The sequence below is a fragment of the Cupriavidus sp. 291-E7 genome, from assembly GCF_057798835.1.
Window position 1 is genome coordinate 457,230 of record NZ_JBYOJV010000001.1, and the last position, 56,557, is coordinate 513,786.

The window sequence follows — 56,557 nt, forward strand, 5'->3', positions numbered from 1 at the left end:
ATCGAAGAAAGCATCGAGCGCGGCGAAGTACTTTTGTGGCGCTTCAGCGCTGGGAAAGTGCCCCGCCTGGTCCAGTTCCACATACTCGCAATGCGGGATCAGTTGCGCGCAGGTGCGTCCTTCCTCGGGAGGGTTCAGCACATCGTGGCTGCCGCTAATCACAAGGCTTTGCGCGGTGATACGCGGCAGGTCACCCCGGAAATCGAAGCCGGCGAGCGCACTGGACGCGGCCTGCATGGCCACTTCATCGAGAAGGGATGACAGTTCCGTCGCGATCACCTGCTCGCGTACGCTCGCGGGTGTCTGCGGGGCAAACGCCTTGTTCAGCAGGAATATTTGCCTGTCCCGGTGTGAAAGCTGGGAGATCTCGTCGGCGTGCTCGGCCAGCAGCCGCGCCGATGAGGATGTCGTCCCGTGGCACTTCGGCACAACCAGGATCAGCTTCTCGACAAGCGATGGAAAGCGCGATGCCAGGCCCTGAGCAATGTAGCTGCCCATCGATGCGCCCAGCAGCGCGACGGGCCCGCCGCCGATCTCTCCCACCAGCGCGTGCAGATCGGCAATGTGATCGTCGAGCGAGAAGCTATCAGGGCGTGCCGACTTTCCATGACCACGCGCGTCGTAGGTGACAACGCGAAACCGCTGGGAGAAATGTGAGACTTCGCTATCCCACACGCGTAGGTTGGCGCCCAGCCCGTGTACGAGAATGAGCGGCGCGCCAGCGCCGTGCTCCTCCAGATTCAGGTCGATGCCGTTGACGAGCATGTGTTGTACCTCCTGGAATGCATCAGTTGCCATCTTCCACTTCGAACGCGAAGTCTCGCGCCAGCTCCGGCAGCAGTATTCCGTGGATGACTTCACGCACGCAGCTCGGGCGTGGCGTTACCCCGTACGTCCATCCAACGAGCCTGATCCGCGCCCGCTCTCCGCATGCCCCGACCTCGTCGATCTGCAGGTCCAGCGCCATTGATGCCAGGCATCCCGACACCAGCGCTGCATGTCCGTCAGAGATGAGTTGGTCATAGCGCATCGAATATGGATTGTGGAGATCGTTCCAGATCTTGAGCGTGCAATGCCAGATGCCCTCCAATGCGCGTGGGTCTTTTAGCGCCAGCAATACTGACTGACGCGGCGTTCCTTCCATACTCACTTTTCCTCTCCGCCTTGAGTAGGCGACTCGAATGTATTGGCATCACCGGCTTGCGCATCGCAATACGGCAGGCCCATCAGTTCCAGTGTTGACCGGACCAGTGCGAGATGCACCGCGCAGTCGGCAGTCTTGAGTCGCCAGCGCAATGTCGACGCCGCATGACGCGCAGCGGATGGCGGTTCAAGAATCGACGCCGGTGGCAACAACATCCCGAGCCCTACCTTGGCGCGAACAAAGCGTGTGAACACGTCATCGGGGATATCGCTGCCGCACGTCATCTCCAGGATGGTGGTGCCAGCGGTCTCACCGTCAAATCGGCGCACGTCAACCATGATCGTCATGGTCGTCGGGCGTCGAGAATCTGGCGTCCAGGCCCAGAAAGCATAGTGTCGACTCCATAGCCGTAGCGCAAGGCACGGCGACGTCCGCAAGCACGTCGAATGAGGCAAGGCACGTATCCGGAGCGTCGGATACCGGCACCGGTACGGTTGCAAGCATGTTGTCGGCGACCATCGTCAACGCCAGAAGGGCGACGACCGGCTCGGCGTCACCGCGCCATTCTCCGGTCACGTTGCAGTGGACGCGACGATTTTCCCCGATGCGCGGGGCAATCGAGATAGTGATGCGGGCCACGATGGATCAGGAAGAGAAGCGCTCACGGATAAACACCGCGGCCTGACGGATCGCGTCGGCGGCCTGCGGCAGTTTCGTATGCCACATATGCCACTCGTGGAACATGGACGGCCATACCTTCAACGTGGTTTCAACGCCCGTGGAGGCTGCGCGCGCGGCCAGCCGCGTCGCATCGTCGAGCAGCATCTCGTTGCCGCCAACGTGAATCAGAAGCGGGGGCAGGCCAGACAGATCGCCGAACAGCGGCGATGCGAGCGGATGACGCGGGTCCCGATGTTCCTGCAGGTAGGCTTGAGCAAAGTTCTGCAGACCGGCATGGTTGAGTACCGGATCGAATTCCGCGCGTGTGCGGATCGAATCACCGCCAAGGCTCAGATCGGTCCACGGCGATATCAGGAAGGCACCACGCGGCAGAGGCAACCCGTGGTGCACGCACATCATCATGAGCGCGATGGCCATGCCGCCGCCCGCCGAGTCACCGGCGATAACGATCGACGGGTCCTCTCCAAGACGCGTCAACAGCCATTTGTAGGCATTCAATGCGTCGTGAAGTCCGTGTGGGAAGGGGTGCTCCGGCGCACGGCGGTAGTCCACGGCGAATACCTCACGCTGTGTTTCCAGCGCCAGCGCGGCGGTGAGGGTGCGGTATTGCGTCGGACCATGCATGACGTAGCCGCCGCCGTGCAGGTACAGCACAGCCTGATTCCGACGCGCGCCGGTGAATGTGGTCCACAGACCTGCCACCTCGTCACCTTCGAGAAAGCGCACGCCATCCGGAATTGGGAGCGCGTCGTACAGCGCATCGAAATGTTGCCGCATCTCCAGCACGCTGCTGTCCTTGGCAAGGCGTGCGCCGTGATGCCGTATCTGCGTGACGATTTCCTCAAGTTGAGTTGATGCCATGTCCATTCCTTCCATCGGTTTCTAACGGATTGGATGATAGGCAGTGCCATCGCCATACATCAGACAGGACTATGGAAGTTTCGGCCAATGCCAGGTGTGTTGTCCGAATCTGCGAGAAGGTTGGCGCAACGACGTACCCGGTGCGGACCTAGACTGCGAGCGCCTTATCCCCGCAGCGGCGCGACAGCCGTGCCCTGTACCGTTTCCCCCCTGTCAAGCACGCATGAAGAAGATCCTTGTTCTCTATTACTCATCCTACGGCCACGTTGAAGCAATGGCCTCTGCCGTGGCCCGTGGCGCATCGTCGGTCCCCGGTATCGAAGTGACAATCAAACGCGTGCCGGAGACGATTTCGAGAGACATCGCACTACGCAAGGGCTTCAAGGTGGATCAGCCCGCTCCAGTCGCCGTGCCGGAAGAACTCGCGGCCTACGACGCGATCATCTTTGGCACGCCGACCCGTTTCGGGAACATGGCGGCGCAGATGAGGCACTTTCTCGACATGACCGGCGCGCTGTGGGTGCAGCACGCACTGGTCGGAAAGTTTGCGAGCGTTTTCACCTCGACCGGAACCGGAGGCGGCCAGGAAACGACCATCACGTCTTTCTGGCACAACCTTGCCCATCACGGAATGGTGATAGTCGGGCTGCCCTATACGGCACCACAGTTGCGCGATGTCAGCCATGCGCGGGGCGGGTCGCCCTATGGCGCGGCAACGATCGCGGGCGTTCATGGCGAACGCAGCCCAAGCGAGGACGAGCTTGCGCTCGGCGAGTTTCAGGGGCGGCATGTTGCGAGTCTGCTGGCAAGGCAGGCCGACGTGAAAGCAAATCCCCCGGCACGAGTCTCCTGACGAGCGCGATCCCGTTCACGCTCCGGATCACCACCGAAGCCAACTGGCCGGACATCCCCACGGATGGCCGTCGTCCTCTCACATGCAATTCCGCTTTTTGCAGCTCAAATCTGTTTCATGAAGTCCATTCTCGTTTCCTTTGCGGCATTCACCATGACGTTTGCCGTGTCCGCGCAGGATCTGCGTTCGCTTGCCCCTTCCATCCCCGCTGGCGACACCACCACCGTCACGGTTGGCATCGGCGGAGGCATCGCTCCCCGATACTTCGGTAGCGGCAGCTATCGTCATGTGATGGCTCCCGACTTCGCCATTGCGAACGCCGCCGGTTATTTCGCGTCGTTGTGGGAGGGCGTCGGCTATCGCTTTTCCTCCGCATCGGGCCTGTTTGGCTCTGTTGCATTGGGCTACGACTTCGGCCGGACCGAGCACGATCGCGCCGGGTTGTCAGGCTCGGACCATCTGCGCGGGATGGGAAATATCGATGGGTCGGCACGCACGCGTCTGACGCTCGGTTACGCGCTGACACCGCGTCTTTCGATTGGCGGCACGGTGGATGTTCCGCTGGCCCACGGGCGCGGCATGTTCGGTCGTGCGTCGGCACAGTACCTGCTGCACTCCACGGCGCAGGATGATGTGACGATCCAGACGGCGCTCATCATTGGCAGCGGGCAGTACAACCGGACGTATTTCGGCGTAAGTGACGCACAGTCGGCGCGCTCAGGTTTCTCGCCCTACACACTCGATGGCGGCCCGTTCGCCGCCGAGGCCGCGATTGCCTGGCAGCATCGCTTTGATCGTCACTGGACGCTGATGAACACGTTGAGTGTGTCGTCGCTGGTTGGCAAGGCCGCGCGCAGTCCGATTGTCGAGCGCCGTATGTCGGTGATGGCGCTTTCGGGCGTCCGTTACACGTTCTGAGCCATCGCGTGTCGCACACATGGGCCGAGAATGCCCGTTCCTTGGCGCAAACTGCCGTGCCGTTCTCCTTCAACACCGTTGCGGTGCCTGCTAGATTTCTAGCAAGCCCGCCGCGGGTCACGACAACACCGAAGGACAGCCATCATGGAACTGATCGACACCGACGAACACTCTCGCTTCCTGTCAATGCTGGAGCGACACGGTCTTGCCACCAACGACTTCATCCTGTCGGAAGTCGACACGACCGACCCCAAGACCGATGAGATCTTTGCGCTGCAAGGCTGGCTGAGCATCCGTCGGCTGTCCAACAACCTGCAGCGCGAATACCTCATCGGCGATGAATCGGATTGGCTGGAACACTTCAGCCGGGATGTACACGCTGGTGCATTTGGCCCGTATGTGTCCGGGCGCGGGCGGCATAGCTGAAGCGACGCCGTCGATCCAAGAGCACTTTGAAGAGGAAAGGGCTCCATGCCGCAGAGGCATGGAGCCCTTCTTCATGGCGCGACCTCTCGGCGCTCGCCGGTCACGTGCCCACCTTCTGAAGTCCATCCGGCGGCACGTTGTAGATTTCCTCTTGCGTAACGATTGTCACGTCAACGCCTGGGTTCGATCCTTCCCAAATGTCGCGGACGATCCTTTGGCCGTTCATCAGCACCATTACGCGCTTGGCGCGGACCGATTGGATCGCATCGGCGACAACGGTCCGCGCCTGCGCTGCATCCGCTGCCTCGCGGACGGCAACATCCGCCGTCGTGCTTGACATCGCCGCGAACGATTCCGACGAATGGAACGTCATGGTCCGCTGAGCCTGTGGATCATCCTGCCCGGTCACGATAAAGCCCGCGTCCATGTAGTCATCCGTCGGATACTGGGTCATGCCGGGCCGGGCACTGCCGAGATGGACCCAGAGCTCGGTGCCGGCTGGCACGTGCTTCAGCACATCCTCCGCAAGGCCCGCGCCGACATCCACGAATTCGCCGTCACGCAGCGTCATTGCAACTTGCTCGGCCATCTGGTCCGGTGTCCAGGGCATTACGTTCTCCCATAAAGGCTGTCCTGGGAATCTACCAGAGACTGCCAGGTCGCCAATGCCGGACTTGCCGCGCTGCCGGCCAATCTGATCGCGTCAGCGGCCAGTAGTGACGTCTGGATAGCTCAAGCGTTTCAATCGCACCTGGCCGATTCTCAGAACCGGTGACGCACGCCAACCACCGCACCAAGCTGATTCGCGCCGGGTTCGACGTTGTAGACCGCTGTGGTAGCCGAGACGTTGTTGTACCCGTTGACGCCCAGGTACGACTTGTCCTTGTTCCGTGCGTATGACACCGATGCATAGACGTCGGTGCGCTTGCTCAGTGTGTAGTCGCCAGTCACCGCGAATAGCCACGGGTCCGAGCCGGTATTGCGGAAGTCCTGATAGTAGGCCGCGCCGGTAACCGAGAAGGCCGGCGTGAACTTGTAGGCCAGGCCAAGCCAATAGAGATTCGAGCCGGCATTGGGCGCCTGTGCGCCGGGTAGCATTGCACCGTCTAGCGCCTTGGCCAGCCGATATCCCGCGAACGCTTTCACGGGTCCGGTGGCGTAGGTGCCGGCCACCGAATAGCGGCGGATGACGGGCGCCTGGTTGGCCGGTGTGCCGACGTGCGCGTCGTCATACGCGGCGCCGACCGAGACCGGGCCGGTCACGTAACTCACATAGGCGCCGAAATCGCGGCCGAACACATTGCTGCCGGCTACCTCGTTGCCGTTCGACTGAAACGAATAGAACGCCGATGCGGTCAGTCCGCCGAACTGGCCGATGTATTTGACCGCGTTGTCCGCGCGCGCGCCAAACTCCGGCGCGATCGACAAAATGCCGTAGCGGTCCGCCAGCGAGGCGGGGTCATAGATGTTGCCGAATTCGCGCAGGGACGTCTGCTGGCGGCCCAGTAGCAATGTGCCGTAGCGGCTTTCCGTTCCGATATACGCATTACGTCCGAACAGGCGGCCGCTCTGACCCGAGACGCCGGTATCGAGATCGAAGCCGCTTTCGAGTACGAAGACGGCTTTCAGGCCCTGGCCCAGATCCTCGGTACCGCGCAGACCCCAGCGCGAGCCGGACAGGTTGCCGGACGTCAGCCTCGTCTGGCTGTTGCCGTTGCGCCCGGCGTTGGTGGTGAATTCGATGCCTGCGTCAGCCACGCCATACAGGGTGATGCCGGACTGCGCATACGCGGTGCCTGCCGCGGTGGATATCGCGAGCAACGCAAATGACTTTTTCATTGGACTTCAAAAGACCGTCAAGGCCAGTCTTGTTCTGGAAAATTTGGCGAGTCGGGCGATCACGGTGCTTCGACCGCGATCGCCCGCATAAGGTGGTGCTAGGACTTGCGTCGCCTGCTGGCCGGCTCATCCACGCGATACTGGCCGGGCATGCCCTTCCATGCGCAGCGGTTGCCGCCGCCGCCCAGCTCGCAGGCCAGCGCGGAAAGCGCCATCGTGGCCAGGATCAACAGTCGATGCATCATGGCGGGCCCCGTTACTTGCGGTCGATATCGAGCACGGCCTGGGCGAATGCCGTGGGCGCTTCCTGCGGCAGGTTGTGGCCGATGCCGCCGGTGAGGTCGCGGTGTTCGTAGCGGCCCGTGAACTTGCTCTTGTAGGCGCTGGGCGCCGGATGCGGTGCGCCGTTGGCGTCGCCTTCCATCGTGATGGTGGGCACGCTGATGGTGGGCGCCGTGGCAAGTTTCTTCTCGATGTCGTCGAACTTCGACTCGCCTTCGACCAGGCCCAGGCGCCAGCGGTAGTTGTGGATCGTGATCGCCACGTGATCGGCGTTGTCCAGCGACACGGCGCTGCGGGCGAAGGTGGCGTCATCGAACTTCCACTGCGGCGATGCCAGCTTCCAGATCAGCTTCGAGAAGTCGTGGGTGTACTTCTGATAGCCAGCCACGCCACGGTCCGTGGCGAAGTAGAACTGGTACCACCATTGCAGTTCGGCCTCGGGCGGCAACGGCTGCTTGCCGGCCGCCTGGCTGCCGATCAGGTAGCCGCTGACGGAGACCAGGCCACGGCAGCGGTCCGGCCACAATGCGGCCATGATGTCCGCGGTACGCGCGCCCCAGTCGAAGCCGGCGACCACCGCGTTGCGAATCTTGAGCGCGTCCATCAGCGCGATCATGTCGACCGCGATGGCGGACGGCTGACCGTTGCGCATCGTATCGGCCGACAGGAACTTCGTCGTGCCATAGCCGCGCAGGTGCGGGATGATGACGCGATAGCCACGCTGCGCCAGCAGCGGTGCCACGTCGACGAAGGCATGGATGTCGTAGGGCCAGCCATGCAGCAGCAGCGCTACCGGGCCATCGGCGGGGCCGACTTCGGCGTAGCCGACGTTCAGCACGCCGGCATTGATCTGCTTGATCGTGCCGAACGACGTATGCGTGCCCGGCGTGACCGGTGTCACCGGCGCCGCCTTGGACACGGCGGACTGGGCGTGGGCCGAGCTGACCAAGCCGAACTGCGCGGCGGCAAGTGCCAGGCTGGCGGTGCCAAGAAAATTACGGCGCGGCAAATCGATGTTCTTCTTCATGATTTTCTCCTTTGCGTCTGACGTTAGCGTTTTACTTCGATGCGGCGGAGGCTCCGCCGGGAATGTGTTGTCGTTGAGTGACGGCCGATGCAATCACCGACACGATCGTGTTTAGCGCCAGAGCGAGCACGCCGATATAGACCGGGAACGAGGCATTGCCAAAATGCACGGTGTAGACAGGTTTCAGCCCCATCTCGATGGCCAGGCCAGTGCCGGTAACGATGCCGGCCAGCCAGCCCGCGAACAGACCGGATGCGGTGAAGCGCCGGCTGTAGAGCGTGAACACCACGGCCGGAAAGATCTGCAGAATCCAGACCCCGCCCAGCAGCTGCAGGTCGATCGCGTACTTCGTCGGCAGGACGACGATGAACAGCAGCGCGCCGAACTTCACGAACAGCGAGAACAGCTTGGCGCTCTTTGCTTCCTGCTCGGGCGTTACGCCTGGGTTGATCAGCGGGCGATACAAATTGCGCGTGAACAGGTTGGCCGCGCCGATCGACATGATTGCCGCGGGCACCAGCGCGCTGATCGCGATGGCAGCCGCCGCGAAGCCGACGAACCAGGACGGGAACAGCTTCAGGAACAGCTCGGGCACGACGTCCGATGCCGAAGTCACGCGCACTCCAGCCGCAATCGCCATGTAGCCAAGCAGCGCGATCAGACCCAGCAGCAGCGTGTAGGCGGGCAACGCAATGGCGTTCTTGCGCACCGTGTTGGCCGATCCGGAAGAAAGGATGCCCGTCAGCGTGTGGGGGTACATGAAGGCTGCCAGTGCCGAGCCAAGGGCCAGCGTGGCGTAGGCGGTGAACTGCGACGGCTGAAGAATCAAACCGGTGGTGCCGCCCTTGGCCGCGAAGAACGCTTCGGAAGCGTGGAACACGGCGCCGTAGCCACCGAGCTTGCCGGGAATGGCCACCACTGCGACGATCACCACGATATAGATCATGATGTCCTTCACGAAGGCAATCATGGCCGGCGCGCGCAGGCCGCTGGAGTAAGTGTAGACGGCCAGTACCCCGAACGCGACGATCAGCGGCAGCTCGCCACTGACACCTAGGCTCTTGATCACGACCTGCATGCCCACCAGTTGCAGCGCGATGTACGGCAGCGTGGCGACGATGCCGGTGATGGCCACCGCGGCCGGCAGCCATTTGCCGCCGAACTCGCCGTGCACGTAGTCGGCCGCCGTAATGTGCTGCTTGCGATGGCAGATCTCCCACAGCTTGGGCATTACCGCGAACACGAACGGATAGACGATGATCGTGTAGGGCATGGCAAAGAAGCCGTACGCACCCACCGAGTAGACCAGCGCCGGCACGGCGATGACCGTGTAGGCCGTATAGAAATCGCCACCCACCAGGAACCAGGAGATGACCGTGCCGAACTGGCGGCCGCCAAGGCCCCATTCGTGCAACTGGTTCAGGTCGCCGCGCTTCCAGCGCGCGGCAATGAAGCCCAGTACGGTGACGAGCGCGAAGAATGCGATGAATACGGCCATCGCCACGCCGTTGATACCCGTGGCGGTGCTCATTTCAGGCTCCGGTAGACGACGTACAGCAGCAGCGACGTGACCGGCACCCAGATGAACTGGTACCAGTAGAAGAACGGGAAGCCCAGCACGGCAGGCTCCGCATCGTTATAGAACGGCACCCACAGCAGCGCGATATAAGGCGCCAGCAACAGCAGCCACACCCATTTGCGGCCGCTCCCTGTATGTCTTGTCTCCATGTATTCCTCCCGGAAATGCTTCGCCGGTGCCCGAAGTCGCGGATCGGACCTGCAGCTACCGACTTGTTGGCAGTGAGTCTAGGGACGCGCCACAAGCGGTTTGTGTCCGGGTTCCGGGGGTTTTGTATCGCAGTGTATTCAGGCCCGGAACATCGGGCATGCGGATACAAAAAGGCGGCTGTCAGGTGCAGCTCGGGGCGTGCACCGGGCTGCCAGGCAGTCCGGATCACGTCCGGCTTCGGGTGGCCAATACGTCTTTGGTATGACCCCGCCACGCCCACGCGCTACGGCGGTCGAACCAACGGGCGATGCACACGGGTGTCGTGCATGCCTACCATGTGCTCATGGGGCGCGAGGGCGGTCGCTCTGGGGAGAAAGAAGATGAACCAACCGAATGGACTCGAAATCGTGCGACTGCGAGCGGCGGCCTCCGCATTGAGCCAGGATGCCCGGCTGTGGCGCTGGTTTTCCGATCAGATGGAAGAGCACCGGCTGTGCTGCGAGCGGACCCGCGATTGGTGGCGCATCACCGTGGCAGGCCGCGAACTTGCCTGCGATCGCTCCTTCGACGTGGCGGTACGCACGGCCTATACGCTGAGCCGGGCGCTGGAAGCGGTGTAGCCCAAGCAGGCCTTGCAGGTTGCCTGCACGGCGCACCAGAACCGTGCGGCGTTACGGAGTCGTTTGCAATTTCGACGAAAGCGCCGATAATTCCGCTTCGCATTGGGCGGACAGACGTCGGTACCACGCCGTTTCCAGGCAAATTCACCGCATCACTGTGCAACTTCGGCAATTGACCGAAGCACGGTCCGCCCCGACTGCGCCAGACGCAGTGCCCAGGGCTGACCCCGTCACCTGGGACGAAAGCCCCCGAATGCATAGTGAGAGTCACGATGAACAGCAGTGCCGCCATGTTGAGCGACCCAACCGACGACGGTGTTGTACTCGTCGTCGATGACGACGACGATGTCAGGCGGGCGCTGTCGGGACTGTTCCGCTCGGTCGGGCTTGCCAGCATCGCCTTTACTTCCGGCGAGGAACTGCTGGCGCACGGTTTCCCCGATCAGGCCACCTGCATCGTGCTCGATGTGCGGCTGCGCGGCGCCAGCGGGCTAGACCTGCAATCCAGGCTCAACCAGGCCGGCAAGAGCGCGTCAATCGTCTTTATCTCCGGCTATGGCGATGTGCCGATGACCGTTGCCGCCATGAAGGCCGGTGCCGTCAGTTTCATCGCGAAACCGTTCCGTGAACAGGATCTGCTCGATGCCGTGAACGAGGCGCTGCAGCGTGACCGCGATCATCGGCAGGCATCGTCGCAGACGCAGCAGTTGCGCGAGTGCTTTGCCGCGCTGACCGGACGGGAGCAGGAGGTCATGACGCTGCTGGTGCACGGCCTCATGAACAAGGAAGTCGCCGACAAGCTCGGCATCAGCCAGGCCACGGTCAAGATCTATCGCGGCCAGGCCATGCGCAAGATGCAGGCACGCACCTTCGCGGACTTGATCATGATGGCGCAGGCGCTGGGTCTGGTGATGACGGGGTCCGAGCCATCGGAGCAAGAGAGCGCCGCCGCCTGAGGCGTACTGCGGCGCATACCTCCGCCGGCGCTTAGCGCAGCAGATTCGTCTTTGCCAGTTCCACCAGTTCGTCGGCGCGGCCGTTCATGACGGCCTTCAAGGCCCAGAGGCTGAATCCCTTTACCTGTTCGGCCTTCAACGCGGGCGGCATGGCCAGTTCCTGCGTGTTGGTCACGACGTCGAGCAGTGCCGGGCCATCGTGCGCCAGCATCGACGCTACGGCTTCCGGCAACAGCAAGGGATCTTCCACACGTTGCGCATGCACGCCCACGGCGCGCGCCATTGCCGCGAAATCGGGGTTTTGCAGCGACGTTCCCGATTCCAGAAAGCCGGATGCCTTCATCTCAAGCGCCACGAAGCCAAGCACGCTGTTGTTGAAGATCACGACCTTCACGGGCAGCCCTTGCTGCACGAGCGTGAGGAAATCGCCCATGAGCATGGCAAAGCCGCCGTCGCCGGACAGGCTCACGACCTGACGGCTGGGGAATGCCGACTGCGCACCGATGGCCTGCGGCAGGGCGTTTGCCATCGATCCGTGCGCCAGCGATCCGATCAACCGGCGCTTGCCGTTCATGCGCAGATAACGCGCCGCCCAGATGGTGGGCGTGCCCACATCGAAGGTGAAGACCGCATCCTCGGCGGCCTGTTCGCTGAGCAGCCTTGCCAGGTATTGCGGATGGATCGGCTTGCGGCCGCTGTCGCCAGTGGCAAGGTCATCTAGTTGCGCGCGGGACTCACGGTAGTGCCGCACGCTGGCGTCAAGGTGCGCGGTGTCCGTCTGCGGTACCAGGCGCGGTTGCAAGGCATCGAGCGTGGCGGCCACATCGCCCACCAGCCCGAGATCGAGCCGCGTGCGGCGTCCCAGGTTCTCAGGGCGCACGTCCACCTGCACCACGCGCGCACCTTCCGGATAAAACTGCCGGTACGGAAAATCGGTGCCCAGCATCACCAGCGTGTCGCAGTTCTGCATGGCGTGGTAGCCGGAACTGAATCCGATCAGCCCCGTCATGCCCACGTCATACGGATTGTCGTACTCGATGTATTCCTTGCCGCCCAGCGCATGCACCACGGGTGCCTTCAACGTCTCGGCCAGCCGCACTACCTGATCATGCGCACCGGCACAACCACGCCCGCAGAGCAGCGTCGTGCGCCGGCTGCCGCGTAGCAGGTCCGACAGCGCGTCGAGCGATGCGGCATCGGGCACCACGATCGGTGCGGACAGGGCCATCGATGCTGGCGCCGACAACGCGCCGGATGCCGCGCGCAACGCTACGTCGCCGGGAATCACGATGACCGCCACGCCCCGGTGTCCGATGGCTGCGCGGATCGCCGTTTCCAGCACGGCTGGCAACTGCTCGACGCTGGTGACCAGCTCGCAGTAGTGGCTGCATTCGCGGAACAGTTGTTCGGGGTGGGTTTCCTGAAAGTAATTGCGGCCGATTTCGGCGCTGGGAATGTGCGCCGCAATGGCCAGCACGGGGACACGTGAGCGGTGGCAGTCGAACAGCCCGTTGATCAGATGCAGGTTGCCTGGCCCGCAACTTCCGGCACAGACGGCAAGTTCGCCGGTCAGGTGGGCTTCGGCCCCCGCTGCAAATGCCGCCGTCTCCTCGTGCCGCGTATGTATCCAGTCGATATCGCCGCGCTGTCGCAGCGACTCGGTCAGTCCGTTCAGGCTGTCACCGACGACGCCATAAATACGGCGCACGCCCACGCCATGTAGCACCGAGGTGATGAGATCGGCTGCATTTTCCGTTGCCATGCTGTGCTCCTTGTCCGGAAGAGGTGCCTGTCGGATAGGCCAGGCGGTGAATGATTCAACCTAGCCTATGGCGCCCCGATCCGCCAGCATTCCAACTGCGTGCAGGCCCTTCCGGATTCGCACGTTGGGCGCGCTAACCGTCCAGCGGAATCGAGAATGCAAAGCGGCTGCCGTGCGGCACCAGTGCCTCGGCGCGCAACTGGCCCTTATGCGCCTCGATGATCGATTTGCAGATGGCCAGCCCCATTCCCATGCCGTTGACCTTGGTGGTGTAGAACGGCTCGAAAACCTGCTCGGCAAGCTCCTGGCCGATACCGGTGCCGGTGTCGGCCACGCTCACTTCGAGCGACGTGCCATCGACGATGCGCGTTGCGATATGCAGCACGCGGGTCCGGTCCTGGATCTCGCTCATTGCATCGATGGCGTTGACAACCAGGTTCAGGATCACCTGCTGCAACTGGATATCGTCACCGAACGCAGTGGGCGGCTCGGCCTCCAGCGACAGCTTCAGCGCAATCTGGCGGCGCTCGATCTCGTTGCGGGAAATGGCGAGGATGAGGCGGATGGCCCGATGGATATCCACCTGCGCCAGTACCGGTGCCGCATTGCGTGTCAGCGCCTGCAGGCTGCGGATCATGTCGCCCGCGCGTTGCCCCTCGCTGCGGATGGCCTCAAGACCCTCGCGCGCGTTGGCGATATCGGGCGTGGCACGCGCAAGCCAACGCAGGCTGGCGCCGGCGTTCGAGACGATCGACATCAGCGGCTGATTGACTTCATGCGCAATCGACGCCGTCAGCTGGCCCACCGTGGTCGCGCGCGCGACGCGGGCCAGATCGGATTGCGCGCTGCGCAGCGCATCCTCGGCCTCGCGCCGTGCGGTGATATCGGTGACCGTTCCCACGTAGTCGAGTGTGCCGTCGTCGCCGGGCAGCGGCTTGCCGATGGCGGCCAGGTAACGAATCGATCCGTCGGCGCGCACGATGCGATGCTCCACGCGAATCGTGGCCTGCCGCGCGACATGCGTCTCGGTGACCTGGCGCACCATGTCGCGGTCTTCCGGGTGCATATGCGACAGGAACACCTCGAACGGCAGCTCGCGCTGATCGCCGTCGAGTTCGTAGATGCGCCGCAATTCCTCGGAAAACGTGAAGCGGTTGCGCCGCAGGTCCCAGCGCCAGCTTCCGGTGTGGCTCACGCTCTCGCCCATTGCCAGTGACGCTTCGCTGGCCCGCAACTCGCGCTCGACCTGCTGGCGGCGTTCGTTCTCGGCAAGCAGGTCGTCATACAGGCGCGCGGTGCGCAGCGAAATGGCTGCCTGCGACGCAATCAGTTCCAGCACGCGCGTGCGGTCCAGCGAGAACGCGTCATGGATCAGGCGATTTTCGAGATAGAGCGCGCCGATGGCCTCGTTGTGGCGCAGCATTGGAATGCAGAGCGCCGACACGCCGACCCCTTCGGCAAGCTGCGCAAAATACGGATCGATTGCGAACGGATTGGCGCCCATTGTGCCGATCACCGCCGCCTGTCCGGTGCGAACCGACGTGTGGAACATCGTCGCCGGCAACGCATTGGCCGTGACCGGATCGTAGGTCAGCTGCACATGGATGCCATCGGCGGTGGTGTCGGCGCACGCTTCGATGATCGGCCCTTCCGGCCGTATGCGGATCAGCAGGCCACGCTGGGCGCCAGCATATTCAAGGACGACCGTCATCAGCTTGTCGACGAGCCGGTCCAGGCGGATCTCCTCGCTTAGTGCGCGAGATGCGCGGATCACGCTGTCGGCATCGAGCGTCTGCGCGTTGGCGCCAAGGTGCCAGGTACGGGGCGTCGCGGTATCGACGATCTCCGGATGCGCATCCTCCAGTTGCCGGGCCTTTCCGATCGCACCCCATTGCCGATAGCCGTCCCGTGCACGACGGCGATGCGCCTCGGCGGCCGATGCCAGCCCTTGCGCGGCGCAGAGTCCTCCCGCACGTTCGTGTGCGATGGCGGCGATGTGCACGAAGCCGTGAGCCGCCGCATGGGCAGCGGCCTGTTCGTACCGCGACATGGCCGTGAGGACGTCGCCTTCCAGACGGGCCAGCTCCGCTTCCACGAGCATGGCCTTGTCGGCAAACGTATGCGGGTTTGCCTGCGCCCAGCCGCGCAGCTTGCGGGCATCGGCACGCAAGGTCTGCCACGCCGCAGCGTCAGGCTCGCCGGGGGCCGACGCGATGGTCAGCGCGCGCAACAGATGGAAATCGAGTTGATGGATATGCGCGGGCGCGGACCACGCGAATGCAGCGGCGCGATCCAGGCACTGCGCGGACAGATCCAGCCGGCCGGCAAGGTAGTGCAAGGTTGCCTCGTACACCGCGTGCCAGAACTCGAAGGTGCTGAGTCGCTCCACCGCCGGTTGTTCGCGTTCCTCGGTGTCTTGCCAGGCAATCGTGCGCAGCCCGTCGACGAAGCGTTGCTGTAGCAGCAGGATTGCTTCCACGTCGCCAAAACGGGCGCCGCGCACGAACTGCAACGCGCGCCCGATTTCGGCATCGACGTCATCGAGCGTGTCGCCGCGCGCCAGCATATTGGCCACGATGTGGCAGCACGCATAGCACGCCGTGGTCACGTCGCCGTGCGCCACGCCGGCGGCAAATCCGGCGCGCGCGCACTCGATCGAATAGGAGAGCGGTTGCGTCCAGACGCTTAGCTGGTCCAGCGGCAGCAAGGTGCGGGCTTCGTGCGAGGCATAGCCGTGCAGGTTGGCCAGCCGGCGTGCCACCTCGCCGTAGCGGAAGCCGTCGGCATGGGCCTCATAGCGATGGCAAACCAGCACGCCAAGCCAGGCGAGCGATGCCGTGGCCGGCGCGCTCATGCCCTGTGCCAGCGTGAGTCGCAGCATCTGGCACAGACCCACGAATGCCAGGTTCTGGTCGGTGAAGCTCGCGGGAATCTGCAACGCCGCCAGCAGTCCCATCGCGGCCTCGGCCCGCGTGTCGGCTACCTTGGGCAGCGCGAGCAATGCCTCGACGCCGGAGGCATCGAGCAGGGGCTTGATCTCGGCGTACAGGGCGTCGCACAAGGCATCGGACGGATGTGGCTGCAGATCGATGCTAAATCCTTGCAAGCCGTCGATAGCGTGCTGCACGGCCAGCGCGTTCTCGGACCGCCGTTGGTGGATTTCAATTTTGAGCCGGTACACGTCGGCCTGGCGCAGCGGGCCGGCCGGCCGTTCGAGCAGTTCGGTAGCCAGCGCCAGCGCGTCGTCGAGGCGGCCTTGCAGGAACCAGAGGTTGGCCTGCTCCTCCAGCAGCGAGAACGCGAGTCCATCGGCGGCTGGCAATGGCACATCGGATCTGCACGCGCACTGCAGGCCGTTCTCCACGTAGCGCAGCGCCGTCGTATATGCCGCGGCGCTGCGCGCGCGTCTTGCCGCATCGAGAAAGAGGGCGGACATCCTGCGTGTTTCGGCAGGGCGTGTTTCCTGCGACTGACCCTGCACCAGTAGATCCGCGGCACGAAATAGCAGGTCGTCGCGCGCATCGGCGCGCACGGCCTGCGCCAGCAGACGCCCGGCATGCAGGCAGATCCGCGCCCGCGTGCCGGCATCGAGCTCGTCATGCGCGGCTTCCTGGATGCGATCGTGCGCGAACACGTAGCCCTGCTCCATCAGCATGATGAGACCCGCCGCACGCGCGGGTGCCAATTGCGCGTGCAGCGCGCGTTCACTGATGTCGAATGTGCTGCACAGTAGCGCGATCGGGGACCGGCTACCCAGACAGGCCATGCCGCCAAGCCGCGCGCGGGTCTCGGCGGGCAGCCGATGCAGGCGCTGCAGGCTCAGTTCGGCCACGTTGTCGGTGTAGCCGCGTTGTTCGATGGCCATCAGATCGAATTGCCAGCTGTCGCCGCTGGCTGCGCAGTAGATCAGCCGCTCGTCGGCCAGCGTTTTCAGGAACTGCCGGACGAAGAACGGATTGCCGAGCGTCTTGATGTGGACCAGATGCGCCAGTGCTTGCAGGCTGTTGTCGGGCGCGTGCAACGCTTCGGATAGCAGCGCGGCGACGGATTCCACGGACAGGTTGCCCACGGCGATGTCTTCCACCGCGGCATGCTCGCGCAGCGTGGTCAGCGGCGGCGCGTCGGGCGTGCGCGTGCTGCAGACCATCAGCAGCGGCAGCTTCACCGAGGCGTCGGTCAGCCATGCCAGCAGCGCCTGCGAGGGCTGGTCCAGCCACTGGATATCGTCGATCAGCAGCACGAATGGCAGATCCGGTTGCGCGAATGCCTGTACCAACTGGCGCATGGCCAGCGCTATATGGACATCGGCATCCGCGCCCTGTGCCGGCGGCGCCGGAGGAAAGTCGTCGACGAGCAGCCGCAGTGCCGGCGCAATACGCGCGGCCACCTGTCCGTAGCTGCCCAGCGTCTGGATCAGGCGCAACTGCCACATGCGGACCGCATCTTCCGGCAGGCCAAGAATCTGATGCACCAGCGCGTGGAATGCGTCAGCCAGCACCGCGTACGGAACATCCTGGCGATACTGGTCTGCCTTGCCGATGGCGCAAAACACGTTGCGCGCGCGCAGCATCTGTACGAAGGCCTGCATGAGCGCGCTCTTGCCTGTGCCCGATGCACCGGTCAATGCCACGACGGTGGGCGTCGTGCTGGTGGATACGCGGGTCAGTGCCTTGTCTATGCGGCCGAGTTCGGCGTCGCGCGCATAGAGACAATCGGGTAGCGTCAGATCGGCAGAGAGATCGCGCTCGCCCGCTTCGAACAGCGCTATCCGGCCGTGCGCCTGCCAGTCGTTGGCACACTTCTGCAGGTCGGCGTGCAGGCCCGCGGCGGATTGATAACGGCGAGACGGGCTCTTTTCCAGCAGCTTGAGCACGATGCGCGAGAGCATCTCCGGCACATCTGGCGCAATCGCAGCGGGCGGCGGCGGCATGCCAGCAACGTGGCCGTGGATCCATTCGCCGAGGTCGTCCGGATTGCGGACGCCGAGCGGCAACTGGCCAGTCAGCAACTGATAGAGGATAACGCCCAGCGAATAGAGGTCGCTGCGCGCATCGATCGCATGACGGGTGCGTCCCGTATGCTCGGGTGACATATATGCCGGAGCCTCGCCGGCGATGGTGATGACCGGTGGCTGGTCTGCTTGCGGCTGCGACTGATGGACCGCGAACCCGAAGCGGCCGATCCGGCAGCGCCTGGCGTCGTCGATGAACAGGCTGCATGGCGTAATCGCGCGATGGATCAGCCCGCATTCGTGCACGGCTTTCAGCGCGGTGCTGGCACCCAGCGCGATCGACAGCACTTGCGCCACGGGCAGGCGCTCACGCAACAGCAAGAACAACGGCGTGCCTACATGGTCGTCATAGACGGACGCAACGCCATTCCGGTAGCGCGCCGTTGCGCGCGGCACGAGCGCCCATTCGGGGCGCAACAGTCCGCGCAGCGCGAATTCGGTTTCGATGCGGCGCGCGGCATCGGACTCCACGCCAGGGGATGCGGCATGTGCCAGCATCACGGCGGTTGCGGTCTGCGCATGTATCCCGCGCGACAGCGCTACGACGCCATCCTGGATAAACGGCTGGAAGCGATACGCGGAGAGGTCAAGGCCACCTGGCAGGCCGGAATCGTTGGTGAGCATGATGCGTGACTCCGGCGGGCAGGCAATGCCTAACCTCCGGAACGAAGCTGCAGGGCGTTTTCAATGCAGAGGATGATAGCCGTATCCTGGAACGGCTTGTGCAGGAAACAGGCAGCGCCGACGTCACGGGCACGCTGTTCGTAGCCTTCCTGAGCGAAGGCCGTCATGAAGATCACCGGCATTCGATAGCCGCGCGCGCGTAGCGCGTCGCACAGCGCAAAGCCATTCATCACCGGCATCTGCACATCGGTGATGACGCAGTCGATGCTGCCGATCGACGGGGATTCCAGCAGTTCCGGGCCGCCGCCGTAGAGTTCCGCGGCCATGTCGAGGGAGCGCACCAGTCGGCCCATTGCATGCCGGACGGAAGCGTCGTCATCGACGATGGCAATCACGGGGGTGGCAGTCACACGAATTCCTTGAGTAGTCGGCAACGGTGGCATGGCACCGCTTGTCTCACAGCATAATCCCGCTGGCCGTTGCTCCATATCATACGGTGGTATTGCCGGCGTGCCGCCAGCATCCCCCGCTCATACTGATGTCACATTCCGCGCGGAAACCGCCAAGGATATTCGCTTCAGGCCGCCGCCGCCACGAATCGGAGCGAACCCATACCAAGGTATTAGTCACGCCCCGTGCGTGGCATCCGGATCAGAAGTTGTGCCGCATGCCCAGTGCAAAGGTCTGCGGATCAGCGCCGGCACTGACGCCAAGCTCGTTGATGGCGAAGTCGTAGATCGCGTTCTTCTTGTTGTTGATGCGGCTGTAGTAGGCAAACAGTGCCGTGCGCTTGGACAGCGGATAGTCGTACCCGATCGTGAATTGCGTGGCGCCTGTCTCCGGGCCGCTGCGGAAAAAGCCGATCGTGTCGGTGGAAGACCCGGTGCCGTTGGCCGCCAGCGCGAAGCCCACGCGGACGCTGCCCGGCCCGAGTTGCTGGACGAGCGATGCGTAGTAGCCGTTGCGCTGGAGGTCGCCGGTGTCGGTGCGGTAGTGAAGGTGCTCGTACACGGCGGAAACCCGGGTGCCCTGGAACAGCTGGTACGCGATGCCGAGCTTCAGGGCGTCGTCGTTGCGGCCAGCGGCCTGATAGTGCTGATGGATCTCGTAGGCGAAGGTCGCATTGAGCGGGCCTTTGTCGTAGACCACGGCCGCCGAGTACAGCGCCGGATTGCGCGGCACCGTGGTTTTTTCCTCGGGCAGCCCCCAACCTAGCCATACGCTGACGCCCGCAAGCTGCGGCGAGCGGTACTGCAGGATGTTCTTCTGCCGGCGGTCGAACGAACTGGTGTCCTGCACGTTGTCCGAACTGGACGTGGACCCGTTGCCGATCAGTGCCATGTAGCCGGCCGTGGTCGGATAGTACGGGTCGTACGCCATCGTCGACTCGGTGTATGGCGTGTGCCAGTGGCCCATGAACAGCAGGCCGTAGTCACCTTGCAGACCGATGCGCGAGTTGCGCGTGGCAATGCCGCCCTGGCCGTTATCGATCGACAGGTTGCTTTCGATCTGCCAGAGCGCTTTCAGCGACCCGCCGAGGTCTTCCTCGCCGCGCAGGCCCCAGACCGACCGGTAGTTGGTCTGGCGTACCACGCTGCCGAGCGATGTGCCGTCGGTGGCCGTGCTGGCGCGCGAATACTCGATGGCGGTATTGAGACGGCCGTAGATGGTGACGCCGCTGGCGGCCGATGCGCAGACCGGTGCAAGCAGAGCGGCCGACAGCGCGAACCGTTTAATGCGTGGCATCTGCCTTCCCATCGTCGCGCGCTGCCAGCGTTGGGCCAGGCGTACCGGTGATCTTGGGCACGCATTCCGAATGGAACCACGCCACGGTTACGGGCTCGCCCGCGATCATGCGTTTGATCGGCGGCACCACCTGTTCGCCGATCAGCATGCCGAGCAGGCCGATCAATGCCACGGCGGGCGGCGCCGGGGAGCGGACCTGCATCAGTGCGTAGATGATGCCGACCAGTACGCCGGCGCCAAGGGAAACAAGATAGATCTTCATGATGGTCTCGCGGAAAGCAGATACGTATCGGGGGTTAGCGTGGCGTGGACGGTAGTCCGACGCCAAGCAGATGCCGCACGCGCGGCGGCTCGCTGGCGACGTGGAAACCCGCCACGTCGCGCTGCAGGTCGGCATCGGCATTAGGTACTCGCCGATGCTGGCGCAGATGTTCCGCCCACGACTCGACCAGGAACCACTCGGTCAGCAGTTCGGGGTTGGCCGGGTCTTCCATGACGCCCCAGCTGAAGGCGCCGTCGCGCAGGCGTTCTTCCGACAGCCGGTGCACGGCACGCAGGAATGCATCGCGGTTAGCGGGCGGAATGCAGTACTCGATCAGGATCATCACCGGGCCGCGGTCGTGGGCAATCTCGTCGGCCATTTCCGGTTCGGGCCAGTGGCGCGCGGGGCCAAGGTCTTCCTCGCCGCGCGGCAGGCGCATACGGTTCAGCAACAGTGCGGCAACGACCAGGCCAACGCCGGCAATCAGCAGCGCAGTGGGCGTGCCCAGTGCCTGCGCGACGAAACCCCAGAGCAGGCTGCCGCCGGCCAGTGCGCCATTAAAGACCATCTGGTACACGGCCAGTGCGCGGCCCCGCACCCAGTTCGGCAGGATCGCCTGGGCCGCGCCGCCCAGCGTGGTGAGCGCCATGATCCAGGCCGCGCCAAGAATCAGCAGCAGCGGCAGCGCCAGCCATACCGGCGGAGCAAACGAGAGCGCGGCCATTACGGCGGCGGTGGCGATCGCGGAAAGCAGCACCATGCCGTCGCCGTCGAGCCGCTTCTGCAGGGCCGGCATCGTCAGCGCGCCAAGAATGGCACCGGCACCCACGGCGCCGAGCAGCACCCCATAGAGTCCGGCTCCGCCGTGCAGCAGTTGCTTGGCTACCAGCGGCAACAAGGCCCATACGCTGCTGCCGAACGCGAAATGCACGGCGGCGCGCACCAGCACGATATGGAGCTTGCTGTGGGCGCGCGTGAATCGCAGCCCGGCACGGAAGGCGCTGAAGAAATGTTCGCGCAGCGGATCACTCGGTTGCACCGGGCGCTTCCACCAGATCAGCGCGGCGATGACAAAGATATAGCTGAGCAGGTCGGCGCAGTAGGTGGCGGCCGCACCGAACGCGGCAAGCAGCAGGCCACCCGTGGCCGGCCCGATGGCGCGTGCGATGTTCACGCCGAGCGCGTTGAGTGCCACAGCCGAACGCAGCGTGCTGGGTGGCACCAGCTCGGGGACGATCGACTGCCACGTCGGTCCCATCATCGCTGCGCCAATACCACCGGCAAAAGCCAGTGCAATCAGGATTTCGATCGTGAGTCCGTTCTGCCACGACAGGAATGCGAGCGTGCCGCTGACCGCGGCCAGCGCGATCTGGATCACGATCAGGAAGCGGCGGCGGTCAAGAATGTCCGACAGCACGCCAGCCGGAATCGCGAGCAGGAAGACCGGCAGTGTTGCGGCGGCCTGGATCATGGCCACGGCCGCCGGCGATGACGACAGATCGGTAGCCAGCCACGCGCTGGCTACGTCGCGCATGAAGCTGCCGATATTGCCGAGGATCGTCGCCACCCAGAGGACGGCGAAAGTGGGCTGGGCGAGAGGTGCGAACGAACCCGAAGGCTTCGCACCGGTTGCGGCGGCCTGCGTCATGCCCGGCTCCGCAGGTCATGCCACGCCACCAGCAGGAACCCGCCCACCAGGCCCAGGTGCTCGAAGAACGCATTCATCAGCATGAACTGCGCTTCGGGCGGAGCGCTCCAGAAACGGTTGGCCATGAACGTGGCGGCCAGCGTGAACGCGGCAAGCGCCAGCGCGCCGAGCCAGCGGTACACGCCGAACAGGATCATGGCCGGGGCGACCAGTTCCAGCGCGATGGTGGCCGCTGCCAGCGGCACGGCCGGCGATAGGCCGAAGTGCTGCATCTCGGCCACCGCCCCGGAGAAGTCGAACAGCTTGACCAACCCGCCTTGCAGATACGCCGCGCAAAGCAGCAGCAGGGCGATCCAGTGCACCCAGCGCGGCAGCAGGTGGGAGGAATTGCCGGCTGCCGCCAGCGGAGAAGACGAGGAATGCATGGCGGGTCTCCGGTTTCAGTTCAGTACGGGTGGCGAGATGCAGCCGGCGTCAGAACGCCCAGCACGAGCAGCCGAGGGCGCCCCAGAAGCTGCTTTCGTCGGACGTCGGCACGCTCGATGTCCAGGCCTTGGCGTGAGCATGACCATGCACGCCGCACGAACTGGCGCAACCGCACGCGGTGTTCATCGCGAGCTGCTTTGCCTTGGCCGTCGGGCGCGGCTGATACTGGCTGCCATGACGGGCCGGCGACCAGTCCGGCATGGCCGGCGGAATGTCCGGCGAATGCTTGCCGAACTCGTTGTCGCCATAGACCACCTTGCCGTCCAGCACCGTCATCACGGACGTGATGTCCTGGATGTCGTCGCCCGGCACGGCGAAGTAGTCGGCCGACAGCACGGCCAGGTCAGCCAGCTGGCCCGCCTTGATCTGGCCCTTCTTGCCTTCCTCGGACGAGAACCACGTGTTGGCTTCGGTCCACAGGCGCAGTGCCGTTTCGCGGTCGAGCAGGTTGGCTTGCGGATACATCGACATGCCGCCCACGGTCTTGCCGGTGGTCAGCCAGTACAGCGACACCCACGGGTTGTACGAGGCCACGCGCGTGGCATCGGTGCCCGCGCCGACCTTGACGCCCTTTTCCAGCATCTTCTTGATCGGCGGCGTGGCTTCGGCGGCCTTCGCGCCATAACGCTCGACGAAGTACTCGCCCTGGTAGGCCATGCGGTGCTGAACGGCAATGCCGCCGCCCAGTGCCGCGATGCGGTCGATGTTGCGGTCGGAAATCGTTTCGGCGTGGTCGAAGAACCAGTTCAGGCCGTTGAACGGCACGTCCTTGGCTACCTTCTCGTAGACGTTCAGCGCGCGGGTGATGGTCTCGTCGTACGTGGCATGCAGGCGCCACGGCCAGCGTTTTTCGGCCAGCAGGCGGATCACCGGTTCCAGGTCGGCTTCCATTGACGGCGGCATGTCGGGGCGTTCGACGCGGAAGTCCTCGAAGTCGGCGGCGGTGTAGACCAGCATTTCACCGGCACCGTTGTGGCGATACAGGTCGTCGCCCTGGCCCGGCTTGACGGTCGACGTCCAGGTTTTGAAGTCGGCCAGTTCTTCCTTGGGCTTCTGGGTGAACAGGTTGTAGGCCAGGCGCACCGTGAGTTGGCCTTCCTTGTGCAGCTCCTCGATGATGTTGTAGTCATCGGGGTAGTTCTGGTAGCCACCGCCGGCATCGATCACGCCGGTCACGCCCAGGCGGTTCACCTCGCGCATGAAGTGGCGCGTGGAGTTCTTCTGGTACTCGGGCGGCAGCTTCGGACCCTTGGCCAGCGTGGCGTACAGGATCGTCGCGTTCGGCTTGGCCAGCAGCAGGCCGGTGGGATTGCCAGCCTTGTCGCGGATGATCTCGCCGCCCGGCGGGTTCGGGGTGTCCTTGTTGTAGCCGACGGCGCGCAGTGCGGCGCCGTTCAGAATCGCACGGTCGTACAGGTGCAGGATGAACACGGGCGTATCGGGCGCCACCGCGTTCAGTTCCTCGATGGTCGGTAGACGCTTTTCGATGAACTGGTGTTCGGTGAAGCCGCCAACCACGCGCACCCATTGCGGAGCCGGCGTGCGGGCGACCTGGTCTTTCAGCATGCGCATGGCGTCGGCCAGCGAGCGCACGCCGTCCCAACGCAGCTCCATGTTGTAGTTCAGGCCACCGCGGATGATGTGCATGTGGCTGTCGATCAGCCCGGGAATGGCCCGCCGGCCATTCAGGTCAATCACCTTGGTCTTTGCGGCCGCGAGCTTCATGATCTCGTCGCGTGTGCCCACGCTGATGAAGCGGCCGTCCTGGATGGCGACGGCATCAGCTTGCGGGTTGGACTTGTCAAGGGTCGTGAACTTGCCGTTGACGAGGATGAGATCGGGAGTCGGGTTCGGTGACATGGCGAAAAGCTCCGAAGAAGCTGCCGCGCCGATTGCGGCAGCCGAGGCGATGAATTGCCGGCGGGTAACTGACATGGCGTCTGTGCGCTTGGGGGTTAGGCGTTCAGGAAGGCCAGCAGGTCGGCGTTGACCTGGTCGGCGTTGATCACGCACATACCATGCGAGGCGCCCGGATAGATCTTGAGCGTAGCGTTCTTGACGATCTTGGCGGACAGCTTGCCCGCGTTGTCGATCGGCACGATCTGGTCATCGTCGCCATGCAGGATCAGCGTGGGCACCGTGATCTTCTTCAGGTCCTCGGTGTAGTCCACTTCCGAGAACTCCTTGATGCACAGGTACTGGCCCAGCACGCCGCCGGTCATGCCCTGCGCCCAGAATGCGTCGATGGTGCCTTGCGAAACCTTGGCATTGGGGCGGTTGAAACCGAAGAACGGCACGGCCAGGTCCTTGTAGAACTGCGAGCGGTTCTCGGCAACGCCCTTGCGGATGTTGTCGAATACTTCCAGGGGCAGGCCGTTCGGGTACGCGGCGCTCTTGGCCATCGTCGGCGGCACGGCGCCGATCAGCACGGCCTTTGCCACGCGCTTCGTGCCATGACGGCCGATGTAGCGTGCCACTTCGCCGCCACCGGTGGAGTGGCCCACCAGCGTGGCGCCCTTGATGTCGAGCGCGTCGAGCACGGCGGCCAGGTCATCGGCGTAGGTGTTCATGTCGTTGCCCTGCGCCGGCTGGTCCGAGCGGCCATGTCCGCGGCGGTCGTGGGCGATCACGCGAAAGCCCTTCTGCACCAGGAACAGCATCTGGGCATCCCAGGCGTCGGCATCGAGCGGCCAGCCGTGCGAGAACACGACCGGACGGCCACTGCCCCAATCCTTGTAGAAGATGCGCGTGCCGTCCTTGGTCGTCACGTAGCTGCCTTGCTTGCCCTGGCGGCCAGCGGCCGGCGCTGCTTCCGCGACGGCGGGCGTCAGGGCGGCCATCGACGCCACGGAGGCGGCGGCTGCGCCAACGGTGCTGCCGACCAGCAGCTTGCGGCGCGAGGCGTCGTGTTGTTCAGCGTTTTGTTGGGGGGCGGCTTTCGACATCAGATTCTCCTGCGTAAAAGTTGTATTCAATTTGTTTGATTTATCTGCCTGGCGCATTACGGCGGCTCTGGCGTTGTGCGCTGGCGATGGAGTGAACTTTAGCGGCGGTCATGCGGTCTCTGCCGCACTCGTGCTGAATATATTGATCAAAAAATTTCAATAAGAATCAGCGGTGCGAATGCGGCGGATTGGCGCTGGCCGGCCCGGCGTGCGGCACGACGGGCCGATCGGCTTTGCTGCCGTGCCTTAGCGCGCCGCCACCGGGGCGATCGACTCGTGCGACGTGGCCGTGCGCTGCGCGGCCTTGTGCACCATCGTGTAGGCGTAGTCCACGCCCATGCCGTAGGCGCCCGAGTGTTCCTTGACGAGCTTCATCACGGCGTCATACGTGTCGCGGTGCGCCCAGTCGCGTTGCCATTCCAGCAGCACCTGTTGCCAGGTCACGGGCACGACGCCGGCCTGCACCATGCGCTGCATGGCGTAGTCGTGGGCTTCCTTGCTGGTGCCGCCGGAGGCATCGGCCACCATGTAGATCTCGTAATCGCCTTCCAGCATTGCGCACAGCGCGAACGTGGTGTTGCAGACCTCGGTCCACAGGCCGGCCACGACGACCTTCTTGCGGCCGTTCGCCTTCAGCGCGTCACGCACTTTCTGGTCGTCCCACGAGTTCATCGAGGTGCGTTCGAGCGTCTTGGCATCGGGGAACACATCGAGGATTTCAGGATACGTGTAGCCCGAGAATGATTCGCTTTCCACCGTGGTAATGGTGGTGGGCACGTTGAAGATCTTCGCGGCCTTGGCCAGGCCCACCACGTTGTTCTTCAGTGCCTGGCGGTCCATCGACTGCACGCCGAAGGCCATCTGGGGCTGGTGGTCAATGATGATCAGCTGGCTGTTCTGCGGCGTCAGCACTTCGAGCTTCGGGTTGGACATGATGAAAATTCCTTGAAACGAAGGTTGGGGCGAAGCGCGGGCGGCTCAGCGTGTGCTGGGACATCCCGCATTGGTTGCATCGGAGTCGTGATACCCGCGGATGGGTACGGTGCAACCCGACGCAAGACTAGACGGCACGGGCCTGTGCAACCATTGGCCCATCGTATTAGGCGATCTCCAGTTGGGATTACCTGTCGCTGGCCAACGCCGCCGTGGTTGCGGGCGGTGGCGTCGGCTGCGTGGTGCGGTTGGCCGGAACCGAGCGGAAATCCAGGCCGGACGCCTGTATGCGTACCTGCGATGCGCGTGCGCGTGCGCTGGATGGAAAGCGTGAGGTGGCGGCGCGGACCGCCGGACAGGCGAGGGCCATCAGGCGCGGAGCAACGCCATTGGGGGCGACTTGAAGCATGAGGGCGATGGTGGTGATACGCATGCGCAGCCTAGGTGTCAGCCTGCGGTATTGCCATACACACATGGTATGAGTGAGAGGCGGCCTGCGGCAGGCATCGCATTGCATGCCGAATCGACGACGCTGTCCACTCACCCAATGGTATGGGTGGCTAAGCGGTGCGCGCTGTGCTGAAATGCGGGGCGGACCGGGGCGCGCCGCCGTCCGCCACCATGAAACGTATCCGCAACAAGCCTAAGCCTTTGAACACCTTGGAGAACAGAGTTGTGACATCGCAGAACGGGGAACCTGCCGGCACTGGCGACGATGCCGACGCACTGGTGCTGATCGTCGACGACGACACCATGCTGCGAGCCGGGCTTGGCAACCTGTTCCGATCCGTGGGCATGGAGGTGGCGCTGTTCAGTTCGGCCGCCGAGCTGCTGGAGTACCGGCTGCCCGACACGCCCTGCTGCCTGGTGCTGGACGTCCGTCTGCGCGGGCCGAGCGGCCTCGATCTGCAGACCCGCCTGGGTCAGATGGGCGTGCATATCCCGATCATCTTCATGACGGGCTACGGTGACATCGCCATGACGGTGACGGCCATGAAGGCGGGCGCCGAGGATTTCATGGCCAAGCCGATCCGCGATCAGGACCTGCTCGATGCGGTGTCCGCCGCAATCGAGAAAGATCGCCTGCGCCGCCGTGGCCTGCGCAAGGTCGAGGATATTCGCGGCAACTACGCCACGCTGACGCCGCGTGAAGCGGAGGTCATGGGACTGGCCGTGTCGGGCCTGCTCAACAAGCAGATCGCCGGCGAGATTGGTATCAGCGAGGTCACGGTGAAGATCCATCGCGGCCAGGCCATGCGCAAGATGAAGGCGCGCACGTTTGCCGACCTGGTGCTGATGGCGCAGCAGATCGGCCTCTGCAAGGCCGAGCAATAGCAATAGCAATAGCAATAGCGCCGCGCTTCGTATCCCAATGTATCTGGCTGTGGGTCATGCACAGTCGCTGACAAGATTCCCGTATCGCCGATATGGTGCCGATACACGGCGCCAGTGAAATGAGGACTCCACATTATTCCGTATGGAGGAGTTCTCATGAAACCGATTCGCCTGATGACCGCCGCCTTGCTGATGCTTGGTGCGGGATTGCAGCTGCAGGCCGCGCACGCGCAGGCTCCTGGCATCCACCGCACGGATCTTGTGCAGCAGCAGATTTCAGTGCCTGGTCACGAGGCTGTGCAGGTGCGCGTGGACTTTGATCCGGGCGCGTTCGCACCGGCGCACAAGCACCCCGGCGAAGAAGTCGCCTATGTGCTGGAAGGTTCGCTCGAATACGTGCTGGAAGGCCGCGCGCCGGTCACGCTCAAGGCCGGTGAGGCGCTTTTCATTCCTGACGGCGTCGCGCATTCCGCCCGGAATGTAGGTTCCGGCAAGGCGTCGGAGCTGGCGACGTATATCGTCAGGAAAGGCGCGCCGCTGGTGGAACTGAAGAAGTGACCGGCTGAGCGGGTCAGCCGGTATGACGGAAAGTCGGTAAGGCGGGGCGTGGTGCGGGTTCAGCCGAACTTGCGCGCCGCGTCCAGTGCCAGCCCGGAGCCGATGCCGCCGAACAGGTCGCCTTCCACGCGCCGCGCACCGGGCAGCAGCCGCGCCAGTTGCTCGCGCAACATCGGCACGCTGCTGGACCCACCAGTGAACAGGATGGTATCGACGCTGTCGGCGGGCACGCCCGCTGTCTTGAGCATGTCTTGCACCGTGCTGGCCGTCTTGCTCACCAGCTTGTCGATCGACTGGTCGAAGTCGTCTCGCGTGATATCGAGCGTGGTGTCAGGCGAGATGCGCGCCAGATCCACCGTGGTCCGGGGGTTCTCTGACAGCGCGATCTTGGCCGCTTCCACCTGAATGGCCAGCCAGTGGCCGGCGCGGTCCTTGATCAGCCGGATCAGCCGGTCGAGCTTGTCGGTTTCGGCCGCATCGCGATAGTTGTCCATCACGATCGACCATGCCTTGCGCGTGTAGACCAGGTTGATCGTGTGCCAGCTCGCGAGATCGAAATACTGGCCCGACGGCATGGCCTTGCCATTGCGGAGTTGGCTGTTCAAGCCCAGTAGCGGCATCACGCTGGCCAGGCTCAGCGCGCGGTCGAAATCCGTGCCGCCGATATGCACGCCGCCGTTGGCAAGGATGTCCTCGCGGCGATCCAGCTTCTTCGCGCGCTCCGGTGACAGGCGCACCAGCGAAAAGTCGGACGTACCGCCGCCGATATCGGCCACCAGTACCAGTTCCTCGCCACTGATGCCGGCCTCATAGTCGAATGCCGCCGCAATCGGTTCGTACTGGAACGCGATGTCGCGGAAGCCGGCATCGCGCGCGATTTCGGCCAGCGTGTCTTCGGCAAGCTGGTCGGCCACGGCGTCTTCATCGATGAAATGCACGGGACGGCCGAGCACCGCCGCGTTGAATTCGCGGCCGGCGGCACGTTCCGCGCGGCCTTTCAGCTCGCCGATGAAATGTGCCAGCAGCTTGCGGAATGGCATGGCCTGGCCCATGACCTCGGTGCTGTCGTCCATCATCGACGTGCCAAGCAGGCTCTTGATCGAGCGCATCATGCGGCCTTCGTAGCCCGCCAGGTAGTCGGCAAGCGCCGCGCGGCCGTAGCTGACCAGCGGGTCCTCGGCATGGAAGAAGAGCACGGATGGCAGCGTGGCCTTGCCGTCTTCCAGCGGCAACAGCGTCGGTGCGCCGGGACGCAGCCAGCCAACGGTGGAATTCGACGTGCCGAAGTCGACGCCGCAAGCGTTTGTGGTCATGGGGAATACAGGGGTTCAGGTGCAGCAGAAAGCAGACGGCGCGCGGATGAAAGTGCCGTTGCGCGGGCCGCTATTGTAGGGGTTTTCGTGGCGCGGGGTGGAAACCCGCCAGGTGCCGCCGAAACGCTACTTCGGCTGGCGCCCGCGCAGCGCCTGGCTGGCGCCGATATCCGTCAAATGCTGCCGCCATGCGGAAAACACGGTATCGAGGCAATTTGGGGTCTCGCAGGCGTCGCGCTGGCGGCGGAAGGCGTCGATGTCTGCCTGCGAGATCACGCCGGCCTTGAGCAGGCGTTGCTGATCGGCGTAGATGCGCTGGTAGCCCATAGAGAACAGCGCGGTCTCGCAAATGATCTGGCTGGCCCGCGTGGCCGGCGTTTCGCATGCGATGTCGCTGGCATGCGCGGCGCAGGCGACGGTGGCGATAACGGCTGCGGTGCCGCTGCGGAAGTAACGAATGGCGTTGGACATCAACGATGCTGGTCGGTCTGCGGGGTGCCCGGCCTTCAGGCATGGGCGCGGGCGTGAATCATAGCGTGACAACGTGGCAAACCATCGGGGATCACCCCATGCGGGTTTGTGCCAACTGTTCTCCACACCGGGGTTGCAGTCTACTGAAGGTGCAGGTTGCAGTGTGACCGGCCGATGCGAACGCACCGGTTGGCCGTTTGGAAAACCGACTGGAGACAATACCATGGTGACCAAGCAGGACGAATCACGCATTTTCCGCGAACTGATTGCGCTGGCCGCGCTGGAGACACTGGGCGGCGCCATTGCACTGGGTTTGGCATTCAACGTGCTGACCTTTAACCTGCTCACATAACGCGACACGTGCAAGGGGCCGGCCAACGGCCCCTTTTGCGTAGGCGCGCCGCCTGATCCCGCGGGGCCAGGCGCGGCTCCGGCAGCCTTGCCGGAACGCCACTAGAATGACGCATCGCCTGGCAAGGTGCCGGGCCGGACCTGGGAGTCGAGGATGCGTATTCTGGTGGTCGGTGCGGGCGCCATTGGCGGCTATTTCGGGGCGCGGTTGCTGCAGGCAGGGCGTGACGTGACGTTTCTCGTGCGCGCCCGGCGTGCCGCGCAACTGGCCGAGCACGGCTTGCGCGTGAAAAGCCCGCATGGCGATCTGCACATCGCCAAACCTCCGATCGTCCTTTCCGAACAGATTCAGGCGCCGTACGACGTGGTGCTGCTGAGCTGCAAGGCGTACGACCTGGACAGCGCGATGGATGCCATCGCACCCGCCGTGGGGCCGGACACCGCGATCGTGCCCATGCTCAATGGCATGCGTCATCTGGACCGGCTCGACGAACGCTTCGGGGCCGCGCGCGTGCTGGGCGGGCGCTGCATGATTTCCACCACGCTGGACGATCAGGGCACGATCCTGCATCTGTCGGCGTTTCACATCCTGTCGTTTGGCGAACGTCCGTCGGGCAACAGCGCACGCGCGCAGGCGCTGGCCGAAGTGTTCGGTAATGCGGGTTTCGATGTGCAGCGTAGCGATGCGATGCTGCAGGACATGTGGGAAAAATGGTTCTTCCTGGCCACGCTGGCGGCGTCCACCTGCCTGATGCGGGCGGCCGTCGGCGACATCCTGGCCGCGCCGCGTGGCCGAGAGACCATTGCCGCCCTGCTGGATGAATGCGCGGCCATTGCGGCGGCCAACGGCTATCCGGTGCGTGAGCCGGCCATGCAGCAGGCCAGGGCGACGCTGTTTGCCGAAGGCTCGCCGCTCATGGCGTCGATGCTGCGCGATGTGGAGCGCGGCGCCGCCATCGAATCCGATCAGATCGTGGGAGACCTGCTGGCCCGCCGGGGCCAGGCCGAGGCACCCACGCTGGCGCTGGCGCTGACCCATCTCAAGGCGTACGAAGCCCGGCGCGCGCGCGGCGGCTGACGGCCGGGGCTTATGCCGACGTGGCGGCGCTGGCCGGAGGCGCCGCCATGCGCGCCCGCAGCCAGGCCAGCAATTCCGCTTCCGGCATCGGGCGCGCCAGCAGATAGCCTTGCATCGTATGGCAGCCGATGCCGATCAGCGTTTGACGGTCTGACTCGTGTTCCACGCCTTCGGCCACCACTTCAAAGCCGAAGGAGCGACCGAGGTTCAGCACCGCGCGCATCAAATCCTGATTGCGCGGCGAGTGGGCGATGTCCGTGATGAAGCTGCGGTCCACCTTCACGCATGCCGCCCCGAGCTGCCGCAGCGCGCCCAGCCCCGAGTAGCCCGCGCCGAAGTCGTCGAGTGCAATCGCCACGCCGGCCTTGGCCATATTGGCGAGCTTGCCTTGCACGGCCACGACGTCGAGTGCCACCTCTTCGGTGATCTCGACGGTCAGCAGGCCCGGCTCGATCTTGCACGCTTCCAGCGTGGTCAGCAGAAGACGGTCGATGTCGACCTGGGCCATTTCGCGCGGGGACAGATTGATGGCGATCGGAATCCCCTGACTGCCGAGCGCCTGAATGGCCTTGGACAGCCGGCATACCTTGGAAAGCGTCGCGCGCAGCAGCGTCTCCGACAATCCCGAGGCAGCGGCCACCGATACCAGTTCCGGCGGCGGTACCCAGCCGTGCCGGGCGTGCTTCCACCGGATCAGCGCCTCCAGGCTGCGCACCTGCGTGCCGCCATCGCCAAAGATTGGCTGAAACCAGACTTCGAGCGTATCGTCCGCCAGTGCGCGGGGCAGGTCGCGTTCGATGTCGCGCTGCATCTGCAGGTGCCGATGCAGTTCGTCGTCAAACACGTAGACGCCATTGCGGCCGATGCGCTTGGCCGCATACAGCGCGGCGTCGGCAAACAGCAGCATGTCGTCCAGGCTGACGTCGGGGCCACGGCAGATGCCGATGCTGATGCCTAGCGGACAGTACTCGTAGCCCTCCAGCGGCTGGCGTACCGCAGTGATCAGCCGCGCCGCGAGCGATGAAGGGCAGTCGTTCTCGTCGAACGGGTTATAGAGCATCATGAACTCGTCGCCGCCCATGCGGCCCACCAGCGCGCCGGGGCCGCCCACGGTTTCGAGCCGCCTGGCCACTTCGCGCAGCACGCCATCGCCGGCCTTGTGGCCGAATGCATCGTTGATGAGCTTGAAGCCGTCCAGATCCAGCAGCAACAGGCAGTGCCGGCCACTGAGGCCGTTGGCAAAGCGTTTGTTGGCCCGGTCGAAGAAGCCGCTACGGCTCAACAGGCCGGTCAATGGATCAACGCTGGCCAGCGTCCACATCTCGTCGGCGCGGGTCACGGCGTCTTCATGCGCGATGCGCAGCGAATCGTGGATGGCGGTGGCTTCGTTCTTGAGCTGGATGGAATGCCGGATCTGCCGTTCGCTTTCGAGCGTGCACCTTATGAGTGCGGCCAGGTAAAGCACTGTCGTGCCGGCCAGCCAGTATTTGTCGAAGTCTCCGAACCAGAACAGGCATGCCGCCGCCGACAGCAGGGGCGGCGTGATGAAACAAAGCGGAATGCGCGCGTAGGCAAAGCCATGCGTCACCGCGCCAGCGGTAATGCCGCAGACCACGGTCAGGTAGAACAGCGCTTGCGGCGACGTGTAGCCATCGCAGAGCACCGGAATCGCCGCCCACGTTAGACCCGACAGCAAGGCCAGCACACAGTGGATGCGCAGATGGCGCGTCACCGTGCCGGCGATTCGCGCATCGTCGGGCCGCACGGCCGCGGGCGATCTGGATAGCGGCACGCGGCACAGCCAGATCCGCAAGACGTTCCAGAGCAGCGACATCAGGAACCACGCAAAGGCCGTGGAGCCGCGTCCGGCGTGCCACGCCACGGCCAGCACGCTCAGGCCCAGGATGATATTGATGGGAATCGACAGACGTACCGTGCGGCGTACCGCCAGCAACTGGTCGTGCCGTGTCAGCCGTGCCTGCGTGGCATCGAGCGCCGCCACGGTGCCTTCCTCGGCGCGCATCGGGGCCAGCGCCGCACTCAGCGCACTATGTGTTGTTTTCATGGGTTCATGCCCACCGCCGCTTGCGCGCGCGCCGCATTGCGTTGCGCACCACAAGACCTGATTGGCGGTCTTCCGCGTCCTGAATCACCCGGTTCGGTGCAAATTCTTGTTTTGATGTCTTCACTGTGACGCCGATGTTGGCCATCGACGACGACAAGTTCATGAACCGTGGTACCCGTCCCTATCCGCCATGCCGGCATGTCCCCGAAGGCCGGCGTTGCGGAACTGTCGTTCCGTCAGGTGTTTGATGGCTCAAAGCATGGTCGATCGCTTTCGTCGTTTGCGCGAATGGAAACGGCGAGTATAGGACCAAACGGATGGCGTAATGCGGATATCGTGCGTCAGACAGTGGCGGGCGCGCGGGCATGCAGATGCCAGAACGCAATGAAATCGGCCTGCGGCATGGCTTTGCCGAACAACCAGCCTTGCCCGAACTGCACGCCGCGTTGTTGCAGCGCCTGACGCTGTGCCTCGGTCTCGATGCCCTCGGCCACCATGTGGATGCCCAGCGCCTGGGCCATGCCGATGATATGCGGCACGACGGACTTCAATGGCGCATCGGTCGTCATCGAACTCACGAAGGCTTTGTCGATCTTGAGACCGTCCACATCGAGGTCTTGCAGGTAGGCCAGACTCGAATAGCCGGTGCCGAAATCGTCGATGAGAATAGGGTGCCCGGCCTTGCGGAAGGCGGCAATCGTCTCGCGGCAGGCCGTGTCATTGGCAAAGCCGCGCTCGGTCACTTCGATCCAGATCTGCTCGGCGCGGATGCCCGTGCGGGCCAGTGCCGCACTGATGACGGGCAAGGTGTCACTGGCACGGAAGTCGTCCGGTGACAGGTTGATCGACACATGCAGGTCGGGATTCGCGGCCAGATGCTTGCCCAGATCGGCGAGCACGGCCTCGATCACGCATTGCGTGATCGCGTGAATGGCGCCTACCGCCTCCGCCATCGGGATAAAGCGGTCGGGCGGCACGATGGTGCCGTCCGGCATGCGCCATCGCACCAGCGCCTCGGCACCCACGCAGCGGCCATCGTCCAGTGCCATCACGGGCTGATAGACCGCGAAGAATTCCTTGCGTCGGATTGCATCTTGAAGCGTGTACTCCGGACTGCGCAGGCGTTGGCCCCATCGCAGTATCAGCAAGGTGGCAATCGCGCTGACCAGCAGGCCCGCCGGCAGACTGACGTAGAGCAGCCGCCGCCAGGTGCTGACCACTTCCCCGACCGGTTCATACGCGATGACGGCGAAGGGCAGCCGCTGCGATGCCCTCACGTCCAGATAGCGGTCGTTCAGCACCTCGCCGTCCTGCTTGTTGGTCCATGCGCGCTCCAGCATGGACGCATCGGTGTCTTTCCACATCACCACCACTTCACCGGTGCGCGTGTCGACCATGCCCAGGCGAATCTGCGAGTCGAATGGGAAGATATCGATAAAGAACTGCGCGTCGACGAGCGCCACGTGCCGGCCGGCGCGGAACTGGACCGTGCGGGATCGCCTGTCGGCGCCATCGACGCGGTACTTCGCCTGACGTTGCGGCAGCTCGATCCAGGCCTGGTTTTGACCTTCGATGCTGCGCAGCGCGCCCGGAAACGACGACGACGCGCACAGCAGCTGCTCGTTATCGAGGTAGGTGATCTGGCGTACGTAACGATGCTGCAGGTCGGCCTCGCGCATCGCATCGAGATGGGGCTGGCTGCACAGATCGCCGGCAAAGCGGTCGGCCTGTTGCGCTGCGTCAATGCCATCGCGCGCCACGGCTTCCACGCGCAGCAGGGCGCGTTCGGTGAACTGGTCCACGCGCTCGCGGAACAACTGCTCGGCGAACTCGCGCGACAGCCATATGGTCAGCGCCACTGGCCCGCATACGCCGAGCGCCACCACGCAGAACATCAAGAGCCGAAGGCGCCGTGTCATGGAAAAACGCTGTGAAGGGTGCGTCGCAGGATAGCAGATCGATATCGTTGCCAAGTCCGATATTGTGCTGGCAGATGCGCCGCGAGGTCCGGCTCCGCCGGTATTCGACATTTCACGACGGGCCGAATCATTTCGGTGGCGCGGACTGGGATCATGTCGTCATGCCAGCCGATGCTCCCACAGCCATGACGCCCACCAGCCCTATCGCCGCCGTTACGCATGCCGATCCGTACCCCTACTATCGGAACCTGGCGCGCACGCGCCCCTTCTACTTCGACGATGCCCTGAATCTCTGGGTGGCCGCCAGCGCGGCATCCGTGGCGGCGGTGCTGGACCATCCCGACGCCCGCGTGCGTCCCGTGGGCCAACCCGTGCCGCCGGCACTGGCCGGCGGCCCCGCTGGCGACCTGTTTGGCCGACTGGTCCGCATGAACGACGGGCCGGCGCATGCGGCGCTGAAAGCAATCGTGATGAAGCGCCTGGCGGCGCTGGACCTCGGCCTGGTACGGGTGCGCGCGCACGCGCTGGCATCGGCCCTGCCACCGGCGACTGACGACGACGCGCACGAAGCAACGCGCTGGATGTTCACCTTGCCCGTCCTGACCGTGGCGGATCTGCTCGGTCTGACGCTCGAACGCGATGGCGAAGGCCATGTCTCCACGCGCGTGGCGGGCTTTGTCTCGACCTTTGCGATGGCGATGTCCCCGCTTGCCACGCCTGCCGATGTGGAAGCCGGCGCGGCCGCCGCGCAATGGCTGACCCGATGCGTGCAGGACGGCGAGCGGTCCGCCGAAGCCGGGAGCCTGCTGCAAGCGCTATCGCAGGATTCGGCGCTCGCTGGCATCGACAAGGACGTCGTGATTGCCAATGCAGTGGGCCTGATGATCCAGGCGTGCGAAGCCACGGCGGGACTGGTCGGCAACACGCTGGTCTATCTGGGTCGCACCGGGCGCGAGGATAGGTCTGCCGACGATATCGACGCACTGGTGGCGCGGGTGGCTCATCTGGACCCGCCGGTACAGAACACGCGCCGGTTCATGGCCGCGGATGCCATCGTCCGAGGCCAGCCGGTGCGCGCCAACGACGCCGTGCTGGTGCTGTTGGCGGCAGCGGCGCATGATCCGGAAAGTGGCACCGCGCAGGCCGGCAGGCCGTGGACCTTCGGCGCCGGCCGTCATGGCTGTCCGGGCGATGCGCTGGCGCGGGTGCTGGCCGCCTGTGCGGTGCAGGGATTGCTGGCGCGCGGATTGCGGCCGCACCGCCTGGTTGATGGCGTACGCTACCGGCCATCGGTCAACGCTCGCATTCCGTTTTTTTCCACACAACCATAACAAGGGAGTCCCCACATGATTGCCGTGATCTTCGAAGTCGAACCCGCCCCGGGGCGCCAGGATGCGTATCTCGACATCGCCGCGCAGTTGAAGCCGATACTGGAGTCCATCGACGGATTTATCTCGGTGGAGCGTTTTCAGAGCCTGACCACGCCCGGCAAGCTGCTGTCCCTGTCCTTCTTCCGTGACGAAGCGGCCGTGCTGGCCTGGCGCAATACGTTCGATCATCGCAAGGCGCAGGCCGCCGGCCGTGGCGGCGTATTCGCCAACTACCGGTTGCGCGTGGCGCAGGTATTGCGTGACTACGGGTTGCATGAGCGCGAGGAAGCGCCGGCGGACAGTCGCGCCGCTCACGACGCCACGGGGCATTGACCGCTACCGGCCCACGCAGCGGCGTCTGACGCATGGCTTCATGACAAGCTGACATATTCCCCCCTTACACTCGTGCACCATCGCAGCGGAGGTCTGACCACGCGGTACCGGAAACGAAAGGGCGATGCGGCATGAAACGGCGCACGGGCGGGACGAAGTTGTGGGCAACGCTGAGCAAGCAGGCGGCGCGCAGCGCACGCCAGTTCAGTCGCACAGTCACGCAGACTGTGACCGATCCGATGATGCGCGCGGCCAGGCAGCAAAGCCAGGCGGTCAGCAAGGCGATGGGCAACGCCGTGGGCAAGATGGCGCGCCAGGCGCTGACCGGCGTGGTCACCCCGGCGCGCGCGCCGGTCAGCAAGGGCGGCGGGTTCTGGGAGGAAGGTCTCTGGGGTTTCAGCCTCGGCATTGGCCGCATGGGACAGCGCAAGTACCGTGTATTCGTGCCGCCCGGCGTCAGCGCGGCCAGGCCGGCCCCGCTGCTGGTATTGCTGCATGGCTGCGGCCAGGATGCCGCCAGCTTTGCCGCCTGCGCGCGCGTGGCCACCGTGGCACGCGACGCGCGCTGGGTCGTGCTGATGCCGGAACAGTCGGTGCAGGCCAACGCCCAGCGCTGCTGGAACTGGTTCCGGCCTGCCGCGCGCGGCGCTTCGGAAACGGCGCTGCTGATGTCGATGATCGACCATGTCTGCCAGCGCTATGCCATCCTGGCCCATCGCGTTTGCGCGCTCGGTTTGTCAGCCGGCGGAGCGATGGCGCTGATGCTCGGCTTGCGCTATCCAGACCGCTTTGCCGCCATCGGCTCGCATTCCGGCGCGGCCCCATATAGCGCGATCAATGCCACGCAGGCGCCCAAGGCCATGCGCGGCGAGCGAGGCCCCGATCCGGTTGCCGCCCGCATGGCGCTGGCCGGCCGCCGGCCGCCGCCACTGCTGTTGCTGCATGGGGACGAGGACGGCGTGGTGTCCTACGACAATGCCACCGCCACGGCGGCGATGTGGCTGGACCTGTTGCCGCCCGGATCGCCGGCCCTGAAAGTACTGCCACCCAGGCGCGTGCGACGTGGCACGCGCCGCGCCGTCGATGTGTTCGACTGGCAGGCCGGGCCGAACCCCTACCTGCGCGTGGTGAAAGTGGAAGGGTTACGCCACGCGTGGAGCGGTGGGGCACCCGGGCAGGCGTTTTCGGACCCCGGTGGCCCCGACGCCCTCAAGATCGCGCTGCGCTTTTTTTCGGTGAATGGAAGGCAGCCCGATTGATCCGGTGCGTGTGGGGAAACAATAAAGGTTGATGCGTTCCCGGCAATATCTGAGTTCTGACAGGCACCAGTCGATAAGGTGCTTCGTCTGAGCGATCAGGCATCCGATAGTTCATCATCGACAAAGGCTATCTCCGGCTTGAAATATCCCTCTTCGGGAGGGAGTATTCCGCAGGAAGCGTTGGGCTCCTTGCACTTCATCCGTTTGCGCCTGGCGATCGTTCCCGCCTTTGCCTATGCTCGGGAATCGGAAGTGGCTCGTTCGAGTGAATCTGTCAGGAACCCAAGGGTGCGCCGGCCCTCGGTCTCCAGTGGGACGGCCGCTACGGCAATGCACTTCCATAGTCCACCCTGCCCACGGAGTTGCCATGCCAGCTCTATTGACACTCTTGCTTGGAATCGCATCTGTTGCGGCTATCGTCGGATACATGGCCGGCGGATCAGGAACGCCAGTTGCGTCAGTGGCAATTCCCGCCGTCTTCGGCCTTGTGGTCACGGCGCTTGGACTGCTTCAGGCCAGTCAACCGAGCAAGGATCTCCTCGAATTTTTGAAATCAGAAGGAGAGAAGGGTGATTCGCAGCAAGACATAAAGGAGTACCGCAGGCGAGTGAAGTCTGCTCCCGGGCGTATCGGCATTGCGCTCATTGTGTTCTCGGGAGCTTATTTGGCAGGGGCTACCTTCGGGGCAAAGGTGCGGATAGATGGACTTCTTGTGTCAAAGCCAGCTGCCCGCGAGTTTCCTTGGGCGTCCAGCGACACAAAGCCTCCCACAATAGCAGCGGCGCTTGAGTGGATGGCGTTGCAAGCGCGTTTGAGCGAACTCGGCTATAGCACCAACCGAATCGCCGATCTGTACTCGATTCAAGTGGCAGAGTGGAGGAATTTGGCGGCGCAAGCTCAAACCGCCACGAGGGTGGCTGGACAGGACGCAGGCTTAAGTAAATCCGAAACCGCGAAGGAGATTACGCCAGAGGATTTAACTCGAGAGTTTCTAAAGCATACCGAGAAGGGAGGCAATCCCTTTGCCATTCAGGCCCCGAAGGAACTGATTGAGAAGCTCAACGGGATCGGTGCCCCAGGAAAGGGACTTGGGGGCGCGATGCCGGGATGACGTCCAACCCATCTCTCCTTAGTCCGGCCATCAATGTGATTGCCGTGGCTACGAGAGGCGCCCGTGCGGTGTCGCCGCGAAGTCGAAAATTTCCTTCCGCCTTTGTTGTGCGGATTTCCGCGGCCTTATTGCTTCCCTACAGTACCAGCCGGTTCAAATTCGACATCGCTGGTCGGGCAGGCCACGCACGGCAGGATAAAGCCGTCTTCCTTCTCATCGAGGCTCAAGCCGGGCCACTCGATCCGGTAGCGGACGCTGCCTGCGTGAAGCTTGCTGATGCAAGCGCGGCATGTGCCGTTGCGGCACGAACTCGGCAGCCGCACGCCGTCGAGTAACGCGGCTTCGAGCAGGCTCAGCGATGCGTACGTCGCAAATTGCACGTCGCCGGGTTGCAGTCGCGCCGTGAATTCCCGGTCGTCGTCGGGGATGTCGGGGAGTGTCCCGGTCGTCGGCTCAGTCTTCATGGTCTGGAAAACCGGCGCGTCCATGCGTGGCGTCTCGCAGCGTCGCCTGCGCGTCATCCCGTAACGCGGCCGGCAGGCGGATCACCAGTTTTGCCAGGGCGCCATACTGTGTGTCGACCAGCGTGCAGCCGGAATCGGCCGATTGGTCGATCCAGCGGCGCACGCGCGGCTCGTCAGGGTAATCGACCAGCACTGTCAGCGTGGCATAGGCAATGCGCTCAATCCGCGCGGCGTCCTTGAGCGCCACCGCGATAGCCTCGGTATAGGCGCGCACCAGGCCGCCGGCGCCCAGCTTGACGCCACCGTAGTAGCGCACCACCGCGGCCAGCACGCCGTCCAGGTCATGGTGGCGCAGCACTTCCAGGATCGGCCGGCCCGCCGTGCCGGACGGCTCGCCGTCGTCGGACATGCCCGACTGCCCACCTGCCAGCAAAGCCCAGCAAACGTGCGTGGCCGTGGGATGCTGCGCGCGCAGGTCCGCGATCACGGCCAGGGCCGCGTCACGATCGGGCACCGGTACCGCCAGCGCGATGAAGCGGCTCTTGCGTATCTCGATTTCGGCGTGAACAGGGGCGGCTAGCGTGAAGGTGGGCAAGACAGGTCTGAGGAAAAGGCAGGCAGGAGGGCGAGTGTAGCGCAGCCCGGCGCGGTACCCGCTCCGTGACGGCTTGTTGACCGTCAAATATCTGTCACGAAAACCGCTTACCATCCGGCGGGGCAGGTACCGTCCAGCCCTCCGAAGCGCCCCTCCAAAGAACACGCACCCACTGACCGCCATGTCTGACCAGAACGTTACTTCCCGTCGCCGTGCCCTGAAGATTCTTGGCGGCGCTCCGATGTTGCCGATTGGTGCCGCTGCCGCCAGCCTGGCGGGTGGCATGACCGTCATGGAGGCGGCCCTGGCCGCGACGCCGCGCAACAAGGCGCGGGCGGCATTCGCATCCGCCACGTTCGGCGGCATGGCAGCGCCCACGCTGGACAATGCCGCGGCAATGGCCACGACGACGGTGGGTTCCACGCTGAAGGTTTCGTACCGCGATGGCACCGCGCAGGAATACACGCTGGCCTACCAGCCGTTCTTCGTCACCGGCGACATGGTGCCCGACGGCAATGGCAATCAGGTGCTGGCCGGCGGTTACTACGATATCCAGAACCGACCGATCATGGATACCTCGGTGCCGGGCAAGGCGCGTCATTTCTATTCGGACGCGCCCGATGGCAGCTCGCTGCTGACGCTCCGGAACGCGAAGGCGCGTGGCGTCAAGGGCAACACGGTGTTTGCCGTGGTGCAGTTCGAATACACCTCGCGCGACCAGGCCAACGCCGAAATGCACGGCATGCTGCCATCGCCGATTGCCGTGCTGACGCTCGATCAGGACCCGAAGACCGGCAAGCTGAGCCTGGTGCGCTATCACAACGTCGATACGTCCAGCGTGAATGGACTCTGGATCACCTGCGGCGCAAGCCTTTCGCCCTGGAACACCCACCTGTCGAGCGAGGAATACGAACCCGACGCGGCCAAGGCTGGCACCGACAAGAAACTGCGCGGCTTCAGCCAGCATCTGTATGGCGATGCCAGCCGCGCCAATCCGTACAACTACGGCCATCTGCCCGAGGTAACCGTGCACCCGGACGGTACGGGGTCGATCCGCAAGCACTACTGCATGGGCCGCATTTCCCATGAACTCGTGCAGGTGATGCCCGACGAGCGCACCGTGCTGATGGGTGATGACGCCACCAATGGTGGCCTGTTCATGTTCATCGCCGACCGTCCGCGCGATCTCTCGGCCGGCAAGCTCTATGTCGCCAAGTGGCATCAGACTTCGGGCACGGGTCCGGGCGCGGCCACGCTGTCGTGGATTCCGCTCGGCAGCGCCACCAGCGACGAGATCCGCAAGCTCGTGGACGGCGGCATCAAGGTCACCGACATCATGGACGTCCAGTTCAAGGACCCGGAAGACTCCAGCTACGCGCGCATCATGTTCGATGGCAAGCCGAACTGGGTCAAGCTCAAGCCGGGGCAGGAAAAGGCGGCGGCCTTTCTGGAAACACACCGCTACGCGGCACTGGTGGGCGGCAGCCTGGGCTTCACCAAGATGGAAGGCACGACCGTCAATATCGCCGACCGCAAGGCGTATTCGGCGATCTCGCGTATCGAGACCAGCATGCTGGCGGGCAATGCCGCCAATGCGGGCGACATCCGCGTGGAAGGCCCGTACTCGGGCGCCGTCTATGAGCTGAACCTGCGCGCCGCGCAGACGGATCAGGCGGGCGCGCGTATCGACAGCGAGTGGGTGCCCGTGGATATGGCGGCCGTGCCCGCGCTGGTGTCCGAAGACCTGGGCGGAGGTCCCCGGAAGGCTCAGGATGCGCTGGGCAACTATGCCAACCCGGACAAGGTGGCCACGCCTGACAACCTGAAGTTTTCGGAAACGCTGCGCACGCTGTTCATCGGCGAAGACAGCAATACACACGTCAACAACTTCCTGTGGGCGTACAACGTCGATACGAAGCAATTGTCGCGTGTGCTGTCGTGCCCGGCCGGCGCCGAATCGACGGGGCTGCACGCCGTGGACGAGATTCACGGCTGGACCTACATCATGAGCAATTTCCAGCACGCCGGCGATTGGGAAAAGGGCCTGCATGACAAGGTGAAGCCCGCGCTCGATCCGCTGATCCGCGCTAACTACAAGGATGGTTTTGGTGCCGCGGTGGGTTATCTCACCGCCACCCCGTCGGCCCTGCGACTGAACCGGCGCGCCTGAGCGATTTGCACTGTCTGACCACGCGGCCACGGCAGGTTTGCTAACCTGTGGGCCCGCGCCTGACTTCGTAGCCGGCGCGACCCCACAGGAGACCCCATGACCCAGCCCGCCGCTGACCTGACCGCGCGCCGCATGGCGCCCGCCACCGATCGCAATCGTGCGCCGATCCTGGCCGTATTGCGCGACGCCTTGCCGCGGGACGGCACGGCGCTTGAGATTGCCAGCGGCACGGGACAGCATGTGGTGCATTTCGCGGCGGCGCTGCCGGGCCTGACCTGGCAGCCCAGCGATCCCGATGCCACCCACCGCGAGTCGATCGCCGCCTGGACCGCCCACGCGCAGGTCACGAACGTGCTGCCGCCACTGGCGATCGACGTCCGGCAGGAGCCGTGGGGCATTGGCACCGTGAATGCCATCCTCTGCATCAACATGATCCACATCGCGCCGTGGGCCGCCGCCGAGGCACTGTTCGCGGGCGCCGGCACACGGCTTGCGCCGGGCGGCGTGCTGTATCTCTACGGTCCGTACCGCCGCAATGGCGCACACACCGCGCCCAGCAACGAGGCCTTCGACAGGCAGCTACGCATCGCGGACGCCGACTGGGGTGTACGCGACATGGAGGACGTGATCGCGTTAGGCGCGGCACAGGGTTTGACCTGCGCTGAACCGATCCCGATGCCGGCAAACAACTTCAGCCTGGTGTTTCACAAGCAGGGATGATGAGGGCAACCCCGGCGCGACTTTGCTTAGCCGCGTACCAGCATCACTACCGCCGTCGCGATCAGGCACACGGCAAACGCCGCACGTAGACGCCGCTCCGGCATGCGATGGGCCAGTGCCACGCCCCACGAGATCGTGAGCATGCCGCCCAGCGAAAGAGGAATGCCGCTGCGCCAGTCCACATGGCCGGCATGTGCGTAGGTGAGCAGGGCGACGACCGCGCCGGGCGTGACGAGGGCCAGGGCCAGGCCCTGTGCCGCCGCCTGGCGCATGCCGAACAGGCCGACCAGGGCAGGTGCCGCGACAACGCCCCCGCCGACGCTGAAGAAGCCGGAGAAGGCGCCGCCGACGACGCCGACGGCAGGAATCCAGGATGAGGAAGCGCGCGCCCGCTGCTGGGTGACGGCGTGACCGGGCAGCAGGCGCCAGAGGAAATACGTCGCCAGTCCGATCATGAAGACCGCGAAGATACGGCGCAGCAGCGCGGCGTCGATCGACGTTGCCACCCGCGCGGAGAGATAGGTGGCCAGCATCGCCGACAGACCAAGCACGACGGCCGTTCGCAGGTCGATATCGGCGCGCTTGCGGTATTGCCAGAAGCCGATCACGACATTGGGCGCGATCATGACCAGCGAGGTGCCCTGCGCCAGTTGCTGGTCCATGCCGTAGAGCAGGCCCAGTGCCGGAATGGCGATCAGGCCACCGCCGATGCCGAACAGCCCGCCAACCCCACCGAGCAGCCCTCCGAGTCCGAAGATGAGCAGGGCGGACAACAACGAATGGTCAGGCATGGCGAATCGGGGGCGATGTACGGATCAGGCAAGTCCGCGATGATACGCGGACATGAGGCATGACATTGGGGAAAAACGAACTCGGCATCGGGGTGGCATCGATGGCGCGATATCGTCGGCGCATGCTTCCGGCCAGAACGACAATGCCGCCATCACGGCGGCGCGTGATGGCGGGCATCCAGGCAAGTGGTGCAATTTGAGGCGGCGAGGCGGAGTATCCGGCTCAATCCACCTGGGCGCCAGACTGCTTCACGATCTTCGCCCACTTGTCGATATCGGCGCGCAGCGTGGTGGCCAGTTGTTGCGGCGTGCCGCCCAGCACTTCGGCGCCCTGCGCGGCGAGCTTGTCACGCAGCGCCTTGTCGGCAAGCGCGGCCTGCATCGTGCTGGACAGCTTCTGCGTGACTTCCTTCGGCGTACCCCGTACCGCGAACAGGCCGACCCAGAGATCGCCGCTGTAGCCGGGCACGGTTTCGCCGATGGCCGGGATATCCGGGGCGAATGGCGACCGCTTGGCCGAGCTCACGCCAAGCGCGCGGACCTTGCCGGCCTTGATGTGTGCCAGCACCGAGGGCAGGCTGGCAAACGCCATCGGCACCTGATTGCCGAGCACATCGTTGAGCGCAGGCGCCACGCCCTTGTAAGGCACGTGTTCCAGCTTGATGCCGGCCGTCGTGTTCAACATCTCGCCCAGCAGGTGATTCAACGTGCCGTTGCCGGCCGAGGCGTAGCGATAGAAGTCGGGCTTGGCCTTGGCCATCGCGATCAGTTCCGACATCGACTTGGCCGGGAAGGCCGGGTTCACCACCAGCACATTGGGTACCGTGGCCACCGTCGAGATCGGCTCGAAGTCCTTGACGGGGTCGAAAGGCACGCTGCGGTAGAGCGATGGGTTGATGGCCTGCGTGCTGCTGATCGTCATCAGCAGCGTATAGCCGTCGGGCGTGGCACGCGCGGCAGTCTGCGTGCCGATGTTGCCGCCCGCGCCGGGGCGGTTTTCTACCACGACCTGCTGGCCAAGCCGCTGCGAGAGATCGGCTGCCACCAGTCGCGCGACGATGTCGTTGGTGCCGCCCGGCGCCTGCGGCACGATCATCTGGATCGGCTTCGATGGGTAAGTGTCTGCGTGGGCGTGGCCGATGGCGGCGGCCGCCAGCGCCAGTCCGGCCAAGGCGCGAATGCTGCGGGTCATGCTGTCTCCTGTTGTATGCCGCCCGGCGACGATGTCTCGCTGTATGCCGGGTGGTGTGGCGACCACTCTAGCGCAGCGGTGCGCGCAGGAGAAATTCAATCGGCGTCTGGCGCCATAAGGTTTTCTTATCGGGCCGCGGTGTCGGTGGACGCGGGCTGCCAGCCGCCGCCCATCGCCTGGTACAGGGCCACACTGGCATTGAGCCGGTCCGCGTGCGCCTGGATCAGGTTCAGCTCCGCGCTGAACAACTGGCGCTGGGCGTCGAGCTGTTCCAGATAGGGCGAGTATCCGGCGCGATAGCGGTTCGTGGCATGCCGCAGCGCGGCCGCCAGTGCGTCGCGTTGCTCGCGCAGCCGCGCTTCCTGCTCGCCGAGTTTCTGCACGGCTGCAAGGTTGTCGTTGACTTCGCGGAACGCGGTCAGCGCCACACGGCGGTAGGCGTAGGCGGCCTCGTCGCGTTGCGCGGCGGCGGCATCGGCGCCGGCGACGATGCGCCCGCCCTCGAACAACGGTGCCAGCACGCTGCCGCCGAGTGCCCAGATTCGCACCGGATTGGCCAGCCCGGTCGCATACACGAGTCCTCCCGAAGCGGTCAGCGGAATGCTCGGAAGATAGGCCTTGCGCGCGGCCGACAGGCTGGCATCGGTAGCGGCCAGCGTGAATTCGGCCTGGGCGATGTCCGGGCGCCGCCGCAACAGATCGGACGGCAGGCCATCGGGCACCGGAGGTTGCTGCAGCGCCTGCGGCGACAAGCCGCGCGCAATGACGCCGGCATCAGGGTTCCCGATCAGCACGCCGAGCGCGTTTTCCTGGCGCGCCACCGCCAGCTCGGCCTGCGGCACCGCCTGCGCGGTGGACTCATATTCGGCGCGTGCCTGTTCATATTCGAGCTGCGACGTGTAACCGGCCTGCGCCCGTCCGCGCGCCAGGCGCAATGCATCGGCGCGCGAATCCAACGTCTGGCGCACCACCTCCAGTTGCGCGTCGAGCGCGCGCAAGGTGATATAGCCGCGCGCGGCGGCGGCGGACACAGACAGGATCGTGGTGTCGCGCGCCGCTTCGCTGGCCAGCAGGTTGTTGCGCGCGGCGCCCACCGCGTCGTGGATGCGGCCGAACAGGTCCACCTCGTAGGACGCATCGAAGACCAACTGCCCGGTACTGGCAGAGCGTGGCACGCCAAATGCGTTGATAGACCGCGCGCGCGTGCCGCCGGCCGTGAAGTCGAGGGTCGGGAACAATGCCGCGCGCGCGATGCGCGACTGGGCATCGGCCTCGCGCACGCGCGTCACGGCAATGGCGATGTCGTCATTCTGGGTCAGCGCCTGTGTCACCAGCGCGGTAAGCGCCGGGTCGCCATAGGCTTGCCACCAGTCGCGCTCGATCGCCACGGTCGGGCCGGCATCCACGCGCCATGCCGGCGGCGGGGCGATGGCTTCCGGCTGCGGCGGACGCGGTCCCATGCAGGCCGCAAGCAGCAGCGCTGCCGCGAGGATCGTGGCGCGGGGTGTCCGTTTCATCGCGCGGGCGGCCGGCCGGTGCTGGTATCGACTTCGGCCTGCACGGACATGCCGGGGCGCAGTCGTTCCGCCAGTGGCTGGTCGGGATCGATTGCAATGCGTACGGAAATCCGCTGTGCCACCTTGACGAAGTTACCGGTGGCGTTGTCGGCCACGATGACGGCGAATTCGGAACCCGCGGCCGGTGCCAGCCGTTCCACTCGACCGGTCAGACGGGCGTTGTCCAGCGCATCCACGCGGAAGCTGGCGCGCTGTCCCGGTGCCATGTGCGCGGTCTGGGCTTCCTTGTAGTTGGCGATGACCCAGCGTTGCGGAGGCACCAGGAACATCAGCTGCGTGCCCGATGTCACGTACTGGCCCAGCCGCGCGCCAATCTGGCTCAGCCGCCCGTCCTGCGGCGCGACGACGACCGTGTTCGACAGATCGATCTCGGCCAGTTGCAAGGCGGCGCGCGCCTGCTCCACGGCGGCCTTCAGGCCGTCGCGGCTGACCAGTATCGCCCGCACGTCCTGCCGCGCGATTTCCACCGCGGCGCGCGACTGTTCGACGGCCGCCTCCGTCTGGCGCAATGCCGCGCGCGTCTGATCGCGTTCGCGCAGGGAGACCGACCCGTCGGCCACCAGTTCGTCCACCCGTTTCATGTCCGCCTGCGCGCGCAGCAGCTGCGCCTTGGCGTTGTCGGCATTGGCCAGTTGCGATGCCACCGTGGCCTCGCGGGCACGCTGGGTCTGGTCCGCATTGGCCAGATTGGCGATCTGCGTGTCCAGCGATGCGCGCGCCTGCTCCACGCGCTGCCTGTAGATCCGCTCGTCGATGCGTAGCAGTACCTGCCCCGTCTTCACCAGGTCAAAGTCGTGCACGGGCACTTCGGTCACATAGCCGCTGACCTGCGGGCTGATGATCGTGGTCTGGCCGCGTACATAGGCGTTGTCGGTGCTCTGGATCGTGCGGGTGAAGGGCGGCAGGCCCCACGCGAACAGGATGATCAACACGCTCGCCAGCGCGCCAACGACGATGAACGCGGTCACACGCCAGGTGCCGCGCGGCGGCGCCCAGCCTTTGGGTGCCGATTCGACCTCGACGGGGTCCTGGAGCCGCTCGGGTGGCTCGGACGGCGGGGGCGTGGCGCTCAAGATCGGGTCTCCGTGGAAGAGGGCGCGGGTTTTCTGTCCGGGATATGGCCGGGCACTACCTTGCTGAGGTGTAGCGCCAGCAGCCAGACGAACGTCACGGTCGACAGAATGCCGATGACCAGGAACACATCGTTGAATGCCAGCACGTTGGCTTCGCGCGTGACCTGCTGTGCCAGCGCCAGGACACCCTCCGTCTGCCGTAGCAAGGGGTCGCCCAGCACGCGGTTATAGACATTCCCCAGCAACTGGATGCGTGCCGCATCGAGCGGATCGGACAGGCTGATGCTCTGCACCAGTGCATGGGAATGAATCTTCTCGCGCCAGGTCTGGAACGTGCCCAGGAATGCCGATCCAGCCAGTCCGCCCAGCGACTGGGTGATGCTGAACAACGCCGAGAAGCTGACGAAGTGGCTCATGCCGCGTTGCAGCGCGCTGCCCATGCCGATCAGCAGCGTCGGACCCAGAAAGTAGACCGCCGCGAACGCGATCAACGACTGCGTGAAATACATGTTCTGCGGCCGGGTCAGGTTGGTGGAACCCGCATCGATGAAAGCACCGATCGCAATCAGGATCAGCGAGATCCGAATGGGCCTGCCGAAGTTCTGGGGATTCAGCGTGAGAGCGCTCGCGGCAATGCCGGCCACCGTCGCGATCGATACGACGATGTAGAGCGATATCAATTGGTCGTTGACCATGCCGAGCGCGGTAAGCAGCCCGACGGCGCCATACGGTTGTTCGGACAGCAGGATACGCACCGACGTGGCTACCACGGCAAAGCGGATGATCGCGGTGCTGCCGAGCCAGCGCGTATTGAGCAGCGGGTTCACGCGGTTGTGCTCGATCCAGAGCGCCGCCGCGATGAGGATCACCGCGCCACACAGGGCATAGCCGAGCCAGGGCGCCTCGGTCCACCAGAGGATGCGTCCCTGGCCCAGCACCGCGCAGAGCAGCGCCATGCCGGGCGCGAACAGCGCAAAGGTGACGAAGTCGAGCGGCTCGAATGCCTTGATGCGCTCGCTGGGCGGCAGGCGCAGCAAGCCCACCGCCACCAGCGATAGCAGGGACAGTCCGAACTCGAACTCATACAGCGTTTGCCAGTTGCCGGCTTCGAGCATGCCCGTGGAAAACGTTCGCGCCAGCGGCGTGGCCAGTTGCGGCACGCCGAAGCCGATGACCACCGCGCGCAGTCGATGCCGCGCCGGCAGCGACTGGATGATGTAGTACAGCGCGAGTGTGGACAGGCCGCTGGCGGCGATGCCATTCGCGGCGCGCGCCAGCAGTGCCGTACCGAACGAGTGCGTCAGCAGATGCGCCCCCGCGACGATCGCATAGGAAAGCAGGAAGACAAGCGTGAAGCGCTGCAGGCCGTACTGCTGGCGGAACTTGATCACCAGCATCGACATGCAGACATTGGTCATCACATAAACCGTCGACAACCATGCGGCCTCGTCGCTGTAGAGACCGAAAACACCCTGGATGTTATTGAGATTGGCAACGACGAGTGCATTGCCAAAGGCGCCGGTCAGGCCGATGAGCACACCCACGCAGAAGTAGGCCACCCGCCGCGGGGTGGGATGGTCGGGCGTGGCCGGCGACCCAGGAATCGTGGGCCGTTCATGCGGCTTGAACTCGTAGCTGGCAGTTGCCATGACTGCTGGGTCGGGCGACGAACGACGTGGGATGTGGGGATGATGCGGGAGGACGTCGCGCGTGGCAAGCGGCTCCGCGCCCGGCTGCCGTCCTGCGGTGGGCGGCCGGGGCGAGCCCCGTCATCGCATCGGCGCGGGCGGTGCCGCCAGCGAGCCACCGGTGGCGATTTTCTCGGCCACGATCTCGCGCAGTACCTCCGCCACCGCCTCCGCCGCATTGGAACGCGGCAACGCGCGCGGCCAGCAAAGCGACAGCGTACGGCGCAGCTCCGGCATGATGCGCCGGCGCGGTACGTCCGCGTCGCCCTCGTCGAGCGACGACGCCGGCAGGATCGTGCAGGCCAGCCCTTCGCGTGCCGATGCCAGCAGGAACGGCAGCGAATCCAGATCGGCCACCACGTTCAGCGTGATGCCTGCCTTGGCAAAGCTGCGCTCCACCACTTCACGCAGGCCCTGCGATCCGCTCGGAAGCACCAGCGGCATGCCGTCGAGCGCCTTGAGCGCCACCGTTTCGCCTGCCTTGCCACGGGGTGCCGGGCCGGGCGGTCTGCCGATCAGGTAAAGCGGCTCGCTGGCCAGCGGTTCGGGTTCCACCGCGCGCGACGGTGTGTCGCGGAACAGGATCGCAAAGTCGAGCCGGTTCTGGTTCAGCAGTTCGGAAATATAGCCGCTCATGCTTTCGAACAGCTGCAGCCGGACCTGCGGATAACGTTGCCGCACCGCGCGCACCAGGGCCATGCCGAAGGCCGCCGCCGCCGTGGTGGGCAGGCCGATCGCCACGTTGCCGGACACTTCGGTGCCCGCCACGCGCACGTCGGCCCCGGCGATCTCGATCTGACGCAGGATATTGCGAACATGCCGGTAGAGCGTCTTGCCGGCTTCGGTGGGGCGCACGCCCTTGGCGCCCCGGTGCACCAACGGCACACCGAATTCGTCCTCCAGCGCCGCCAGCTGCTGCGACAGCGCCGGCTGGGCCACGCAGACCACTTCGGCCGCGCGGGTCAGGCTGCCGTGGTCGACGATGGCCACGAAGTAGCGCATGGCCCGGATGTCCATGTTTGCGGTCTCCTTGGCTTATCAGATGTGGAAAGTCCAGGGTATTGATTCTACTTATGGTGCCTTCCGCAATCCCTATTTCACATGGACGGCGTGGACGGGTAGATTTGCCAGCATCGTGCCATGCGCACCATTCGCCCCAGACACTGCCATGTCCAGACCGCTTGAAGGCATCACCGTAGTTTCTCTTGAACAGGCCATTGCCGCGCCGTTCTGCACGCGCCAGCTGGCTGACCTGGGTGCGCGCGTCATCAAGATCGAGCGACCCGGCCCCGGCGATTTCGCACGCGCGTATGACGGCCGCGTGCGGGGGCTGTCGTCGCACTTTGTCTGGACCAACCGCTCGAAGGAAAGCCTGACGCTCGACGTCAAGGCGCCGGGCGCGGCGCCCGTGCTGGAAGCGCTGCTGGAAAAGACCGACGTGCTGGTGCAGAACCTGGCCCCCGGCGCGTCGGCACGGCTCGGGCTTGACTATGAGACGCTGTCCAAGCGCTATCCGCGCCTGATCGTCTGCGATATTTCGGGATATGGCGGCGACGGGCCTTACCGCGACAAGAAGGCATATGACCTGCTGGTGCAGAGCGAATCAGGCTTTGTCTCGGTGACGGGCACGCCGGACGAGGGCGTCAAGGCCGGCGCCTCGGTGGCCGACATTGCCGCCGGCATGTACGCCTACAGCAATGTGCTGGCGGCGCTGATCGAACGGGGGCAGACCGGGCGGGGCAAGCGTATCGACGTGTCGATGCTGGAATCGATGGTCGAGTGGATGAGTTTTCCGATGTATTACGCGTTCGACGGCGCGGAGCCGCCGCCGCGTGCCGGTGCCGCGCACGCCACGATCTACCCCTACGGACCGTTCCCGACCGGCGACGGCAAGACCGTGATGCTGGGGCTGCAGAACGAGCGCGAATGGGCGGTGTTCTGCAAGGTGGTACTGCAGGAGCCGGAACTGGCCACGCAGGCCGCGTTTGCCACCAACAGCCTGCGCAGCGCCAACCGCGCGCAATTGCGCGCCCGCATCGTCGAGACATTCGCGCGGCTTACCGCCGCCGAAGTGGTGCAACGGCTGGAAGAGGCCAAGATCGCCAACGCCAATGTCAATACGATGGCGGACGTCTGGAACCATCCGCAACTGGCGGCGCGCGAGCGCTGGCGCCAGGTGGAAACGGCCGCCGGACCAGTGCCGGCACTGCTGCCGCCGGGCATGACCGATGCGCGCATGGACCCGGTTCCGGCCGTGGGCCAACATACTGACGCCATCCTGGCCGAAGTGGGTTGCAACGCCGCGCAAATCGCCACCCTTCACGCCGATGGCGTGGTCTGAGGAGCGGGCATGACCACCAAAACCGCCCGCGCACCGCGCAGCTACCTGTTCGTGCCAGCATCGCGCCCCGAACGCATCGGCAAGGCGCTTGCCGCCGGTGCCGACGCCGTTATCGTCGATCTGGAAGATGCCGTCGCCCCAGAGGCCAAGCTTGAAGCACGCGACGCGCTGCGCACACCGTGGCCTGCGTTGCAGGATCAGGCGGATGCGGCCGGCGTGGCGCTGCTGCTGCGCGTGAACGGCGCCGATACCGCGTATTTTGCCGACGATCTCGCGTTTTGCCGGACGCATGCCGTGCGGGCCATCGTCCTGCCAAAGACCGGCAAGGCGTCGCTGGCGGCGCTGCGAGCTGTGCTGCCGGACATGCCCTGCCATGCCCTGCTGGAAACGGCGGCGGGCTTTGCCGACCTGCGCGATGTGGCGCAAGCGCCGGGTGTGACGCGCCTGCTGTTCGGCAGCATCGACCTGATGTTCGACCTCGATGTCGGCGACGACGACCTGCCGCTGCATCACTTCCGCAGCGAACTCGTGCTCCATTCCCGCGCCGCCGGTCTGCCGGCGCCGGTGGATGGGGTTTGCACGGCCATCGGCGACGCCGAGGCACTGGCTGCCGACACGTTGCGGGGCAGGCGCTTTGGTTTTGGCGCCAAGCTGCTGATTCATCCGAACCAGGTGGGCGGTGTGCATCAGGCGCTGGCCCCGACCGGGGCCGAAGTTGCCTGGGCCCGGCGGGTGGTGGAACAGGCCGCGGCGGCACATGGCGCGGCCATTGCGGTGGATGGCAAGATGGTCGATCGGCCAGTATTGGAGCGCGCCCAGCGTATTGTCGCGGCCGCGCTCTATTAATGTTTTATTAAGGGCGGAATGGTGCTTCTATTTACGCCGGGTCCGCGCCAATCGGTGTTTTCCCTGACCGGTGGGTTCGATGCAAATATCGAAAAATATGAGCAGGATGAAAGCCGTTTGTAATCAGGTTGCGTTCAAATGCGCATGGGAGATCGTGCCGGGCCGATTTTGAAGCGCGAGAGGCAGGCCACCGGGAAATTAAAGAACGATAAAAGTCGCTTACCCGGTGCACCATTCAGGTGGCACGGTCGTTTACAGCAGACCGCAAGTCGAATTGAGCCAGACTGATCGTGCATTTTCCTGTTTCCCGCGCCGCCGCGGCAACGCTGCTTGCCCTGGTGGCCAGCGCTGGCCATGCCGCCAGCGCGCCGATGCCGCCCGACGGCCCCTGCGTGCCGCCTCCGGCCAAGGCTGCCCTGACATTGGCGCAAGCCCGGCTTGACGCATCGCGCTGCAACCGCGACATCATCGCGGCCCGCCGCAGCGAAGAGGCTAGCCAGGCCGATATCCAGATCGCATCCCAACGGCCCAATCCGGTGCTGAGCCTGGGCGTGGCCAACATCAACCCGCATCTCGGTGTCGGGTCCGGCAATCTGCGCAGCAAGACCGTCGATTCCACGGTCCGCGTGGACCAGGTCATCGAAACCGCCAACAAGGGCAATCTGCGTTCCGAGGTCGCGCGCAAGGCCAGTGCCGCCGCCGGCGAGCAGACGCAGGCCGTGGTGGCCCAGCAGCTCGGCGCCGTGGATCAGGCCTGGTACGAGGCCGTGGTCAGCCAGACCCGCGTGGAAGTGCTGACCGAGACGGTTGGGCTGTATGGGCGGACACAGCAGGCCAACGAGACGCGCCTGAAAGCGGGCGATGTGTCGCGCGCCGACGTGACCAAGCTCCAGCTCGAAACACTGCGCGCGCAGACCGATCTGCGCAACGCGATCGCCGACCACGCCAGCGACAAGGCGGCTCTGGCCGCCGCAATGGGTGTGCCCGGCACGCTGACCGATAACCGCCTGGTGGCGGACTGGCCCGCGCTCGATGCCCAGGTGCCGTCGTTCGATCCCGAGGTGCTGCAACGCAGGCCGGACGTTACCGCCGCCGAGGCGCGCCTGGCCGCCGCGTCGTCGCAACGCGACCTCGCCCGTGCGGGTCGCGTGCCCGATGTGACGGTAGGCGTGCAGTACGAGCACTACCCGATCTCCGAATCCAATACCACCGGCAGCGGCAACAGCTACGGCGCCTTTGTGTCGATTCCGCTATTCGTGCGCCACAGTTTCGGTGGTGAGGCGCGTCGCGCGGAGGTGGACTACTACGCCGCGCTCGACGATCGCAACCGCATTCTGCTCGAAGCCCAGAACGACATCGGCCGGCTGCGCGCGCAACTGGATGCCGCGCGCGCGTCGCTGCAGCAGATGCGCGAATCCGTGCTGCCGGCCGCCGAAAGCGTGGCCAACAGTGCCGAGTTTGCCTATTCGAAGGGCGCCAGTGGCGTGCTGGACCTGCTCGACGCGCGTCGGGCACTGCGCCAGACCCGTGTCGATGCAGTGGAGGCGCAGGGCAACTATGCCAAGGCCCTTGCGGCCTACCTGACCGCGCTGCAAAGCACCAATTCCGATCTCAACAAGCTTCCCCAGGTTCGTACCGATGCGTCGCGCCCTTAATCTCTCGTTTTTCTCCGGTGACAATCGAATGACCCGCACCGGTGCCGTGCGGATGGCTGCCGTCGTGTCGCTGTGCGCGCTGGTGCTGGCCGGCTGCGGCAAGAAGGAAGTTCCGGACAATGATGATGATCCGAAGATCACCGGACAGACCATCACCTATCCGGCCAACGTGAAGGCGCTGCCGGGCGTGATCGGCCAGCCCGTGCAGAGTGGCGGCGACCGCATGCTGAGCATGCCGGGGCGGCTGGTCTGGAACGAGGACAAGACCGTGCGCGTGGCTACGCCGTTCGTCGGCCGGGTAATGGACGTCCTTGTGCAGCCGGGCACCACCGTGAAGGCGGGCCAGCCGCTGGCGATGCTGACATCGCCCGACTACGGCGTGGCCCAGGCCGATGCCCGCAAGTCCGCCGCCGATAGCGCGGTGGCGGCCAAGTCCCTGGCACGCCAGCGCGAGCTTTACCAGGCCGGCGTGATTGCGCAGAAGGATCTGGAGCAGGCCCAGGCGGACAACGCCCGCGCCGCTGCCGACCTGGCACGCACGCAGGCCGCGCTGCACATGTACGGCGCCGGCGGCGGCGATGCGGTGAACCAGCGCTTTGCACTGCGCAGCCCGATCGAGGGTCTGGTCGTCGAGCGCAATATCAACACGGGCATGGAAGTTCGCCCGGACCAGCAACCCAACGCACCGCTGTTCCTGATTACGGACCCGTCCACGCTCTGGGCGCAGCTCGATGCCGCCGAGGCGGACCTTGGCCTGTTCAAGCCAGGCATCAACGTGCAGCTTTCCAGCGCGGCGTATCCGGGTGAAACGTTCACCGGCACCGTGATCAAGATTGCCGACTACGTCGATCCGGCATCGCGCAGCGTGAAGGTGCGCCTGGCGGTGCCCAATGCCGATCGCCGCCTGAAGGCCGAGATGTATGTCACGGCCAAGCTGCAGGCCGCGTCGTTCCAGGGGATTTCGGTGCCGTCGAAGGCGGTGTTCCTGGCGGACAACAAGAACTACGTGTTTGTGCGGACGTCGGCCACGCCATTCGTTTTCGAACGCCGCGAGGTCAAGCTCGGCGTGTCGATGCCGGGCATCACCGAGGCGGTGTCGGGCCTGAAGGCCGGCGATGTGGTGATCACGGACGGCAATCTCTATCTGCAAGACATCCTGCGCGATGCCACCGCGGTGAATGCCGCGCGTGCGTCCGCCAAGCAATAAGGATGGCGGCCAGATGATTTCGCGCATTGTTCATTTCGCGCTGCACCAGAAGCTGTTTGTCTGGCTCGGCCTGATCATCTTTATCGCGGGCGGCCTGGCCGCTTTCAAAAACCTGCCGATCGAGGCGTTCCCGGATGTCTCTGACATCCAGGTCAACATCATCACGTTGTACCCGGGCCGCGCGGCCGAGGAAGTGGAGCGCCAGGTCACGATTCCGATCGAAACGGCGCTGGCCGGCACGCCCAACTCGGTGCGCGTGTTCTCGCACACCCAGTTCGGCCTGTCGTTCATGATGGTGACCTTCAACGACAAGGCCACCGAC

The 56,557-nt window shown here is 64.8% G+C and carries 55 protein-coding genes (2 of these 55 only partly in view); 20 read left to right on the forward strand and 35 right to left on the reverse strand.

The window, feature by feature from the left end; genetic code table 11:
• The 5 genes in view from AC3FLX_RS02085 to AC3FLX_RS02105 are tightly spaced (at most 6 nt apart) and all read right to left on the reverse strand, a layout consistent with a single transcriptional unit that may run on beyond the window.
• Window positions 1-798 carry the 5' portion of an alpha/beta fold hydrolase gene (locus AC3FLX_RS02085; protein ID WP_488693403.1) on the reverse strand. Its footprint begins 18 nt before the window's first position, so only the first 798 of its 816 coding nucleotides appear in the window; its start codon is at window positions 796-798; its stop codon lies beyond the left edge, outside the window.
• On the reverse strand, window positions 788-1,150 hold the full coding sequence (locus AC3FLX_RS02090) for a hypothetical protein (RefSeq protein WP_488693404.1): 363 nt from the start codon (window positions 1,148-1,150) through the stop codon (window positions 788-790). Before AC3FLX_RS02090 ends, AC3FLX_RS02085 begins: the two co-directional genes overlap by 11 nt.
• The gene (locus AC3FLX_RS02095) at window positions 1,147-1,491 is read right to left on the reverse strand and encodes a hypothetical protein (RefSeq protein ID WP_488693406.1); all 345 of its coding nucleotides are present in this window, start codon (window positions 1,489-1,491) and stop codon (window positions 1,147-1,149) included. The genes AC3FLX_RS02090 and AC3FLX_RS02095 overlap by 4 nt, the downstream gene beginning before the upstream one ends.
• Window positions 1,475-1,783, reverse strand: a complete 309-nt coding sequence (locus AC3FLX_RS02100; protein WP_488693408.1) for a hypothetical protein — start codon at window positions 1,781-1,783, stop codon at window positions 1,475-1,477. The genes AC3FLX_RS02095 and AC3FLX_RS02100 overlap by 17 nt, the downstream gene beginning before the upstream one ends.
• A gap of 6 nt (window positions 1,784-1,789) precedes the next feature.
• Entirely contained in the window at window positions 1,790-2,686 is an 897-nt protein-coding gene (locus AC3FLX_RS02105) for an alpha/beta hydrolase (RefSeq protein ID WP_488693410.1), read from the reverse strand.
• A 223-nt stretch (window positions 2,687-2,909) separates the two neighbouring features.
• Here AC3FLX_RS02105 and wrbA point away from each other — a divergent pair, with 223 nt between their 5' ends.
• The 3 genes from wrbA (at window position 2,910) to AC3FLX_RS02120 (ending at window position 4,883) form a co-directional block, all read left to right on the forward strand.
• Complete coding sequence (wrbA, locus tag AC3FLX_RS02110) at window positions 2,910-3,539, forward strand: NAD(P)H:quinone oxidoreductase (RefSeq protein ID WP_488693412.1); 630 nt, start codon at window positions 2,910-2,912, stop codon at window positions 3,537-3,539.
• A gap of 117 nt (window positions 3,540-3,656) precedes the next feature.
• Entirely contained in the window at window positions 3,657-4,457 is an 801-nt protein-coding gene (locus AC3FLX_RS02115) for a MipA/OmpV family protein (protein WP_488693413.1), read from the forward strand.
• Between the two features lie 144 nt (window positions 4,458-4,601).
• On the forward strand, window positions 4,602-4,883 hold the full coding sequence (locus AC3FLX_RS02120) for a transcriptional regulator (RefSeq protein WP_488693414.1): 282 nt from the start codon (window positions 4,602-4,604) through the stop codon (window positions 4,881-4,883).
• A 100-nt stretch (window positions 4,884-4,983) separates the two neighbouring features.
• Here the strand turns inward: AC3FLX_RS02120 and AC3FLX_RS02125 are convergent, their stop codons facing one another.
• The 6 genes from AC3FLX_RS02125 to AC3FLX_RS02150 form a co-directional block, all read right to left on the reverse strand.
• Window positions 4,984-5,454, reverse strand: coding sequence for a hypothetical protein (locus tag AC3FLX_RS02125; protein WP_488693415.1), 471 nt, complete (start codon window positions 5,452-5,454; stop codon window positions 4,984-4,986).
• A gap of 191 nt (window positions 5,455-5,645) precedes the next feature.
• A complete protein-coding gene (locus AC3FLX_RS02130; RefSeq protein WP_488693417.1) occupies window positions 5,646-6,722 on the reverse strand; it encodes a porin in 1,077 nt (358 codons plus the stop codon).
• 98 nt (window positions 6,723-6,820) lie between these two features.
• Window positions 6,821-6,967, reverse strand: a complete 147-nt coding sequence (locus AC3FLX_RS02135) for a MarR family transcriptional regulator (RefSeq protein WP_488693418.1) — start codon at window positions 6,965-6,967, stop codon at window positions 6,821-6,823.
• Window positions 6,968-6,978: 11 nt separating this feature from the next.
• Complete coding sequence (locus tag AC3FLX_RS02140) at window positions 6,979-8,031, reverse strand: alpha/beta fold hydrolase (RefSeq protein ID WP_488693419.1); 1,053 nt, start codon at window positions 8,029-8,031, stop codon at window positions 6,979-6,981.
• A gap of 31 nt (window positions 8,032-8,062) precedes the next feature.
• Window positions 8,063-9,562, reverse strand: a complete 1,500-nt coding sequence (gene mctP, locus AC3FLX_RS02145; RefSeq protein WP_488693421.1) for a monocarboxylate uptake permease MctP — start codon at window positions 9,560-9,562, stop codon at window positions 8,063-8,065.
• Window positions 9,559-9,759: a DUF3311 domain-containing protein gene (locus AC3FLX_RS02150; protein ID WP_488693423.1), complete on the reverse strand. Its 201-nt coding sequence runs from the start codon at window positions 9,757-9,759 to the stop codon at window positions 9,559-9,561. Before AC3FLX_RS02150 ends, mctP begins: the two co-directional genes overlap by 4 nt.
• 381 nt (window positions 9,760-10,140) lie before the next feature.
• Between AC3FLX_RS02150 and AC3FLX_RS02155 the strand changes: the two genes are divergently transcribed.
• Together AC3FLX_RS02155 and AC3FLX_RS02160 are read left to right on the forward strand one after the other, a co-directional pair.
• Window positions 10,141-10,380, forward strand: a complete 240-nt coding sequence (locus AC3FLX_RS02155) for a hypothetical protein (protein WP_488693424.1) — start codon at window positions 10,141-10,143, stop codon at window positions 10,378-10,380.
• A gap of 290 nt (window positions 10,381-10,670) precedes the next feature.
• On the forward strand, window positions 10,671-11,336 hold the full coding sequence (locus AC3FLX_RS02160; RefSeq protein WP_488693425.1) for a response regulator transcription factor: 666 nt from the start codon (window positions 10,671-10,673) through the stop codon (window positions 11,334-11,336).
• A 31-nt stretch (window positions 11,337-11,367) separates the two neighbouring features.
• Here the strand turns inward: AC3FLX_RS02160 and poxB are convergent, their stop codons facing one another.
• The 11 genes from poxB to AC3FLX_RS02215 all read right to left on the reverse strand — a co-directional run bounded on the left by poxB (window position 11,368) and on the right by AC3FLX_RS02215 (window position 27,162).
• Window positions 11,368-13,098, reverse strand: coding sequence for a ubiquinone-dependent pyruvate dehydrogenase (gene poxB / locus AC3FLX_RS02165; RefSeq protein ID WP_488693427.1), 1,731 nt, complete (start codon window positions 13,096-13,098; stop codon window positions 11,368-11,370).
• 133 nt (window positions 13,099-13,231) lie between these two features.
• Window positions 13,232-18,733 carry an AAA family ATPase gene (locus AC3FLX_RS02170; RefSeq protein WP_488693429.1) on the reverse strand — a complete coding sequence of 1,834 codons (5,502 nt, stop codon included), beginning with the start codon at window positions 18,731-18,733 and terminating at the stop codon, window positions 13,232-13,234.
• Window positions 18,734-18,762: 29 nt separating this feature from the next.
• Entirely contained in the window at window positions 18,763-19,143 is a 381-nt protein-coding gene (locus AC3FLX_RS02175; RefSeq protein ID WP_488693430.1) for a response regulator transcription factor, read from the reverse strand.
• 241 nt (window positions 19,144-19,384) lie between these two features.
• On the reverse strand, window positions 19,385-20,479 hold the full coding sequence (locus AC3FLX_RS02180) for a porin (RefSeq protein ID WP_488693432.1): 1,095 nt from the start codon (window positions 20,477-20,479) through the stop codon (window positions 19,385-19,387).
• Window positions 20,466-20,741 carry a XapX domain-containing protein gene (locus tag AC3FLX_RS02185; protein ID WP_488693434.1) on the reverse strand — a complete coding sequence of 92 codons (276 nt, stop codon included), beginning with the start codon at window positions 20,739-20,741 and terminating at the stop codon, window positions 20,466-20,468. The genes AC3FLX_RS02180 and AC3FLX_RS02185 overlap by 14 nt, the downstream gene beginning before the upstream one ends.
• A 34-nt stretch (window positions 20,742-20,775) precedes the next feature.
• A complete protein-coding gene (locus AC3FLX_RS02190; RefSeq protein WP_488693436.1) occupies window positions 20,776-22,389 on the reverse strand; it encodes an MFS transporter in 1,614 nt (537 codons plus the stop codon).
• Window positions 22,386-22,814 (reverse strand): DoxX family protein, encoded by a 429-nt coding sequence (locus AC3FLX_RS02195; protein ID WP_488693438.1) that lies wholly within the window; start codon window positions 22,812-22,814, stop codon window positions 22,386-22,388. Before AC3FLX_RS02195 ends, AC3FLX_RS02190 begins: the two co-directional genes overlap by 4 nt.
• 49 nt (window positions 22,815-22,863) lie before the next feature.
• Window positions 22,864-24,735, reverse strand: coding sequence for an amidohydrolase (locus tag AC3FLX_RS02200; protein WP_488693440.1), 1,872 nt, complete (start codon window positions 24,733-24,735; stop codon window positions 22,864-22,866).
• 95 nt (window positions 24,736-24,830) lie between these two features.
• The gene (locus AC3FLX_RS02205; protein WP_488693441.1) at window positions 24,831-25,820 is read right to left on the reverse strand and encodes an alpha/beta fold hydrolase; all 990 of its coding nucleotides are present in this window, start codon (window positions 25,818-25,820) and stop codon (window positions 24,831-24,833) included.
• Between the two features lie 246 nt (window positions 25,821-26,066).
• Window positions 26,067-26,753, reverse strand: coding sequence for a hydrolase (locus AC3FLX_RS02210; protein ID WP_488693443.1), 687 nt, complete (start codon window positions 26,751-26,753; stop codon window positions 26,067-26,069).
• Between the two features lie 187 nt (window positions 26,754-26,940).
• On the reverse strand, window positions 26,941-27,162 hold the full coding sequence (locus AC3FLX_RS02215) for a hypothetical protein (protein WP_488693445.1): 222 nt from the start codon (window positions 27,160-27,162) through the stop codon (window positions 26,941-26,943).
• A gap of 266 nt (window positions 27,163-27,428) precedes the next feature.
• Between AC3FLX_RS02215 and AC3FLX_RS02220 the strand changes: the two genes are divergently transcribed.
• Window positions 27,429-28,088 (forward strand): response regulator transcription factor, encoded by a 660-nt coding sequence (locus AC3FLX_RS02220; RefSeq protein WP_488693446.1) that lies wholly within the window; start codon window positions 27,429-27,431, stop codon window positions 28,086-28,088.
• A gap of 156 nt (window positions 28,089-28,244) precedes the next feature.
• Entirely contained in the window at window positions 28,245-28,646 is a 402-nt protein-coding gene (locus AC3FLX_RS02225; protein ID WP_488693448.1) for a cupin domain-containing protein, read from the forward strand.
• A gap of 59 nt (window positions 28,647-28,705) precedes the next feature.
• Here AC3FLX_RS02225 and AC3FLX_RS02230 read toward each other — a convergent pair whose 3' ends face one another.
• Together AC3FLX_RS02230 and AC3FLX_RS02235 are read right to left on the reverse strand one after the other, a co-directional pair.
• A complete protein-coding gene (locus tag AC3FLX_RS02230) occupies window positions 28,706-29,959 on the reverse strand; it encodes an Hsp70 family protein (RefSeq protein WP_488693450.1) in 1,254 nt (417 codons plus the stop codon).
• A gap of 126 nt (window positions 29,960-30,085) precedes the next feature.
• Window positions 30,086-30,430, reverse strand: a complete 345-nt coding sequence (locus AC3FLX_RS02235) for a hypothetical protein (RefSeq protein ID WP_488693452.1) — start codon at window positions 30,428-30,430, stop codon at window positions 30,086-30,088.
• A gap of 223 nt (window positions 30,431-30,653) precedes the next feature.
• On the opposite strand from AC3FLX_RS02235, the gene AC3FLX_RS02240 reads away from it, so the two are divergent.
• Window positions 30,654-30,782: a hypothetical protein gene (locus AC3FLX_RS02240; protein ID WP_488693453.1), complete on the forward strand. Its 129-nt coding sequence runs from the start codon at window positions 30,654-30,656 to the stop codon at window positions 30,780-30,782.
• Window positions 30,783-30,935: 153 nt separating this feature from the next.
• A complete protein-coding gene (panE, locus tag AC3FLX_RS02245; protein WP_488693454.1) occupies window positions 30,936-31,859 on the forward strand; it encodes a 2-dehydropantoate 2-reductase in 924 nt (307 codons plus the stop codon).
• A 10-nt stretch (window positions 31,860-31,869) separates the two neighbouring features.
• On the opposite strand, the gene AC3FLX_RS02250 is transcribed toward panE, so the two are convergent.
• The 3 genes from AC3FLX_RS02250 to AC3FLX_RS02260 form a co-directional block, all read right to left on the reverse strand.
• Window positions 31,870-33,924, reverse strand: coding sequence for a putative bifunctional diguanylate cyclase/phosphodiesterase (locus AC3FLX_RS02250; protein ID WP_488693456.1), 2,055 nt, complete (start codon window positions 33,922-33,924; stop codon window positions 31,870-31,872).
• Window positions 33,925-33,928: 4 nt separating this feature from the next.
• Window positions 33,929-34,087 (reverse strand): hypothetical protein, encoded by a 159-nt coding sequence (locus AC3FLX_RS02255; protein ID WP_488693458.1) that lies wholly within the window; start codon window positions 34,085-34,087, stop codon window positions 33,929-33,931.
• Window positions 34,088-34,265: 178 nt separating this feature from the next.
• Window positions 34,266-35,843 (reverse strand): EAL domain-containing protein, encoded by a 1,578-nt coding sequence (locus AC3FLX_RS02260; RefSeq protein ID WP_488693460.1) that lies wholly within the window; start codon window positions 35,841-35,843, stop codon window positions 34,266-34,268.
• A 161-nt stretch (window positions 35,844-36,004) separates the two neighbouring features.
• Here AC3FLX_RS02260 and AC3FLX_RS02265 point away from each other — a divergent pair, with 161 nt between their 5' ends.
• From AC3FLX_RS02265 to AC3FLX_RS02280, 4 genes are all read left to right on the forward strand, one after another.
• A complete protein-coding gene (locus AC3FLX_RS02265; RefSeq protein WP_488693462.1) occupies window positions 36,005-37,174 on the forward strand; it encodes a cytochrome P450 in 1,170 nt (389 codons plus the stop codon).
• 15 nt (window positions 37,175-37,189) lie between these two features.
• Window positions 37,190-37,546, forward strand: coding sequence for an antibiotic biosynthesis monooxygenase family protein (locus AC3FLX_RS02270; RefSeq protein WP_488693464.1), 357 nt, complete (start codon window positions 37,190-37,192; stop codon window positions 37,544-37,546).
• Window positions 37,547-37,677: 131 nt separating this feature from the next.
• Window positions 37,678-38,805 (forward strand): extracellular catalytic domain type 1 short-chain-length polyhydroxyalkanoate depolymerase, encoded by a 1,128-nt coding sequence (locus AC3FLX_RS02275; protein WP_488693465.1) that lies wholly within the window; start codon window positions 37,678-37,680, stop codon window positions 38,803-38,805.
• A 367-nt stretch (window positions 38,806-39,172) separates the two neighbouring features.
• Window positions 39,173-39,916 (forward strand): hypothetical protein, encoded by a 744-nt coding sequence (locus AC3FLX_RS02280; protein WP_488693467.1) that lies wholly within the window; start codon window positions 39,173-39,175, stop codon window positions 39,914-39,916.
• Between the two features lie 125 nt (window positions 39,917-40,041).
• On the opposite strand, the gene AC3FLX_RS02285 is transcribed toward AC3FLX_RS02280, so the two are convergent.
• Window positions 40,042-40,380, reverse strand: a complete 339-nt coding sequence (locus AC3FLX_RS02285; protein ID WP_488693710.1) for a 2Fe-2S iron-sulfur cluster-binding protein — start codon at window positions 40,378-40,380, stop codon at window positions 40,042-40,044.
• Complete coding sequence (locus AC3FLX_RS02290) at window positions 40,370-40,975, reverse strand: IMPACT family protein (protein WP_488693469.1); 606 nt, start codon at window positions 40,973-40,975, stop codon at window positions 40,370-40,372. Before AC3FLX_RS02290 ends, AC3FLX_RS02285 begins: the two co-directional genes overlap by 11 nt.
• A 181-nt stretch (window positions 40,976-41,156) precedes the next feature.
• Here AC3FLX_RS02290 and AC3FLX_RS02295 point away from each other — a divergent pair, with 181 nt between their 5' ends.
• Together AC3FLX_RS02295 and AC3FLX_RS02300 are read left to right on the forward strand one after the other, a co-directional pair.
• On the forward strand, window positions 41,157-43,145 hold the full coding sequence (locus AC3FLX_RS02295) for a PhoX family protein (protein WP_488693471.1): 1,989 nt from the start codon (window positions 41,157-41,159) through the stop codon (window positions 43,143-43,145).
• Between the two features lie 96 nt (window positions 43,146-43,241).
• Window positions 43,242-43,865: a DUF938 domain-containing protein gene (locus AC3FLX_RS02300; RefSeq protein WP_488693473.1), complete on the forward strand. Its 624-nt coding sequence runs from the start codon at window positions 43,242-43,244 to the stop codon at window positions 43,863-43,865.
• A gap of 26 nt (window positions 43,866-43,891) precedes the next feature.
• Here AC3FLX_RS02300 and AC3FLX_RS02305 read toward each other — a convergent pair whose 3' ends face one another.
• The 6 genes from AC3FLX_RS02305 to AC3FLX_RS02330 all read right to left on the reverse strand — a co-directional run bounded on the left by AC3FLX_RS02305 (window position 43,892) and on the right by AC3FLX_RS02330 (window position 51,203).
• The gene (locus AC3FLX_RS02305; RefSeq protein ID WP_488693475.1) at window positions 43,892-44,656 is read right to left on the reverse strand and encodes a sulfite exporter TauE/SafE family protein; all 765 of its coding nucleotides are present in this window, start codon (window positions 44,654-44,656) and stop codon (window positions 43,892-43,894) included.
• A gap of 223 nt (window positions 44,657-44,879) precedes the next feature.
• A complete protein-coding gene (locus tag AC3FLX_RS02310) occupies window positions 44,880-45,848 on the reverse strand; it encodes a tripartite tricarboxylate transporter substrate binding protein (protein ID WP_488693477.1) in 969 nt (322 codons plus the stop codon).
• Between the two features lie 125 nt (window positions 45,849-45,973).
• Window positions 45,974-47,365 carry an efflux transporter outer membrane subunit gene (locus AC3FLX_RS02315; RefSeq protein ID WP_488693479.1) on the reverse strand — a complete coding sequence of 464 codons (1,392 nt, stop codon included), beginning with the start codon at window positions 47,363-47,365 and terminating at the stop codon, window positions 45,974-45,976.
• Entirely contained in the window at window positions 47,362-48,498 is a 1,137-nt protein-coding gene (locus AC3FLX_RS02320) for an HlyD family secretion protein (protein WP_488693481.1), read from the reverse strand. The genes AC3FLX_RS02315 and AC3FLX_RS02320 overlap by 4 nt, the downstream gene beginning before the upstream one ends.
• Entirely contained in the window at window positions 48,495-50,147 is a 1,653-nt protein-coding gene (locus AC3FLX_RS02325; RefSeq protein ID WP_488693483.1) for an MFS transporter, read from the reverse strand. Before AC3FLX_RS02325 ends, AC3FLX_RS02320 begins: the two co-directional genes overlap by 4 nt.
• Window positions 50,148-50,267: 120 nt before the next feature.
• Window positions 50,268-51,203, reverse strand: coding sequence for a LysR substrate-binding domain-containing protein (locus AC3FLX_RS02330; RefSeq protein ID WP_488693485.1), 936 nt, complete (start codon window positions 51,201-51,203; stop codon window positions 50,268-50,270).
• A gap of 151 nt (window positions 51,204-51,354) precedes the next feature.
• Between AC3FLX_RS02330 and AC3FLX_RS02335 the strand changes: the two genes are divergently transcribed.
• The 5 genes from AC3FLX_RS02335 to AC3FLX_RS02355 form a co-directional block, all read left to right on the forward strand.
• Window positions 51,355-52,527, forward strand: coding sequence for a CaiB/BaiF CoA transferase family protein (locus AC3FLX_RS02335; protein WP_488693487.1), 1,173 nt, complete (start codon window positions 51,355-51,357; stop codon window positions 52,525-52,527).
• Window positions 52,528-52,536: 9 nt separating this feature from the next.
• On the forward strand, window positions 52,537-53,373 hold the full coding sequence (locus AC3FLX_RS02340; RefSeq protein ID WP_488693489.1) for an HpcH/HpaI aldolase/citrate lyase family protein: 837 nt from the start codon (window positions 52,537-52,539) through the stop codon (window positions 53,371-53,373).
• Between the two features lie 290 nt (window positions 53,374-53,663).
• Entirely contained in the window at window positions 53,664-55,028 is a 1,365-nt protein-coding gene (locus AC3FLX_RS02345) for a TolC family protein (protein WP_488693491.1), read from the forward strand.
• 28 nt (window positions 55,029-55,056) lie between these two features.
• Window positions 55,057-56,235 carry an efflux RND transporter periplasmic adaptor subunit gene (locus AC3FLX_RS02350; protein ID WP_488693493.1) on the forward strand — a complete coding sequence of 393 codons (1,179 nt, stop codon included), beginning with the start codon at window positions 55,057-55,059 and terminating at the stop codon, window positions 56,233-56,235.
• A 13-nt stretch (window positions 56,236-56,248) separates the two neighbouring features.
• Window positions 56,249-56,557: the beginning of an efflux RND transporter permease subunit gene (locus AC3FLX_RS02355; RefSeq protein ID WP_488693495.1), read on the forward strand. It continues 2,814 nt past the right edge of the window; 309 of the gene's 3,123 nt are visible here — the first part of the coding sequence; the start codon lies at window positions 56,249-56,251; the stop codon falls past the right edge of the window.

Coding starts and splice junctions, on each gene's coding strand:
- AC3FLX_RS02095 (WP_488693406.1), bottom strand. CDS start 1,491: ATGACGATCATGGTTGACGTGCGCCGATTTGACGGTGAGACCGCTGGC.
- AC3FLX_RS02105 (WP_488693410.1), bottom strand. CDS start 2,686: ATGGCATCAACTCAACTTGAGGAAATCGTCACGCAGATACGGCATCAC.
- wrbA (WP_488693412.1), top strand. CDS start 2,910: ATGAAGAAGATCCTTGTTCTCTATTACTCATCCTACGGCCACGTTGAA.
- AC3FLX_RS02115 (WP_488693413.1), top strand. CDS start 3,657: ATGAAGTCCATTCTCGTTTCCTTTGCGGCATTCACCATGACGTTTGCC.
- AC3FLX_RS02120 (WP_488693414.1), top strand. CDS start 4,602: ATGGAACTGATCGACACCGACGAACACTCTCGCTTCCTGTCAATGCTG.
- AC3FLX_RS02125 (WP_488693415.1), bottom strand. CDS start 5,454: ATGACGCTGCGTGACGGCGAATTCGTGGATGTCGGCGCGGGCCTTGCG.
- AC3FLX_RS02130 (WP_488693417.1), bottom strand. CDS start 6,722: ATGAAAAAGTCATTTGCGTTGCTCGCGATATCCACCGCGGCAGGCACC.
- AC3FLX_RS02135 (WP_488693418.1), bottom strand. CDS start 6,967: ATGATGCATCGACTGTTGATCCTGGCCACGATGGCGCTTTCCGCGCTG.
- AC3FLX_RS02140 (WP_488693419.1), bottom strand. CDS start 8,031: ATGAAGAAGAACATCGATTTGCCGCGCCGTAATTTTCTTGGCACCGCC.
- mctP (WP_488693421.1), bottom strand. CDS start 9,562: ATGAGCACCGCCACGGGTATCAACGGCGTGGCGATGGCCGTATTCATC.
- AC3FLX_RS02150 (WP_488693423.1), bottom strand. CDS start 9,759: ATGGAGACAAGACATACAGGGAGCGGCCGCAAATGGGTGTGGCTGCTG.
- AC3FLX_RS02155 (WP_488693424.1), top strand. CDS start 10,141: ATGAACCAACCGAATGGACTCGAAATCGTGCGACTGCGAGCGGCGGCC.
- AC3FLX_RS02160 (WP_488693425.1), top strand. CDS start 10,671: ATGTTGAGCGACCCAACCGACGACGGTGTTGTACTCGTCGTCGATGAC.
- poxB (WP_488693427.1), bottom strand. CDS start 13,098: ATGGCAACGGAAAATGCAGCCGATCTCATCACCTCGGTGCTACATGGC.
- AC3FLX_RS02170 (WP_488693429.1), bottom strand. CDS start 18,733: ATGCTCACCAACGATTCCGGCCTGCCAGGTGGCCTTGACCTCTCCGCG.
- AC3FLX_RS02180 (WP_488693432.1), bottom strand. CDS start 20,479: ATGCCACGCATTAAACGGTTCGCGCTGTCGGCCGCTCTGCTTGCACCG.
- AC3FLX_RS02185 (WP_488693434.1), bottom strand. CDS start 20,741: ATGAAGATCTATCTTGTTTCCCTTGGCGCCGGCGTACTGGTCGGCATC.
- AC3FLX_RS02190 (WP_488693436.1), bottom strand. CDS start 22,389: ATGACGCAGGCCGCCGCAACCGGTGCGAAGCCTTCGGGTTCGTTCGCA.
- AC3FLX_RS02195 (WP_488693438.1), bottom strand. CDS start 22,814: ATGCATTCCTCGTCTTCTCCGCTGGCGGCAGCCGGCAATTCCTCCCAC.
- AC3FLX_RS02200 (WP_488693440.1), bottom strand. CDS start 24,735: ATGTCACCGAACCCGACTCCCGATCTCATCCTCGTCAACGGCAAGTTC.
- AC3FLX_RS02205 (WP_488693441.1), bottom strand. CDS start 25,820: ATGTCGAAAGCCGCCCCCCAACAAAACGCTGAACAACACGACGCCTCG.
- AC3FLX_RS02210 (WP_488693443.1), bottom strand. CDS start 26,753: ATGTCCAACCCGAAGCTCGAAGTGCTGACGCCGCAGAACAGCCAGCTG.
- AC3FLX_RS02215 (WP_488693445.1), bottom strand. CDS start 27,162: ATGCTTCAAGTCGCCCCCAATGGCGTTGCTCCGCGCCTGATGGCCCTC.
- AC3FLX_RS02225 (WP_488693448.1), top strand. CDS start 28,245: ATGAAACCGATTCGCCTGATGACCGCCGCCTTGCTGATGCTTGGTGCG.
- AC3FLX_RS02230 (WP_488693450.1), bottom strand. CDS start 29,959: ATGACCACAAACGCTTGCGGCGTCGACTTCGGCACGTCGAATTCCACC.
- AC3FLX_RS02235 (WP_488693452.1), bottom strand. CDS start 30,430: ATGTCCAACGCCATTCGTTACTTCCGCAGCGGCACCGCAGCCGTTATC.
- AC3FLX_RS02240 (WP_488693453.1), top strand. CDS start 30,654: ATGGTGACCAAGCAGGACGAATCACGCATTTTCCGCGAACTGATTGCG.
- panE (WP_488693454.1), top strand. CDS start 30,936: ATGCGTATTCTGGTGGTCGGTGCGGGCGCCATTGGCGGCTATTTCGGG.
- AC3FLX_RS02250 (WP_488693456.1), bottom strand. CDS start 33,924: ATGAAAACAACACATAGTGCGCTGAGTGCGGCGCTGGCCCCGATGCGC.
- AC3FLX_RS02255 (WP_488693458.1), bottom strand. CDS start 34,087: ATGAACTTGTCGTCGTCGATGGCCAACATCGGCGTCACAGTGAAGACA.
- AC3FLX_RS02260 (WP_488693460.1), bottom strand. CDS start 35,843: ATGACACGGCGCCTTCGGCTCTTGATGTTCTGCGTGGTGGCGCTCGGC.
- AC3FLX_RS02265 (WP_488693462.1), top strand. CDS start 36,005: ATGCCAGCCGATGCTCCCACAGCCATGACGCCCACCAGCCCTATCGCC.
- AC3FLX_RS02270 (WP_488693464.1), top strand. CDS start 37,190: ATGATTGCCGTGATCTTCGAAGTCGAACCCGCCCCGGGGCGCCAGGAT.
- AC3FLX_RS02275 (WP_488693465.1), top strand. CDS start 37,678: ATGAAACGGCGCACGGGCGGGACGAAGTTGTGGGCAACGCTGAGCAAG.
- AC3FLX_RS02280 (WP_488693467.1), top strand. CDS start 39,173: ATGCCAGCTCTATTGACACTCTTGCTTGGAATCGCATCTGTTGCGGCT.
- AC3FLX_RS02285 (WP_488693710.1), bottom strand. CDS start 40,380: ATGAAGACTGAGCCGACGACCGGGACACTCCCCGACATCCCCGACGAC.
- AC3FLX_RS02295 (WP_488693471.1), top strand. CDS start 41,157: ATGTCTGACCAGAACGTTACTTCCCGTCGCCGTGCCCTGAAGATTCTT.
- AC3FLX_RS02300 (WP_488693473.1), top strand. CDS start 43,242: ATGACCCAGCCCGCCGCTGACCTGACCGCGCGCCGCATGGCGCCCGCC.
- AC3FLX_RS02305 (WP_488693475.1), bottom strand. CDS start 44,656: ATGCCTGACCATTCGTTGTTGTCCGCCCTGCTCATCTTCGGACTCGGA.
- AC3FLX_RS02310 (WP_488693477.1), bottom strand. CDS start 45,848: ATGACCCGCAGCATTCGCGCCTTGGCCGGACTGGCGCTGGCGGCCGCC.
- AC3FLX_RS02315 (WP_488693479.1), bottom strand. CDS start 47,365: ATGAAACGGACACCCCGCGCCACGATCCTCGCGGCAGCGCTGCTGCTT.
- AC3FLX_RS02325 (WP_488693483.1), bottom strand. CDS start 50,147: ATGGCAACTGCCAGCTACGAGTTCAAGCCGCATGAACGGCCCACGATT.
- AC3FLX_RS02330 (WP_488693485.1), bottom strand. CDS start 51,203: ATGGACATCCGGGCCATGCGCTACTTCGTGGCCATCGTCGACCACGGC.
- AC3FLX_RS02335 (WP_488693487.1), top strand. CDS start 51,355: ATGTCCAGACCGCTTGAAGGCATCACCGTAGTTTCTCTTGAACAGGCC.
- AC3FLX_RS02340 (WP_488693489.1), top strand. CDS start 52,537: ATGACCACCAAAACCGCCCGCGCACCGCGCAGCTACCTGTTCGTGCCA.
- AC3FLX_RS02350 (WP_488693493.1), top strand. CDS start 55,057: ATGACCCGCACCGGTGCCGTGCGGATGGCTGCCGTCGTGTCGCTGTGC.